The organism is Ktedonobacter racemifer DSM 44963 (assembly GCF_000178855.1).
In the GTDB taxonomy this organism is placed as follows: domain Bacteria; phylum Chloroflexota; class Ktedonobacteria; order Ktedonobacterales; family Ktedonobacteraceae; genus Ktedonobacter; species Ktedonobacter racemifer.
In genome coordinates this window covers 344,639-402,309 of the sequence record NZ_ADVG01000003.1, presented here as the reverse complement: position 1 = coordinate 402,309, position 57,671 = coordinate 344,639, and the positions used below count along the sequence as shown (strand labels likewise).

Genomic DNA, 57,671 nt, shown 5'->3' with positions numbered 1-57,671 from the left:
ATGCCAACGCTAGCACAGGCAAGATCAAGATTCGCGCCAGTAAGGCCGACTTCAGCAACTTTACCCAGACCAACGACTACTCGTTCAACGCCTCGTTCACAACCTTTACTGACTGGCAGAACGTCACGCTCTACCAGAACGGAGTCCTCGTCTGGGGAGTCGAGCCGACCGGCTCTTCTGCGACGCCCACACCAACGCCGACCCAGACCCAAACGACAACGCCTACCCCAACGCCCACGCCGCCACCCACGAGCTTCGACCAGAGCCAGATCGACGCCGCGGTAGCCGCGCCTCTCCTGGCCTTCCCGGCGCCTACGACGGCCAATAGTGGCAGGCCTGGCGACTCGCCAACGGCAGTCTATAACGCGAAGGCCTTCTACTTCCTGGCCCTGGTGAGTTGGTACAATTCCAATGCTACCGCGACGAATGGCATCTCGGTTGCTAGTCGCCTGGCGGCCTCTATCGGCCAGTTAGTCGCGGGCGGCAACGAGCCTGATGCCAATGGTGGCCTGGAGGGCTGGGGCCATAATGATACCGCGCAGGGACTGCTACTCGCGCGTAACGAGCCAGCGGTCTGGAACCAGTTGTCCTCCACCCAACAGGCGAAAGTCAACCTGCTTATGCAGGCGCTGGCTATCGCGGCCAACTTCGATTTCAACGACACCAACAACTTCAACCAGGACATTGACTACTACCTTGAAGGGAATCAATGTAAGTTCAACAAGTCCTACAACCCGAACTATCGCGAGGGCTACCTCAATGTCATGATTGCGGCCAGCCTCTACTTTGGTCCCAGCACACTAAATACCTTCTTCACCGCGTTTAACTACACCAGCTTTAATCAGCAGTTGCAGTCCGCTGGCTTTACCAATATCCAGGCTGCCTGGGCCAATGCCCAGACACTCTTCATGAGTGGTGGCAGCGACAATTGTAGTGGTACTGGTTCGGGCGTGCGTACTGCCTTTACCTACAACAACATTCCGCTCTCCAATCCCGCCGGTATCTTTGACCAGCTGGCTATCTTCACCTACCAGGATACGGTGACCAGCACGGGTGCAGGCGGGAAGGCATATATCGCCGATAACACCACCAGCCCCTATCAGGGCCAGCAGGGCATGGAGCATGAGTTTAACTCGACCGATTCCGGTGGCGCGCGCAGTGATGCCCTCTATGCCTATGAGGGCTGGATGAACAGCATCTCTTCGCGCACGGATATCACCCTCTTGAACGCCTGGGGTTGTGGTACAACTCAAACGCAGGATATACGGTTGGAGAGCGTCGGCTCTGGCGATCTCCTCTACAAGCTACAGCATGGCTATGAAGGCTACTATCTTGCCCAGAGCCGTCTGGTCAACGAGACAACGCCCTCTAGTGATGGACCCTCAGCCAAAGGCTTCTACTTCGACCAGCAGGTCTGGAACGTCGTTCTCTCAAAGGTCCAGCCCTGCTAAAAAGTATCCATCTGAATCCGCCAATAGCCTGGCTCACTAATATCATGGAAACGCCGTCTTCATATGCAACTTATATGAAGGCGGCGCCTTGGTCTGAACAGGCCATCCTCAAAGACAAGCTGAACAGAGACTTGCCCACTCGCGCAAGCCCGGGGACCATATCGCAAAAAATATTCTTGCGTGTACGGCGCAAGATCCTATTCAAACTGCGCAAGAACATAGGCGATTGTACTTTCCCTCTGAGGTACTCTTAGAGCAAGAGAAAGACTCTCTATGTCAAGCCCGAAAACGGTCAATTTGAAACAAGGCAAAAATTGAGAGGACAGGAGAAAAAACGATGCTTTCAACACGGCATGAAGGAGGGTACCACGCCGCTCAAGCGTGTCAAGCCGCTGCGCTTTCCTTGACACGCTTGAGCTTGCGTGGTCAAAAAAAGGCATGCCGAGTTGAAAGGCAAAAAACAGGCGACTGTTTTGCCTGGAAGGAAGAGCACTTCGCTCATCTGTGGACTGTTGAGCGCTCACGCCGCACGAGGTGCATGCAGGCGCCGAGCTTGTTCAAAGATTGCAGGCTGATAAGCTTCTCTTTTGAGCCACAGCGCAAAGAGAATGCGTCCCCAGACATTGGCCAGCGCGCGGACAGCGACGCTGTGGCTTTTGCCTTCCCGACGTTTGCGCTCATAGTACTCTGCGGCCCATGCTTCGGTCTGGGTACTTTGCCAGGCAAACTGTTGCAGGACGTTGCGCAACGGTTTGATGCAGGCATAGCGCCGATGCGGTTTGCCATAGTTGCCACTTTCATAGGGCACCGGCGAGGTGCCAGCCAAGGCTTGCAAACTGGCAGCATCCTCATAGCGCGAGCGATCATCCCCGATTTCTGCCAACAGTCGTGGGGCAATCCGCTTGCCTGCACGAGGCAATGTGCGAAAGAGATGACTGTCAGCATGCATCAAAAAAAGGCGCTCAATCTCCTGATCATAGGCGGCAATCGCTTCCATCACGGGCTGCAATTGACGGATCAGAGCGATCAACAAGCGCGATGCGGGTTCTGGTTGTCACGTCATCGGCGCTCAACTGGGGCTGATGCAACTGGTCCACAATCGAGGCCGCTGTCTTCTTTGGCGTTGGATGCCCGGCGCGTTTCAACAGCTCAGCAATCTCTTCACAAGACGCGTTCATCGCCTCCTGCGGGGTCGGATAGGCGAGCAAGAACTGCAAGGTCGAAGGTTGTTGTACCTTGGTAAAAAGGGTGAGCGCAACCGGGTAGTACGTTTTGAGACAGGCGGTGAGTTGATTGACCAGGCGGGTTTGCATCTGGATCAAGCCATCTTGATCGCGTGTCAAGGCTTTGAGTTCGGCAATCAAGGGACTATCGGGTTCCAGTCGTCTCAGGTCAGCGATTTCCGACCGCCCATGTTTAGCCAGCAGATACGCATCAATCTGGTCCGTTTTAGCTCCCGATGCCGAGCGTTTGCGATCCACTGTTTTGGGATTGACTGGATAGACAGCAAAACCTGCTTCCAACAAGTGCGTAATCAACAATCCACGAGTGGTCTCGACAACGCAGGCCAGTTCTGCCTTGTGCTCTGCCCCACAAATGGCTGTCAGTCGGCTGGTCAGCTCGTTGAGGCCTTTCGAGGTGTGCATGACCCGAAACGAGGCAAGTTTTTGCCCTCGTTCATCGAGGACGAGAATGTCATGATGGGTATCAGCCCAATCGATTCCTGCAAACCACATGAGCCGGTCCTCCTGTTGAAACAACGGTTCCTGGTGAGGCGAGAGGGTCCTTTTACTGCGGCGCTCGCGGCGCGACTCTCCAATGATTCGTTTTCCAGGAGCCCAGAAAGGCGAAGAGCGATCTTTCTCAATTGGTCAAGCCACGTGGTGAGGGGAGTCTTTCGCCTTCCAGATTCGAGTATTCATACCAGCAAGTGTACCGCTTGCTGTGGCCTTGTGTCGAGAAGGCCTGATAGTAGTTTACTGTAAAAGGTGTAGGGGAGCCGCAGGTGTGAGTAAGACATACCGCTTTCCATGGACAACCATCGCTCTATAGCTTGAAAGAAGGAAACTACAGTGTCTGAGAAAAAAACCGCTCTTGTGACCGGAGCTTCATCGGGGATTGGCCTTGAACTTACGAATACCTTACTTGCTCAGGGATATCAGGTCATCGCCAACTCGCGCACTATTACCCGTGCGGGAACGCTGACTGCTTCTGATCGCCTTGCCCTCATTGACGGGGATATTGCCGATCAGGAAACCGCAAAAAAAGTCGTAGAAACAGCCGTTCAACGGTTTGGCGGGGTTGATCTGCTCGCGAATAACGCCGGGATCTTTATCGCGAAGCCCTTTACTGACTATACCATTGAGGATGTTGATCGCCTGGTCAGGACAAACCTGGTAGGCTTCTTCTTTGTGACGCAGTATGCCGTGGAGCAGATGCGAAAACAGCATGTTGGGCATATTGTAAACATTACAACAACGCTGGCGGAACAGCCCGTCGCAGGAGTTTCTGCATCCATTTCTCTTTTAATAAAAGGTGGATTAAACTCGGTGACCAAAGCGCTGGCCATTGAGTATGCAAGTGAAGGTATTCGCGTCAATGCTGTTGCGCCAGGCAACATTGATACCCCTCTACACAAAAACGATGATCATGGTTTCCTCAGCAAAATGCATCCGATTGCACGTATGGGGCGGGCATCTGAAGTTGTTGATGCGATCATGTACTTAGACACCGCAACCTTTGTCACTGGTGAGATCATTCATGTGGATGGAGGAGCGCATGCAGGCAAATGGTGATCGAAACGGTTCTCGAAAGCATAGTGAGAGGCTGGATGCGCTTGGCATCCAGCTTCCAACGCCTCCGACACCACTTGGGAACTATGTGGAAACATCGTTGGTTGGGACCCTGCTCTTTACCAGCGGCATCCTACCCTTTGTCGATGGGAAGCTCCTGTTCACAGGCCGTTTAGGTGCTGATCTGACGGTGGAACAGGGGCAAGAAGCGGCCAGATATGCAGCATTGAATGCTCTGGCAGCGGCGAGTCATTTCCTGGGCGATGTGGATCGTATTCAGAAAGTGGTACGAGTCGGAATTGCTCTGGCGACGACCGAGGCATTTACGCAGCATGCAGGAGTTGCAGACGGTGCCTCAGATCTGTTTGCACAGATCTTTGGGAAGGAACAGGGACATACCCGGCTGGTCTCTGGAGTTTACAGTTTGCCCGTTCGAACCCCAGTGGTCCTGGATGTAGTCTTTGAAGTTGCTGTGTAGTAATGTGCCACCTTAGTGTGGTGAATACTTTGATAGAGGAGGAAGGACAAATGACGCAAAGCACAACGCATTATTATATCTTGAACCTGACCTATACTCGCCCATTGGCTGAGGTCGAGCTCTTAATTGATGAGCATTCACATTGTCTCCAGTCTGCATTTGATCGAGGTGATTTTCTGCTTTCTGGCCGCAAGGATCCATGGACAGGAGGAATCATTCTCGCGAAAGCGAGTAGCCAGGAAGCTATCCAGGCTATCATTGCGCAAGACCCACTGCTTAAAGCAAACGTTATCAGATATGAGATAATTGAGTTCCATCCCACCAGAGCAAATGCTGATTTTTCATCTGTACTTGCCACTGAGAAAAAGTGATGCCTCTCTATCCTTGTTACAGGAACGGGTATGCTCAGGCAGACGACCTGAGGTCGTCTGCCTGAGCATACCCGTTCGATTATGGAAGGGTTTTGCTGGCTGGTTTTCAGGCATATGATGTGTTCATTATCGAGCGTTTGCCTGCTCATTGGGTTGGTAGTGGAGTTCGACGATGCCGGATGGGCGAGTTATGGCGTTGACAAGTTTCAGCTTTGTGTAGTCCTTGAAGAGGGGTTTTCCCTTGCCAAGGGCGATAGGGTAGAGAAGAAGCTGATACCGGTCGATCAGGTTGTGACTGGCGAGGGCCTGAACCAGGCTGGCGCTCCCATAGATAATGATGTTACTCCCTGGCTCCTGTTTCAGTTGTGTAATCTCGTCAGGAATGATTTCCCGGCGCACAGTGGAGTTGTTCCACTCGGCGTTCCCCAACGTTTTGGAGAAGACAATCTTGCGCATCTCGTTCAATTTGCGGGCATATGCTTTCAGACCCTCTGGAGCATCCGGGGAGTTGGGTACATGTGGCCAGGAACCGGCAAAGCTTTCGTACGTGGTGCGTCCTAGCAAGAGCGTATCAGCAGCAGAGACAAATTGGTCCTGATATGGTCCGTTGTCCTCATCGTTGATCTCACCCATCCAATTCATTTCCCCATCGGGTCCAGCGACAAAACCATCAAGTGTCACCCACATGGTCATAATAATATTTCGCATGGTATGCAACCTTTCTTTTTGTACACTATAACGTTGTGTGTAAGATCCTGCACTTGAAATTACTTTTTCTTTCCGGGTAGAGCGCTCGTGATTGCGTCACGGTTCATGTGTATGAACGTATGACGACCCCATATGGACCGTGAAAAAGAACCTATGCTGTGCGCTCACTCTGGCGACGACCATAAGCAATGCAGACAGCCAGAACGAAGCCGTCTCAATTGATTTACTTGCATTTTGCAAGTGCAGACACTCTACTATTCTGCATGGGGAAGAAAAAAGTGGAAAGAATAAGTCTTTTTCGCTCATCCGCCGTGAGCTAAGTGATTGAGATCAGCACGCTGCCCAGCAGGAACAGTAGCGCGACAAGCAGCAGCGCGATATGCATGCCAGCAAGAAATGCGCTCCTCTCACTTAACGAACCGAGTATCGAGCCTAAAATCGCAACGCCAAGCACACCTCCCAGTTGACGGCTTGCATTCAGCAGTGCTGAAGCGACACCTACCTGGCTCTTGGGAACAGTATTAAGGATAGCTGTCGTCATGGCAGGGACCGTCATACCACAGCCAAGGCCAATGACGATTTCTCCGACCGTCAGCAAAAGGATGGAATCGCCAGTTTCGCCCAACAGGAGCAAGAGTGTGCCAAGACAGCTTGCTGCCAGCCCTCCGATCATTGGTCGGCGCGTGCCCAAACGTGCAGTGATCCTCCCTGAGATCAGAGCTGTGCTTCCTGTCGCAACAGTGATTGGCAGTAGGGCAACACCCGCCAGAGCCGCTGGGTAATGATAGATATCCTGAAAGAACAGGGAAAGGACAAATAGGATACCATACAGGCCGAAGTTGAGGACGCACCCAACCAGTATTGGCATACTAAAGGCTGTCGATGAGAAGAAATGTAGGGGAAGCATAGGCGTACTGTGCCTCGTTTCGATGAGCAAGAAGCCGCCAGATGCTCCTATGCACAGCAGAAACATGCCAACGATCTGAAGAGAAATCCATCCCTGGCTTCGTCCCTCGATAAGTGCGTAGGTCAGCGTGGCAAGGGCAACGATCACGCATGCCTGTCCCCACAGATCACGTTTCTGCGTTGTTGTACGTGGCGTCTCGCTGACAAAACGCATGGTGAGAGCGAGAGCGAGAAGGCCAAAAGGCACGTTCAGTAGAAAGATGCTGCGCCACCCCAGCGTTTCAACAAGCAATCCACCCACGATAGGACCTCCTGCCAACCCGATGCCCGAACTACCTGCCCAGAAACCGACTGCCCTTGCCCGTTTCTCAGGGTTCTGAAAGCCGTGAGTGATCAAAGAGAGTGAACTTGGAACCAGGAGTGCGGGTCCCACTCCTTGAAGTATCCGCGCCGCTATCAAGATATTGAGCGAGGGAGCAAGGCTACAGAGGAGCGATGCTCCTGTAAACAGCACGTATCCCGTAAGAAATGTGCGCTTATGCCCGAGTCGATCCCCGAGCGTGCCTGCGCTGAGCAGCAGGCTCGCAAAGATCAGGGTATAGCCGTTGACCACCCATTGCAATCCCTCAAGCGAGCCATGCAAATCGTGTTGCATAGCCGGAAGGGCTACATTGACAACGGATGTATCGAGAATAACCATGAAGAACCCGAAGCAGATGGCAGTCAACCCAAGGGCATGAATTGACTCCTTCTTTGAAGGGACAGATGGAATCTGGAGTTCTCTTGACATATCTTCCTGTGTCTCCTGTACAGATTCTGCAAAATACGAGTGCCACAATGTGGTCACACGCCCAAGAAGCAGGCCGCACTCTTTGCTGCAACCTCCTGGTCGTTCCGTGAAGGATTTGTTCTCTCCTTACTCTAGTATGAAGCGACGAGGGATGCGCCCATATTCTTGCGCTAGCACAACATATTCTTGCGTGGTTAACGATAGGAACTGGGGATGAGCCCAGTGAGACGCTTGAAATGCAGTGCCAGGTGGCTTTAGAGGAGATTTTGCTGGGGAAAAATGTTGAGATCCCAAAACTATGAGGAATCTCATAGCTTTGGGGTCCTACTTCTTGCTATACTGGTTTCAGAATCCTAGTCAATAAGCTAAAATAGCTGTATTTAGAAGGTGAATGCCAACACTCTGTTGAAATTGAATTAACAGCATTGGCACATGGAAAACCATTTATATTTAAAAGCGAGAAAGAAAAGGATATACGACGCGTATGGATACGATACTACAATTGGGTGAGGGCTTGGATGGGTCCTTCTGGTTTATTATCTTGATTGTATTGGTATTTCTTGCTCTGATTTTACTCTTCGAGGGAGTCCTACGTGGAAACAAGACGACTGATTCTTATGGGTCGGCAAAGTTCGCGCAGCTCCGCGACATTAAATCGTTACTTTCCTCAAAAAAGGACTTCGAGGGTTCCGAGAAAGCAGAAGGAGAGCCTGCTCCCAGCAGTTTGCTGTTAGGCCGATACAAAGGGAAGACAATCGCTTTGAATGAGGAGACGTTGGAGAATCATGTTTTGATGGTTGCACCAACAGGCGCAGGCAAAACAAGCCGCGTCATTCTACCTGGCTTGCTCATGGAGGAGGGCCACCGGAGCCTATTTGTGATCGATCCCAAGCAAGAGCTTGTGAAAAAGAGTGCGGGGTACATTGCTAAACATCACGAAGTCTGGATCTTTGCGCCCAATGACGCGGCCAGGAGCCATAGCTATAACCCCCTTGCCTACATTACAAACCTCGACGATGCTCGTGACTTCGCCATGAGTTGGATACAAAATACGGGTGAGTCAAAGGAACCGTTTTGGGATCGTGCGGCCGAACTGTTAATCACAGCAACAGTACTCCACTTGCGAACTTGTGAACCAGACGCACCGTTCTCCCGGCTTGCTGATATCTTTAGTATGCCATTTGAAGATCTCAAGGCCCTTCTAACAAGGAGTGATAACCAGACAACGCGAAAGATAACAACTTCATTTCTGTCCAACATGGAAAAAAACGGGAAGCTGATAGGTAGTGTCATGACGGACATTGCTAACCGCTTTTTTATGTTGTTCTCACCAGAGGTCCAGGCTGCAACCGCGGAGAATGACATTGACTTTAACGCCATGTGTGACCGCTCTATTGCTCTCTACCTCTCCATCCCTTTCGGCGACGCCGAACGGTTACGCCCTCTCTCTGCAACCTTGATAATGCAAATGATGCGCACCTGGATCCGGCGTGCCGACCATAGCCCTAATGGGCAGCTTCCCCGGGCTATCGGGTGTTACCTCGATGAGTTTGCCAATGCGGGGCGTATACCTCACTTCGAGAGCTATATTTCTACTCTCAGAAGTAAGCGTGTTGCACTGTTGATGGCAATCCAGGCGTTTTCTCAGCTTGAAGATGTGTACGACCCGGCAGGCAAGGAAACGATCATTAGCAACTCACGTACTAAATTGTTGCTACCAGGCGCTGGCCTGGAAGAGTGCGAGTACTTTAGCAAATTGACCGGGCAGACAACTGCTGTAACGAAGAGCCAGAGCAAGAGTATACATGGGTTCAGCATATATGCGATACTCTTTGCTGATAGCCAGAGTTTTAACAAGGCAGAAACTAAGAGAGATCTTATGACACCCGATGAGATGAGAACTATGCGCGAGGGTTCGATCCTCATGATATCGGGTAGTTTTCCTGTAGTGCTTATGCAGAGCATCCCATACTATCAGAACCAGGTTTTGGTCGAGCGGTCTCAGATTCATTTTCAGCTGCCAGAGCGTGCTACCGTAATTGTGGCTAAGGAGGATGTATCTTCCAGACAGGGGCGGAAGCGGAAACGGGGACGAGGGGGTGCTCGGTCACAAGATCAAACGACAGTCACCGTAAAGGAAGAGGTAATGGTTCAAAGCGAGGATGATGCATATATAGGACATGTGGAGGACATCATTTACTCGCAAAAATAGGTTGAGGCAATTTCGCCGTCTTTGATTGATGAGATTGATTGCTTTTTAGCGTCTCGGCCCGGAGGATAAATCGGCACGCCGTAAATGGGGTGCCGATGGGTTCGCATGAAAACATGTGAATCGCATCCCGACCCGTTTTTGTCTTGACAAATGGGATCATCATATGCTATAGTTCACTCTATGCTTCCAATGATTTACTTATTCACTTATTTAAATCATTGGTACAGGAAATAGAGGGATATTTCCTGGCAGTACCCATATCACTTGTTCGCTGGGCTTGCTCGCACGGTGATGTATTAGGTACTGTTTGACCAACTCACAACTTGCATATCTCACATAGATTGCTTGTCGTAGTTGGATTCCCTGAGCTGATGATATTCTCCGGCTCACCCATAGACTTTCGAAGTTAGTAGCTACTGTTAGTACTACTTCGAAGGAAAAAAAACGTTTCGATCCAAGGAGATCATCTTGCTGAAGTTCATCATGCTGGTGCTCAACGGTATCTGCCCGTCCTGCGGCAGGGCGATCGACTCCAACGGTCACTGCGGCTGCAGCTGAGAGATCAACAGCTCCACTCCCTCGCTGAAAGGTAAGGAGTAACAAGAGGAGGTGGCCTGGTTTATCCCAGGTCACCTCTTTCTTGCTTAGACCTGTCTTCTCTACATAGATTTGCCCAGTGCTAGCGCTATCAACCTGGCAGATATATACCCCTGCCACACCCCCTCCCACAACGAGCACAATCGCACCCGCCGTTGATCTCCCGCTCGATGAGCAACTGCTCGTAGCATGCAACGCGATCTGGTACCAGCTTCCGCGTGAGCAGAACAAAAGCTAGCACAACATGTTCTTGCGCGCCTAACGATAGGAGCTGGGGAGGAGTCCAGTGAGACGCTTGAAGTGCAGTGCCAGGTGGCTTTCATTCGCAAATCCTACCGCGTGCGCGATGGTGGTGAGGGACCAGTTCGTTGTGGAAAGTAACAGTTTTGCTCGCTCAATTCGACGCTGGATGACATACTGATGAGGAGAAAAGCTGGTTGACGCTTTGAAGAGACGCGTGAAGTGGTAGGGGCTGAGAGACGCGACAGCCGCGATTTCTGATAGCGAGAGACCCTCGGCGAGATGCTCTTCGATGTACATGCTGACGCGTCTGAGCGTCACCTTGTCAAGACCAACGGATCTTGGGAGGGAGGGCTGCTTCACCGACGAGTGATGTCTGAGCAGGTGGATGCCCAGGATGTTCGCTAATGACTCCACATAGAGCTTCCCACCCAGACCATCTGAGCGAAGCTCCGAGAACAGCGAGAGCGCGATGGACTCGATCTGTGGATCGAAAATGCCGAGGGTACCAACAAACTCAACAGTATCAGGATAAATGTCTGCCGAGGTGGCGATCTCCTGGATGAAGGTGGGTGAGAGATACAGATGCAGGTGGCGTACCTCTCCCTCGCGCTCCAGGTGCCAGTTGGTCGGCGCTCCCGCAGGCAAAATGACCAGGTTGCCGGTTCCAAGTTGTCCTTGACGCCCAGCGAGCCGTTCTTGAATAGTAGAAGGCGTACTGAGATTGATGACGAGGATATGGCGGGGAAGAGCAGGCAAGGCAAAATCATCGAGTGGGTGGATGACCTCCGCAACATCAAGCCCATCCCAGCCCTTTCCGCTGCTCGACTGCACAATATGTTCAGGCGGAACATCGAAAACAGTGTTGTGTCTGTCGCCTTCTAAAGGAACCTGCTCCACTCCTTGCCTGCCTTTCTACCCACGAAAAAATGATGCTGGGTACATGTTCTACTCACTCATTATATGGGCGTCAGTGACCTCATGCGATTATACATCAGACCTTCACCTCTGGATACACCTGCTTTGAGGCATGGAGAGGAAAGAGGGATTTCCTTCTGTCACGCCCGACACGATACGCATGTAAAAACGGATATTCATTTTCCTGAGCAGAGACGCAGGGAAAGAGAGTAAGATCCCTGCGCTCCATATGCCCGTACGCTAGTTTAGGGACGAAGCACGATTTTGCCATACGAGGCCCGCGACTCCAGCAAATGGTGCGCTTCTGCAACTTCTTCAAGCGCGAAGGTGCGCATGATGCGTGGGCGAACGTTTCCTTGCTCGACGTAGCGTCTAAAGGCTTGCCTCCCCTGTGCAATGAGATCAGGATGCTGCTGCATAAGGGTGAAGGACGAAAAACCTTCGATCCGTTTCAGCCCCATCATGAGCTGGGAGACGCTCTCCGATGGCAAGGCGGGAATGCGCCCACTAGCTGCGCCAGAGACAATGAGACGGCCAAAGGAGGCTAGGAGTGGAAGGCTTTCAACCAGGATCTGACCGCCCACTACATCAAGGATGACATCGACACCTTTTCCTCCGGTTGCCTGCATAACCTGCTCGGTCCAACCCGGCTCGGTGTAGTTGATCAGCGTATCAGCTCCCAGGGTCTGCGCCACGTCGAGTTTAGTCGCGGAACTGGCGGTGGCGATGATCTGCCCTGCCCCCATTGTGCGCGCCAATTGCACCGCAAAATGTCCAATACCTCCGGCAGCTGCGTGAATCAACACCCGTTCACCAGGGCGCAACTGCGCCGAGGTCGCCAGAAGATGATACGCTGTCTCGCCCGCAACGGGGAGGGTCACCATCTCCTCTGGCGAGAGCGAAGCCTCTGGCAAGGGCTGGAAACGGAGCCCGAGAGGCACCAGCGCGTATTCGGCATAGGCTCCCACTGGAGCAAAACCGAGGATACGCTCTCCCACCTGAACCTCGCCTACCTCTGGTCCCACCTGGACCACCGTGCCGTACACATAGTCTCCTGGTGCCACCAGGAACGTGGGTGTTCCCCATGGTGAGTCCTCGTTGCGCATCTGCGTATCAACATACCCGACATCAATGGCTTCGACTTTGACCAAGACCTGACCGGCCTCAGGCTGAGGAATAGCCGCATCCTCGATCTGTAAGACTTCTGGCGCTCCAGAGGTGTAATATCGTACCAGCTTCATTTCTTTCTTTCTTTCTTCTTTCTTTCCATCCAATTTCAACATGTTCACATACTCGCGTTATTCTATCAGCGAAAACGGAACATCAGACAGGCATCAGGAGCATTCCTGGCCTGAAGTTGTGGCGCGTCTGAGACGTGAACATCGTTTGTAGCGCGTGTCAGAACAACTACGTTGTCTGTCTGGTGATAGTATGGAACGATTTCTCTGCATTAACCAGGAGCGTGTTGTATCATATGTCTAAAAAGACACAGCCTCCGGAGAACGTGCAGGGAGGCCATGAGGAACCTATGAGAGAAAGAATCAAGAGTCGTGCGGGACTTGCCGATTTTTTACAAAGCCGTCGTGCTCGTCTGCATCCAGAACAGTTTGATTTCCCAGCATTTCAGAGGAGACGAACGCCTGGCCTCAGACGAGAAGAGCTTGCTCAACTGGTTGGCGTGGGCGTTTCCTGGTATACCTGGCTTGAGCAAGGTCGGGATATTCAGGTTTCCGATCAGGTTCTGGAACGTCTCGCATCCATTTTGCAACTCAATGAGGAGGAGCGCCGCCATTTGTTTCTCCTGGCGCAAGGTCCAGGCCCATTCCTGAGTGAACAGGAGGATCAAAAGTATGCGCCCAATGCCACCACACAAACCATTCTTGATGGCTTCGTGTACCCGGCCAGGCTCTTCGATCCACGTTTAAATGTCGTCGGATGGAATGAAAGTGCCAATCGGGTCTTTGGGGATTATCCCAGCCGAAATGACCGAGAGCGCAATGCCCCCTGGCTTCATTTCATGCATCCATCGTCACGAATTTTTGAGGTTCATTGGGAACGGGAAGCGTGGCGCTGCCTTGCCTTCTTGCATGCCAGGTATGACCAATACCCCGATGATCAATGGTTGAGCGAGTTGATTGCGGAGTTGCAGCAAGCCAGTCCAGAGTTTCGCGCCTGGTGGCCTGAGCATGAGATTGTGTTGGACTGTGGCAGCCTCTACGAAATTAATCATCCGCTTGTTGGCCGTCTTGCCTTGCATCCCACGGTTTTTCCTATGCCTGAACAGCCTGACTTACAGATGATTATCTATACTCCGCTGGCTCAGGAAGACACTGCGGCAAAACTGAGCGCGTTAATGACCGAAGAGGATCAATATCATAAGATGATATCGTAATGCTTGGATGGGCTATGTGCTTGAAATGGCACACGCGTTGTTGCTTCCGACTGAACAATATGTTCAGTCGGAAGCGAGAGTGGCCGCGAGCTACTCAGGGAGCCCGGGCATGCATTTCTCCTCATTGCTGGACAACAGCAATATTCCTCATAACTTAGTCCTGCGCGAGCAATTGGCGCAAGATCATGTGGAGCACACCACCATGGCGCAGGTACTCAATTTCGGCTGCGTTGTCCACGCGAGCCAGCACAGTAAAGCGCTGCAGGCGCTCACCATCCCTGGCCTCTACTTCGAGCAACCGACCCGGTACCAGACCATCTGCGATGCCCCGAATCGTGAACTCTTCCTGTCCTGTGAGTCCCAGCGACTGGCGGTTCTCGCCCGGCTGATATTGCAAAGGCAGAATTCCCATGCTCACCAGATTTGAGCGATGGATGCGTTCGTAGCTCTCCGCAATGACCGCTTTGACCCCTAGCAAAGAGGGTCCCTTCGCGGCGGTATCGCGCGAAGAGCCGTTCCCGTACTCCTTGCCAGCCAGGGCGATTAGTGGTACACCCTCTTTCCGATAGCGCATGGCGGCATCAAAGATTGTCATCACCTCCCCGCTCGGCTGATGAGTAGTCCAGTTGCCCTCTTTGCCGGAAGCCAGTTCGTTGCGTAGGCGGATATTCGCCCAGGTGCTGCGCATCACGATCTCATAGTTGCCTCGCCGCGTCCCATAGGTGTTAAAGTCCGGTTTGCGCACGCCATGTTCGCTTAAAAAATGGCCAGCTGGGCTCTCGGCGGCAATGCTTCCGGCGGGAGTAATATGATCGGTCGTGACGGCATTGCCGAGAGCGACCAGGACGCGCGCGCCCTCGATATCACGCAATGGAGACGGCTCAGGTGTGAGATCTGCAAAAAAGGGCGGCTCCTGGACATAGGTTGAGGCTGGCTCCCAGGCATACGTTGAGCCAGCAGGCGCCTGTACCTGTTGCCATTGCTCATCTCCCTGGTAGATCCGACCATATTCTTGCGCGAACTGATCTTTGCGCAGCGCAGTCTGCACAATATGCGCCACCTCTTCAGAAGAGGGCCAGAGATCGCTGAGGAAGATTGGCTGGCCCGCGTCTGTATGGCCCAGCGGCTCACTCGTCAGATCCTTGCGCACCGTTCCTGCCAGGGCGTAGGCGACAACCAATGGCGGTGAGGCCAGATAGGCAGCTTTCACTAACGGGTGGATTCGCGCCTCAAAGTTGCGATTGCCCGAAAGTACCGCGACCACATTGAGTTGCTCGTGCTGAACCTGTTCCTCTATCGCCGGGCTGACCAGCGGACCAGAGTTACCGATGCAGGTGGTGCAGCCATACCCGACGAGATAGAAGCCGAGCGCTTCCAGATAGCTCAGCAGCCCGGCCTCGCGCAGGTACTCGGTGACAACGCGCGAACCAGGAGCCAGGCTTGTCTTGACGTGGGCAGGAACGCGCAACCCGGCCTCGACAGCGCGCTTTGCAAGCAGACCCGCGGCTATCATTACAGAGGGATTTGAGGTGTTTGTGCAACTAGTCAGAGCCGCAATAACTACCGAACCTTCACTCAACTGTTCGTCCGAGCTGACTGGCGTGGGCACGGCGTAAACCAGATCAACAGGGCGCGTCTCTTGCTTCTTTGAAGGGAATGCGGCGGAGAAATTTTCCCGCACTCCGGAGAGCGACACTCGATCCTCAGGGCGCTTTGGCCCCGCCAGGCTCGGCTCGATCGTCGCGAGATCGAGTTCGAGCAGTTCACTGAAGATGGGCAGTGGCGCGCCATCGATGCGGAAGAGCCCCTGCTCTTTGCAATAGCGCTCAACTAGTTGAATAAGCTCGATATCGCGATTGCTGGTCTCCAGATAACGTAACGTTTGCGCATCAACCGGGAAAAAGGCGGCGGTCGCGCCATACTCCGGACACATATTGGCAAGCGTGGCCCGGTCCGCGACACTCAGACTGGAGAGTCCATCTCCGCAAAACTCAACGAAGGTATTGACAACACCGTGCTTGCGCAGCAACTGGGTGAGTGTCAGTACCAGGTCGGTGGCAGTCGTGCCAGGCGGCAGCGCGTTGGAGAATCGTACCCCGATAACAACCGGGAAAGGTAGATACATTGGCTGCCCCAGCATACACGCCTCCGCCTCAATGCCGCCAACACCCCAGCCCAGGACGCCGAGTCCATTGACCATTGGCGTATGCGAATCTGTTCCAACCAGGGTATCAGGAATGACGACCTGTCGTCCGCCTATTGATTGGACCTGAACACAGCGACTCAAGTGTTCCAGGTTAATCTGGTGGCAGATACCCATGCCAGGAGGCACCAGCGCAAAATTGTCAAAAGTCTGCTGAGCCCAGCGCAGGAGGGCAAAGCGCTCACCGTTCTGCTCATATTCGCGCTCGCTATTGGCCTGATATGCTCGTTGAGAGCCAGACTGGCTGACCTGAACGCTATGATCGATCACTAAATGGGCCGGCACAAACGGATTGACGCGGCGCGGATCTTTGCCAGCTCGCGCCATAGCTGCGCGCATTGCGGCCAGGTCGACCACTGCCGGTATGCCGGTATAGTCATGTAAAAGCACGCGAGCGGGCATGAAAGGAACTTCAAACGCCTCCGAGGGCGGCTCTCCTGTCCACTGTGCAAGGCCTCTGATGGTCTCAGGTGCCGCGTGTTCATCACGCAACTGCATTTCCAACAAGATTTTCACCGTCATTGGCAGACGACTTGGATCTCCCAGACCCTGATCCTGGAGAGCTGGGAGCGAATAATACTCCAGATCAGTGCCAGGCAAATGGGCACGCAAAGCAAGCATAGGTTTCCTCCTGATAAGCGCTGTCTTCTTGCTATAGCCAACTCTTCCTGAGACTTTTAAGATTTTTATCCGAATAAGAGTCGACACTTTGTTTTACAAAACAATAATAACATGCTAAATTATCGCCAGTCAACCCTATTTTAGGAAAAAGTGTGGACACTTATAAAAGCCGGGAAGAATAGTATATAATTCTCTCTCAGAGAATACACAAACAGGGGGATAGTCGTGGAAGTCTCAATGCACAGCATCTTCGCCAACGCACTGGAACGTTCGGCAAACCTCGACTCGCTGGTCGGCTCAATCGCTGAGTGGGTAGGCCTCGCCATCATCGATGGGCGCCTGCGGCCAGGTGATGACCTGAACTCGGTCGCACTTTCCAGGCAATTTAAGACCAGCCGTACACCGGTGCGCGAGGCCTTGATGCTCCTGGAAAAAGAGGGATTGGTAACGATTCCGCCGCGCCGGCGGCCCTATGTGACGCCCATCAGTCTACGCGAAGTGCGTGAAATCTACCAGGTGCGAGCGCATCTCTACATCCTGGTCGCGGATCTCATCGTCACCCAGGCCTCGGACGAAGCGATTCACACACTCTGGGAACACCAGGCGCGCTTAGAAGAAGCAGTCAAAAACAATGACCTGGACGCCTATTTCTGGAGCAATCTCTCGTTTCGCGCCACTGAAGCCGAAATTTGCGGCAACCTCTATCTGCAACAAATGCTCAGTTCCCTTGGTCTGCGCACGCTTCACCTGCGCCATCACACGCTGTCCTATCCAGGGCGCATGGAACGCTCACTCAAAGATCACGCTCGCTTGATCCAGGCTTACGAAGAGCGAGACTCCTCGCTGGCTCAGTCCCTCACCCGCTCGCTCGTCCTGCGTGGACTGGCCTCAATCGAGCAAGCAGAGTGGGTCAACGGGCAGAGTGAGCGCGGCACACCTGCAGAACGAGAAGAGGAAAGCGAAGAATTTTAAATTTTTCAAGTCTTTTGATCTAGTGGTTGAGCAGGTCGCGTAGCACAACAGCGTTGTTGTGCTCGCTATCATGCGCGGAATACACGAGCGTTAGCGGCCCCTGCAATGCCATGTCGCTGAGGCGTTTGAGGGCGGCCTGCCCCTCTGGTGCCTTTAACTCTTCTTCATAACGGTGTCGGAACTCGTCAAATTTGGCTGGCTCGTGATTGAACCAGTGGCGAAGATCGTTGCTGGGTGCGATCTCCTTGAGCCAGAGATCAATATGCGCGCGCTCTTTCGTGAAACCGCGAGGCCAGAGACGCTCAACTAAAACGCGCGTGCCGTCATCTTTTTCGGGTGTCTCATAAATGCGTTTGATCGCGACCTGGTGACGTGCCATAAAATCTTGTTAGTCTCCATGAACTCTGCTATAGGGTCTCATTCTCGCCGTTGCTAGTGTAATCGTTTAGGCGAATCATCTTGATACATGTATGATACACGTAGAGTTGAGACGTAGGGCTTTGAGCGTCGCGTGGGGTGGTATTGCCGGTCTGCTTACCTAGACACAGCCACTCACCAGGTAAAGATAAGGGGTATGACGCAGATTTACCTGGATAACCAGCGGCTGGCTACTCTTGAGATTAAACCTTATCATGACGATTCCCCACGCACACATGCGGGGTCTTCTCAGGTGGCCTGCGTTTGCTGAAGGCTCTGTCCGAGCCAAAGCTGTTTTGAACTTGTCCCACTTTCATTTGGCCCAATTTAGCACCTGTTTTGAGGCACTGGTCAAGTACCCGTCCCCTTCAAGGGGACGGGCTTGCAGAAAGACTTACCTTTTGTGCTCCAGGCGCTGTCAACGGTGGTTGATTATCTGTTATCCTTTTAAGCCGCTTTGTGTATAGCCCTGGACTATGTAACGCTGAAAGAAGAGAAAGAGGAGCACCAGGGGGAGGATGCCGATGGCCGCTGCCATAAATATCTCATGCAGAATAATCGTCTGAGACGTCTCGAACGTAGAGATGACCACCTGCACAGTTTGACTCGAATCATTCTGCGCATTCACAAGAGGCCAGAGAAAAGAATTCCAATTGGCAATCAGCCCCGTAATACCGAGAGCCGCGAAAATGGGAAGCGAGTTCGGAACAACGATACGCCAATAGATGCCCCAATAGCCAAGCCCATCGACGTGCCCAGCCTCCTCAAGTTCCCGTGGAAAACTCAAGAAGAACTGGCGAAACAGAAAAGTCGTAAAGCCGCTAAACAGACTAGGAATAATCAAACCTTGTAATGTCCCGATCCAACCAATATATGAAACAACAATATATGTTGGGAGAAACGTGACCGCACCCGGAATCATCATCGTACCCAGAACCGCGCCGAACACAACAGTGGACCAGCGAGAAGGAATACGCGCCATCGCATAAGCCGCCAGCGAGGTGACAAGGACCTGCCCGACCGTACCCAGGACAGCCATCAACGCCGAATTTTGCAAACCAACAAGGATCGACGTATTGCTATCACTAAACAGCTCTTGAATATTCTCGAAGTGGAGTACAGTGGGAAAGAGAACACCAAGGCGAATATCCTGCTCAGTTGCCAGACTATTGCGCAGAATCAAGTAAAAGGGAACCAGAAAAAGCCCTGCCAGAAAAATGAGCAGCGCATAGCGTAGCACAACGCTCACAATAGACCTTACTGATCTGGCAGTCCTGACGGAACGCTTATCGGCCTTTTGCTTCGAAATAGTTAACGACATAGCCATTCCCTTTCTTCACGACTGTACTTTGCCAAAGCCGAACACTTTTGCCTGCACAACAGTAAACACAATAATAATGACTGCGAGAACGATTGCACCTGCGCTCCCACGACCATAATCTTGCGAACCCAGAGCGACCTGGAAGATATAGAGGAGTGGCGGTCGCCCCTGAGACGCATTGCCGCTGGACGCCGTACTTCCCATAATATTGTAGAACTCGTCGAACGCTTGATAGGCCGCAATCAAGTTCAGAATCAGGATGGCAACCGACGTATTACGCAGCAAGGGAAAGGTTATATAGCGGAAAGAGGTCCAACCACGCCTGGCACCATCGACCGTAGCGGCTTCATACAGTTCTTGCGGGATCGTTTGCAAGCCTGCAATGAAAAGTAACATATAGATGCCAACCTGTATCCAGAGACGGAGCGAGACCAGTACAATCCAATAGTAGGGGGGATTTGGGCTGGAAATCCAGGTGTTAATAGGATTCATATGCAAGGCGATCAAAATGGTGTTGGCAAACCCTGTAGAGAGACCATTGAAGATATCGAGCTTCCAGATGAGCGAGGCCACGACATAAGAACAGGCCGTTGGAAGAAAGAACACGGAACGGAAAAATGGCTGGGCAAAACGAATACTGTTGACCAGGAGCGCAAGTCCAAGCGAAAGCGCAAAAGTGGTCGGTATAATGAAAAGCGCGAAGAGCGTGATCGTGACCAGAGCTTGCTGATAGGCTGTATCATTGAGCATGCTGGCATAATTGGCCAGGCCCACAAATTGCGTTGGGGCAATGGTGCTGCGGGCATCGAAGAAGCTGAGGACGATGCTCCAGAGAATAGGGATATAGACAAACACCGCCAGGCCAACCAGGAGAGGGGCCGCAAAACTCCAGAAGGCGAGCTCAGTCTTGAGACGTTTTCGTCGCGTAGAGCGTTTCCCTCTCTGTTTCACGTCCAGAGGAGCCTCTGGTTGAGCAGATGAAATGACTTTGGTGGACTCCATGCAGCTATCCTCCTGAAAGGCACCTGTAGCTATGAACCAGTACATTCAGTCCAGTACACTGCCAGGCATTGATACGACCATAGGCTAGCAGTGGAGCATGAAACATTCCTCCAGGAATGTTTCATGCTCCACCGATAAAACTACTTTACAATCCTTTGTAACTCGGCCTGGCACTTTGCTTCTGCTTTCGTCAGCTCAGTTTTGGCATCGGCACCATTTTTGACGATATTGGTGACGGCATCTGTTAGGGCTGTACCCATGGTCGTATCCCAGGCGGGAGGATTAGGCTTACCATATTTGTTGAGGATACTTACAGCATCTGCGGCTGGACCGCTTTGCAACTTGGTTGCGCTGGCCGCGGCGCTCTTGCGCGGTGGAAGATGGAAGCCGTAATTCAGGCTCCAATCCTGCTGATCTTTCGTATTCTCAATCCAGAGCCATTTTGTAAACGCTTTGGCCTCCTGCACATGCTTCCCTTTGGCTGCAACCATAGCGCCCCAACCACCAGAAAATGTCGCTGGGGTCCCTTGTGCATCAAGTTTTGGCCAGGGTACGACTCCAAAGTCATCACCAAGACCTTTGATAATAGCCGGCATTGACCATAAGCCACCCCACTGTATAGCAGTCGCTCCACTAATGAAAGCGCCAGGGTCCGCCCAGTCAGTGGTATAACCCAGCAGCAGACTCTTCGACTGATAGAGCTCGCGCACCTTTTTATACGCCAATACAGTCCGATCATTATTGAACACGATCTTATTATCCGCCGTCAGAAAGTCGCTACCAGCAGACCAGGGAGCGATCTGTTGCAATGCACCAATGCCACCATCGTTCCCAATGAAGAGGCCCTTCTGATTGCCAGTCGTCAGCTTGTTCGCCGCATCGATCAACTCATCCATAGTCTCAGGTGGCTTGACTCCAGCCTTTGTAAGGATACTTTTGCGGTAGTAGAGCAAACCAGTATCTACAATCATTGGAATGGCATACACTTTTCCGTTGTAGGTGTAAGGGATGAGGCTGGAAGCGGAAAAGTCATCTTTCATAGGAGCAAGGATATCATCCAGTGGCTCAATCAATCCTGCATTCACCTGATCTGCATAAAGCCACCCTTCAAAAGTATCAGGGGGATTCCCACTCAATAAGGCCGCATTGAGAGGAGTGAAATAATCTCCAGGTTTCCAGACGAGGTTGATGGAGGTTTGCGTGTACTCCTTTGCGTAACGCTTGGCGGCCTGCTCGGTGCCCGCTTCACCGTACTGGTGATACCACTGCTGTAACACCAACTGGCCATTACCACCGGTACTCCCCGGCGTGGTGTTACCACAGGCAGCCAGAAAAGCGGCACTCGCCGCCGCTGCGCCGGTGGCCTGTAGAAAACGTCGGCGGTTGATTCTATCGAGAATTGTTTGAGTGTCCATGAAGAAGCTTTCAACCTTTCTGCATCATCGCAAATAAACGTAGCAATGTAAATGGCCCTTGCCAGTAAAAGCCCTGACACGCTAGATGCGTCTGTCGCAGCAATTATAAATTGATTACAAGACAGTCGTACCGTCGAGCGGTCAAGTTTGCGTCTTGTTGAGCGCATCTATGTGCTCCCAAAACGCCCGGACACACGTGAGACATTGGCAAACAAAAACGAAAAAGCCATCTCCTTTCTGTTGAGAATTCAGGGGTGAGCGGGCAAGATGAAAAAGCGATGAAGAACCAGAGCCGCAGCCCCACGCGCCCAGCTTTCGTAGCCAACCAGCGGCTCAACCAGCAGGCGTAGATTTTTTCCTAACTGGGAGAAGAGATTCTGTCGTAGTACGGCTTCCATAGACTGGAACATTGCCGGTGCGACAAAAACTCCCTCGCCCGTGAGAACGATACTCGCGGGGTTCAGGACATTCACCAGGTTGGCCAGGGCAATGCCCATCAGTTCACCGCTGTGTTCAAAAGCCTGCGCGGCCAGTTCATCGCCCCCCAAAGCCAGTTCGAGTAATTCATGAATCACGCGCTCCTCGGAGCGCACAGCCCGATCCGAGGAGCTGTCGAGAGGCGTATTGAAAGGAAGTGTTTTCTTATAGTTGTGCTCGAGATAATTGGCGATGATGCCGCGAAAGGAGATATACTCCTCCAAACAGCCACGTTTGCCACATTCGCAGCGCCGGCCACCAGGAATGGCTACCATATGGCCAAACTCGCCGGCCCCACCGGTCGAACCGTGATAGACCTCGCCGTTGAGCACCAGGCCCAGGCCCACGCCGCGCCCCAGGACGACCGTAAAAAAGTTCTCATCGCTACTTCCCCAGCCAAAGAGCCTCTCGTAGGTCGTAATACAGCTCACATCGTTATCGATGACCACAGGAAACCCCAGACGCCGACTAAGTGGTTCGGCCAGCTCAATAGAGTGCCAGTCCAGATTCCAGGAATCGATGCAGATGCCATTTTGCGCGTCGATATAGCCAGAGAGCGCGCAGCCAAGCCCGATGACCAGGTCTTTCTCGACCCCAGATTGGACCAGCAGATCGTTCGTCATCCTGACGATGTGTTCCAGAGCCTGGGCACCTTGATGTCTGAGCACAGTATCCCAATGGAGCGAAAAAACCACATCGCCGCGTAAGTTGACAACCACTCCGATGCATTCAAAGCTCCGTACCATCAGACCAAGGGCAAAGCCCCCTTCGGGGTGCAGGTCCAGCAACGTCGCCTTGCGCCCTCCTGTCGATTCCGCCGGGCCACTCTCCACCACAAAATGTCGTCCGATAAGATCTCCAGTCAAACCGATCACCGTAGCCAGGCTCAGACCCGAAAGTTCGGCCAGCTGGGGGCGCGAGATCGGCGCATTTAGCCGAATCAAATTCAGCAAGTTATTTTGATTAATGGCGCGGATCAACCTGCGATCCGCCGGCACTGCTTTCCCCTGCATCGTTTTTCTACCCCGAAACTTCCTTTAGTGATTGAAGTTAGGCAGAGTATACCCGTGAAAAAAGCTGGTGTCAAGCCCTCAATGCTCTGAATTTCAACCACTGCCTGCGTTCTCTGCCCTGAACTCTCCGGGAATACAAGCGACCATAGGAGCAGAAAGGGCTTCTCCTTGACAAGGGAACCCTTTCTCAGTATTCTTATCAGTATACTTAGTTTAATCACTGATTAAACTAATCGGTCACTGTGCTTGTATGGGAAGAGCACGAGGCTCTTGTCATTGGCCGCCACAAGGAGGTATTTTTTATGTCTCAACGTCAGAGAACGATGCCCCGACTTCTCTTTGCCCTCACCATTTTGCTCTTATCTGGTAGTCTGCTGACCATTGCAGCCTGGCATCAGGGAAGGACGCCTGTCGCCCATGCTGCAACCAATGTCACCAATGGTTTGGGCCAGACACCGTACATGGGCTGGAGTAGTTGGAGCCTGGAATCCACCAATGCCAGCGGATATGGGACGAGTTGGCTAACTGAAGCGAATGTCAAAACGCAGGCCGATGCCCTCCATCAAAAGTTGCAGGGGAGTGGATATCAGTATATCAACATTGATGCTGGTTGGTGGATGGATTATAGCTGGAATCCTACCTTCGATTCCTTCGGACGCCCGGCCCCTTTCCCAGGTCGTTTTCCCGATGGCATCGCGGCTGTTGCTGACTATGTCCATCACTATGGGCTGAAACTTGGGATCTATTATGGCGCGGGCATGGACCTTGCCGTCTACAATAATAACTACCCTATCTATGGCACAAACTGTCACACGCAGGACATCGCCGTCCAACCATTGACAAGGACCAATGGTTGGCAGGGATCGTATGCCATCGATTATAGTAAGCCCTGCGCCCAGGCCTACATTAACTCGATTGCCGATCAATTCGCGAGCTGGGGCGTCGACTTCATGAAGTTGGACGGAGTCACACCGGGTTCGTTCATTAATGGTGCGAGCGCCACCGACAATCGTTCAGATGTTCAAGCCTGGTCACAAGCGCTGCGTCAAACAGGGAGGCCGATCCAGTTTGTCCTCTCCTGGTCGCTGGATCACAACTTTATCGATACCTGGCAGCAGAATTCCAACGGCTCGCGCATCGATACCGATGTCGAATGCTACTGTAATTCGCTGGTGACCTGGGATAACTCGGTCAAACAGCGCTTCACCGACGTCGTACCCTGGATCTCTGCTGCCAGGCCGGGTTATTGGAACAACCTGGATTCGCTGGATGTGGGTGTAGGTAGCATGGATGGGCTGACGAACGCTGAGAGACAGACCTATATGACCTTCTGGGCCATCGAGGCCGCTCCGCTCTACAGTGGGGATGACCTGACAAAGCTGGATAGCTACGGCCTTTCCCTGCTCACCAACAAAGATGTCATCGCCATTGACCAAGCAGGCAATCCAGCCAAACCGGTTGCGCTGTCCAGCAATCAGCAGGTCTGGTATGCCAAAAATGCGGATGGCAGCTATACAGTCGCGCTCTTCAATCTCGATAACACCCCCCAGACAGTCACAGCGAACTGGAGCGATCTGGGCTTCGTGGGTAAGGCCCATGTACGCAACGTCTGGACGCATGAGCAACTGGGCCAGTTTGAAAATAGCTTCAGCGCTGCGTTACCCGCTCATGGCTCCCGTCTCCTCAACATCCAGCCAGATTTCGTCACTTCGGCTCCACCACCTCCCACGGGCAATGCCATCTCCTACGAGGCGGAGGCATCAACGAATACCATCGGTGGAAATGCAACCGTATACGACTGCACGGCCTGTTCTGGAGGCAAGAAGGTTGGCTATCTGGGTTCCGGTGGCTTTGTCCAGTTCAACAATGTGAGTGTAGCCAGCGCAGGTCTCTACACCCTGACGATTTATTACCTTGACGGAGATTCCCAGAGGCCAGCCTACCTCAGCTTCAATGGAGGCACAGGGGTACTGATGGATTTACATGGCAATGGCAACTGGGGGAGCGTACAGTCGATGCAAATCCCGGTTCAACTGCAAGCCGGGAATAACACCATCAAGTTTGATAATCCCACAGGTTATGCTCCTGATCTAGACCGCATCGTGGTTTCCCCTATCGTGAAGACGACCTCTTATGAAGCGGAAGCCTCCAGTAATACTCTGAGCGGAGGAGCATCAGTGGTCAGTTGCTCGGGTTGCTCTGGTGGTCAGAAGGTCGGCAATCTATTGCTGGGTAGCTCCCTGCAATTCAACACAATTACTGTGGCTAACGCGGGTGCCTATAACGTCACGGTCTATTATGTTGATGGTTCCTCTGGTCGCCAGTTGAACGTCAGCGCGAATGGTGGCTCGGTGCAAACTCTGTATACCAATGGCACCAATGATAATAACTGGGACCATGTGCAGTCTGCGGTGATTCAGCTCGACTTGCAGGCAGGAACAAATACGATCCTCTTCGCAACCACTGCCTCGATGTATGGGGCTGATATCGACCGTATTACGGTGTAGTGTTTCCTGGCGAGGAAAGGTTGCCTGGCGAGCCGATCGGCTCGCCAGGCAACCTTCATCACTTGTCCAAGTTGCCAATTGAAAGGAGCCGATACGCATGTACCAGGCACAGGCAGCAGGTGTTTCACAAGACAAACCTCCGCTGAAATTATGGTATCGCCAACCGGCCACACAATGGTTAGAGGCACTCCCGGTGGGTAATGGACACCTGGGAGCGATGATTCATGGTGGAATCGGCGAGGAGGTGTTACAACTCAACGAGGACACACTCTGGTCAGGCGAGCCATATGATACGGACAACCCTGACGCCGTTACCCTTCTGCCTGAACTCAGGCGCTTGATCCTGGAAGAGCGTGACTACGTGGCAGCTCAGGAGCTTGCGCACCGTATGCAAGGTCCTTATAACGAATCGTATCAGCCGCTCGGATATGTGCGCCTGAAGTTTGAGCAACGGGGCGAGGTCCAGGCATATCAGCGTGCATTGGATCTGAACACTGCGTTGGCGACGGTACAGTATAAAGCAGGTGATATCCTCTTCTCGCGAGAGGTGTTCTCTTCGGCTGCGGATGATCTGCTGGTGATACGCCTGACCAGCGATACTCCTCACGCTCTTTCCTTGACAGCCCACTTAGAGAGCTTACATCCGTTTACCTGCGCGCCTGCTGGCTCGAATAAGATCAGGATGACGGGCCGCTGCCCCAGGCACGTTGATCCAGACTACCTTCCTACAAGTGATCCTGTTATTTATGACCACGGCGAAGACGGCCATGGTATGCGCTTTGAGACACAGCTCCAGGCCATGGTTGAGGGAGGGCGGATCTCTGCGGACGTAGATGGTGCACTGCGGGTGGAAAACGCGCATACTGTGACCTTCTTCCTTTCCGCGGCTACCAGTTACCGTGGGTTCGCCTCTCGTCCGGACCTCTCTGCTCATGTATTGGAGCAGCAGTGTACAACCAGACTTGCCGTGGGAATGAGCAAAGGATACGAAGTACTGCGTGCAGCGCACATCAGCGATTACCAACGTTTGTTCCAACGCGTGACCCTTGATCTGGGTAGGAGTGATGGGGAAAACCTCCCCACTGATGAGCGATTAGTAGCGGTACAAAAGGGGGCCAGCGATGATGCTCTGCTAGCCCTATTTTTTCAGTATGGTCGCTACCTGCTTATCTCCAGCTCACGTCCAGGAACGCAGCCCGCGCATTTGCAGGGAATCTGGAATGATCACGTACGACCTGCCTGGAGTAGTAACTGGACCATAAATATGAACACCCAGATGAATTACTGGCCTGCTGAAACCTGCAATCTGGCGGAATGTCATTCCCCCCTGTTTGATCTCTTGGAAGAGGCCAGCGTGAGCGGGGAACGAACCGCGCAGGTCTATTACGGTTGCCGTGGCTGGGTCGCCCACCACAACATGGACCTGTGGCGAAATACCGCCCCTGTTGGCAATGGGAGCGGCGATCCGCAGTGGGCAAACTGGAACATGGGAGGAGCGTGGCTTTGTCAGCATCTCTGGGAACATTATGCCTTTTCGGGTGATCGCTCGTTTCTCTCCCAACGCGCCTACCCGATAATGAAGAAAGCCGCCCAGTTTCTGCTCGATTTCCTGGTGGAAGACAGGCAAGGGCACCTGACAACCTGTCCTTCGATGTCGCCCGAAAACCTCTTTATTACTGAGAGTGGAGAGTTGTCTGGTGTCAGTGCTGGTTCAACCATGGATATCGCCATCACTCACGAACTGTTTACACACTGTATTGCAGCAAGCCAGGTATTGGACATTGACCAGGGATTTGCGCATGAACTGGCGCAAGCACTTGCTCGTTTGCCGCAGCCAGGGATTGGCAGCTATGGGCAATTGCAAGAGTGGAACGAGGACTTTGCAGAGCACGAGCCTGGTCATCGTCATATGTCACACCTGTATGGTCTCTATCCTGGTGAGCAAATTACATTGGAAAAGACGCCAGAGCTATTGCAGGCAGCACGCAAGTCACTAGAGCGCAGACTCGAACACGGAGGAGGGGCCACTGGTTGGAGTCGAGCCTTGGTAGCCGCACTCTGGGCGCGGTTGGGTGAAGGCGATTTGGCCCATGAGCATGTAATCCAGTTGCTCAAAGATTTGACTGCTACAAATCTCTTCGATTTGATTTATCAGCATCCTCCCATTATCTTCCAGATTGATGGCAACTTTGGAGCGACCGCTGCTATCGCTGAGATGCTGGTGCAGAGCCATGCTGACGAGCTTGCTATTTTGCCTGCCCTTCCGCATGCATGGAACGAGGGATACGTATGCGGCTTGCGTGCTCGTGGCGGCCTTGAAGTCGATGTGGAGTGGAGCAATGGGCATGCCACATCCGTCGTCCTGCGCGCAGAACAAGATGGACGCTTCCTGCTACGCCTTCCTCAAGGCCAGCAACCAGTAGCAGTAAAAGATCAGAGCGGTCAACAGGTTCCATGGACCAGTGAGCGTGGTCGCGTCGTCCTTGCGGTGCAACGTGGAAAGAACTATACAGTGAGCTTTCGCTAAAGTGCGTACTCGAGCATATTGGTGAGGCTGTGGTGACTGTATGACACATACAAAAATTCAGCGCTACCAGGTCTTACAACGTGATGTCGATGACAAAGCGCGTGTAAGTGCGAACATTAACTGTCCTCCGTAGATTAGATGGAAGGCGGAAAGGGGCTGCACTCCAGTTCCTGCAAGAAGCTTGCCTGATAGACAAAATAAACAAAGACAACATATCTCTTGTTGAAAGGAGCCGATACGCATGTACCAGGCACGGACAGCACGTGTTCTACAAGACAAACCTCCGCTAAAATTATGGTATCGCCAACCAGCCACACAATGGTTAGAGGCACTCCCGGTGGGTAATGGGCACCTGGGAGCGATGGTTCATGGTGGAATCAGCGAGGAGGTGTTACAACTCAACGAGGATACGCTCTGGTCAGGCGAGCCATATGATACGGACAACCCTGACGCCGTTACCCACCTGCCTGAACTCAGGCGCTTGATCCTGGAAGAGCGTGACTACGTGGCAGCTCAGGAGCTTGCGCACCGTATGCAAGGTCCTTATAACGAATCGTATCAGCCGCTCGGATATGTGCGCCTGAAGTTTGAGCAACGGGGCGAGGTCCAGGCATATCAGCGTGCATTGGATCTGAACACTGCGTTGGCGACGGTACAGTATAAAGCAGGTGATATCCTCTTCTCGCGAGAGGTGTTCTCTTCGGCTGCGGATGATCTGCTGGTGATACGCCTGACCAGCGATACTCCTCACGCTCTTTCCTTGACAGCCCACTTAGAGAGCTTACATCCGTTTACCTGCGCGCCTGCTGGCTCGAATAAGATCAGGATGACGGGCCGCTGCCCCAGGCACGTTGATCCAGACTATCTTTCTACAAGTGATCCTGTTATTTATGACCACGGCGAAGACGGCCATGGTATGCGCTTTGAGACACAGCTCCAGGCCATGGTTGAGGGAGGGCGGATCTCTGCGGACGTAGATGGTGCACTGCGGGTGGAAAACGCGCATGCTGTGACCTTCTTCCTTTCCGCGGCTACCAGTTACCGTGGGTTCGCCTCTCGTCCAGACCTCTCTGCTCATGTACTGGAGCAGCAGTGTACAACCAGACTTGCCGCGGGAATGAGCAAAGGATACGAAGTACTGCGTGCAGCGCACATCAACGATTATCAACAGTTGTTCCAGCGCGTTACTCTTGATCTTGGTACCAGTGATGGGCAAGAACTGCCCACTGACGAGCGTTTAGCAGCGGTACAAAAGGGGGCCAGCGATGATGCGCTGCTGGCCCTGTATTTTCAGTACGGTCGCTATCTGCTCATTGCCAGTTCACGTCCGGGAACGCAGTCCGCGAATTTGCAGGGAATCTGGAATGATCACGTACGACCTGCCTGGAGTAGTAACTACACCATCAATATTAACACCCAGATGAATTACTGGCTTGCTGAAACCTGCAATCTGGCGGAATGTCATTCCCCCCTGTTTGATCTCTTGGAAGAGGCCAGCGTAAGTGGGGAGCGAACCGCGCAGGTCTATTACGGTTGCCGTGGCTGGGTCGCCCACCACAACATGGACCTGTGGCGAAATACCGCCCCTGTTGGCAATGGGAGCGGCGGCCCGCAGTGGGCAAACTGGAACATGGGAGGAGCGTGGCTTTGTCAGCATCTCTGGGAACATTATGCCTTTTCGGGTGATCGCTCGTTTCTCTCCCAACGCGCCTACCCGATAATGAAGAAAGCCGCCCAATTTCTGCTCGATTTCCTGGTGGAAGACAAGCAAGGGCACCTGACAACCTGCCCTTCGACTGCCCCGGAAAACCTCTTTATCACTGAGAGTGGGGAACTGTCCGGTGTCAGTGCTGGTTCAACCATGGATATCGCCATCACTCACGAGCTGTTTACACACTGCATTGCAGCAAGCCAGGTATTGGACATTGACCAGGGATTTGCGCATGAACTGGCGCAAGCACTTGCTCGTTTGCCGCAGCCAGGGATTGGCAGCTATGGGCAATTGCAAGAGTGGAACGAGGACTTTGCAGAGCACGAGCCTGGTCATCGTCATATGTCACACCTGTATGGTCTCTATCCTGGTGAGCAAATTACATTGGAAAAGACGCCAGAGCTATTGCAGGCAGCACGTAAGTCACTAGAGCGCAGACTCGAACATGGAGGGGGGGGCACTGGTTGGAGTCAAGCCTGGGTAAGCGCGCTCTGGGCGCGGTTGGGTGAAGGCGATTTGGCCCATGAGCATATGATCCAGTTGCTCAAATATTCGACTGCTGCAAATCTCTTCGATTTGATTGATTTGCAATCCCCTCTTATCTTCCAGATTGACGGCAACTTCGGAGCGACCGCTGCTATCGCTGAGATGCTGGTGCAGAGCCATGCTGACGAGCTTGCTATTTTGCCTGCCCTTCCGCATACATGGAACGAGGGATACGTACGCGGCTTGCGTGCTCGTGGTGGTCTTGAAGTCGATGTGGAGTGGAACAATGGACATGCCACATCCGTTGTCTTGCGCGCAGAACAAGATGGACGCTTCCTGCTACGCCTTCATCAAGGTCAACAGCCAGTATCGATAAAAGATCAGAGTGGTCAACAGGTTCCATGGACCAGTGAGCGTGGTCGCGTCGTCCTTGTGATGCAACATGGAAAGAACTATGCATTGAGCTTTCGCTAAAGTGCGTACTTGAGCATATTGATGAGGCTATGGTGACAGTATGACAAATGCAAAAATTCAGAGCTACCAGGTCTTCCAACGTGATATCGATAATAAAGCGCGTGTAGATCAAGAAGATGGACAGGTGATTGTATTACCCGTTGGAGGTCCTTACACTGTAGGAAATGTGCAGAATATCCTGGTAGGGGATCTGTGGGTGCTCGCGGGACAGAGTAATATGGAAGGGGTTGGAAATTTAACTGATGTTGAAACACCTTCGCCATTTGTGCATTCGTTACAATCACGCGAGGAATGGGCGATGGCCGAAGAACCGCTCCACTGGCCGAACGAGTCGCCACGCATTATTCATCATAAGCTGATGGGCGCTGACGCTGTGCCTCATCCCTTGCCTTCGCATGATCCCATGCGCACAACAGGAGCGGGCCTGGGCTTAGCCTTCGCGAAGGAGCGCTATATCCGGACAGGGGTGCCGATTGGACTGATCCCTGCCGCTCATGGTGGAACTTCTCTGGAACAGTGGGACCCGGAGTTACGCGAGCAGGGGGACGCATCGCTCTATGGTGCATTGCTCAAGCGAATTGAGGGCGTTGGTGGCAAAGTGGCTGGCGTGCTCTGGTACCAGGGCGAGAGCGAGACGTCCTCCTTAGAAAATATAGAGCGCTATCATCGCCGTATGCATGCTTTGTTGAAGGCTCTACGCCGTGATCTTCAACAGCCTGATCTGCCGTTTTACTACGTGCAGATCGGCTGTACTGTGTCATATGACGCGGATGCCAAAAATTGGAATGGCATCCGGGAAGCGCAGCGCACATGGCCTCTCCTCCTGTCCCACACCGCGATGGTTTCGGCGATTGACCTTGAGTTGGATGATTCGATCCATATAGGTACTCAGGGACTGAAACGGCTTGGGCGCCGCCTGGCGGATGTGGCTGATGGCCTGCCATCACCTCAATTGATAGGAGCGACGTTTGAGGCTGAACAATCTCGTATCCGTGTCGCATATCGCTATGTTCGTGGCGGCCTCCATTCGAGTGGTCGTCCATCAGGTTTTTCTTTGCGTGATCGTAACGAGAGAGAATTACCCCTTGTGCATAAGGTGTCCTTGGACGAGAATGCCGCTGTTTTACATCTTATCGACCATCCTCTCCCACCTGATACGTTTTTATGGTATGGTTGGGGCTTGAATCCCTACTGTAACCTCACCGATGCTGCGGATGCCGCTCTTCCAGCTTTTGGCCCACTCCCGTTGTGACACTCCGCGAACCACAGGATGAACGCGAATGCGATATTCATCAATTAAGCCAAGCCTGGTGAAAGAGTGGATTAAACGAGCACTCCCATCAATGACCGGGGATGAATCGCCACGATCTCTGTAAATGGGAGTGCTAAAACAGATACTATCCTTTCACTGCGCCCGTAATACCACGAATATAGTACCGCTGCAGAAATAGGAAGACCACGATGATTGGAATGGTCGTAATCAGCGATCCTGCCATACGCACGTTCCATTGTATGACCGTTTGCAGATCCAGGTCCTTTAACTTCAGTGGCAGGGTATACCAGTCATCATTGTTGATGACGATCGAGGGCAAGATATAGGAGTTCCAGGTGGAGACAAAATTGAGAATGCCTATTGTCGCAATGACTGGCAGCGAAAGCGGAAGGAAGATGCGCCAGTAGATGCCGAACTCGCTGCAGCCATCAATGAGTGCCGCATCGTGCAGTTCTTGGGGCAGACGTGCAAAATAGCTACGGAAGAGGAGTATAGTGAGCGGACCTGCTCCGTTGATCATTGGCATCGTTAGCCCTATATATGTAGAGAACTGCGTGGCATCGCGTCCTGTCAGTCCCAACGCCACCAGAATTTTCACGAGTGGAATCAGCACACTTACTCCCGGCACCAGTAGCAACGCCAGAAAACCAAGAAAAAAAAGCTCGCGCCCCCAGAAGGTGGTTTTGGAAAAACCATATCCCGCCAGCGAGTAAATCACAACCACCCCGAAAATAACCATCAGCGTTATCACCGCACTGTTGGTGAAATATTTCCAGAAGTTTAACTCGTTCCAGACCTTGATCAGGATATCAAAACGTACATCAGTGGGGATCAGCGATTGGCTGGTGAGCACCTCACGATTCGATTTAATGCTTGATGAAACCATCCATAGAAAAGGATAGACGCTAATTAGTGCGTATCCGAGTAGCAGTACATAGGCAAGCGCTGAGGGCAGGGCCCGTTTGAATTTTCCGAGTGTGGAGGACTCAGTAGGCCGCTCTGAGCCTGACAATGCAGCGTTTTTCATCGAAAAACCTCCTCTTGAGAATATTAATCTTTTGCACGGAAAATACGCAGATTAGCAAGAGAGATGATAAAAACGACGAGAAAGAGAATCCATGACATGGCACTGGCAACACCCAACTGCCGCTGATCGCCAAAGCCGTAGTTAAAGATTTGTAATCCAACCACCGCTGTATGCCCGGCTGGCCCCCCATTGGTCATCAGATACACCTGCTCATAATTCTGAAGCGTCCCGTTAATACTGAGGATAACAATTATCACCGTGATGGGGCGCAAAAGCGGCCAGGTGATATTCCATAATACCTGTAGCGCATTCGCTCCATCAATGCGCGCCGCTTCAAAATACGTGCTATCGATTGTCTGTAAACCTGTCAGGAAGAATAACATCGCGATCGGTACGCCTGACCAGATCATGACAAGCATTAAAGCTGGCAATGCCCGCGATGGATCCCCCAACCATCCTCCTGCTGCCTGCAACGACCCCAGCCCAAACGTTTTAAGGACGGTGTTCAGTAACCCATCTGATTGATAGATAAAACTCCAGACATAAAAGATCGCAATGCCCGCCGTTACCATCGGCAGCAGAATGATGGTGCGTAGCAGCGACTGGCCCCGGATAACACGGTTGAGCGCAATTGCCAGCGGGAGCGCGATAATTATAGTACCCGCTGTTACCACTACCGCCATGATCACGTTATTTCCAATCGATTGCCAGAATAACGCAGACATTGTCGGATTTTGATACAGAAATTCACGGAAATTATCCAGGCCCACAAATTGACACATTGGGTAGTCACATGCAGGCGGCAGAAGAGAAAAACCTCCAAAGCCATTCCAGCGAAAGAAACTAAGTGCAATAGAATAAATAACGGTGTATAAACCAAAGATAAGGAATACAATCAATGCTGGTACGATAAATAGAATGTTACTTTGTTTTCTCAATGCGCGTATGATACGCCTGCTTCGTGGCACGCCTGTTGTATCCCACGCACGTAAATCAGGCTTGGTGTCGGGACTGCTGTGGGTTTGAAGCATAATGATGTCCTTCTCCTGTTTCTGAATGATTTATGCATGACCGAGAGCAAGCAGCGCTCTCGGTCATACCTATCGCTGGACCTATGCCAGTGTGTAACGGACGATTACGATCCTCCCGCTGCCTTCCACGCTGCTTTATTAGCAGTATCGGTCTTCTGTGCTAGCGCCGATGGGGTGGTTTCACCAGTGATAAACTTTTGTAACCCGACGTCAAGGACGCTCTGCATGTCCGACTTTGGCTGAGCCTGGCTCTGGTTAAATGGCGAGTCCGGGCTCAATCCTTTCAAGAGACCGGGCAACACCGGGCCGACCGCCGCGGGATCATCAGAAATCTTGACTGCTGGCAAGTCTCCGACGATCTTGGCGAATTTTGCCATCTCGTCGGACGATGTCATAAACTTGAGAAACTGCAACGCTTCTTGCTGATGCGTTGAATTTTTGGCAATGCCAGCATCAATCAAGGAGATCGCGCCGATCTTCAATTGACTGTACACCGACCCCTGCAGAGCCGGAACGGGGAAGGGGATAATATCCGATGCCTTCATCCCCTGCTGCAGCAGGAAGCTGAGGGTATAGGTGCCCCCGATATCAAAGGCAGCTTTCCCCTGTGAGAACGCAGTGTCTCCCGGATCGATATCGGTGTTGAGGATATCGGGTATCCAGAGCTTGTTGGTGGAGACCTGATTCATCCAGTTCAGGACACGCATCGAACATGGGTTTGTGAAGCTGTCCTTCCCGTTATAAATGGCATCATAGGTGTCGACGCCGCAGCTGGTCATCAGGAGCGGGCGGAAGAGCCAGTTTTCAAGTACACCGGTATTCTTGACGCCCGTGACCAGTCCCGCTGTCCCCGTCTTGGATTTGACGGTCTTCATCATATCCAACCACTCTTCCGCTGTCTTGGGGAGGGTGTTGGGGTCTAGTCCTGCCTGCTGCAGTAGCGTTTTGTTCGCGTACACAAAGAATGACTGCCCCGCCATGTAGGGTACGCTAAAGCTCTGCCCAACCTTGAGGTTCTTGTACGTACATTTGGGGTCCTTCTGACAGCTCTCGAAGACGCTTTGCGTGAGTACAGAAGTTTTGGTATACGTACCTGGCATAAAATTCTTCTGCCATGAACTGTCCACTTTGCCTGTCAGGTCCTCCAACAGTCCGCTGGCTGCCAGATCCCATTGGCTTCCAGCCCAGTACGAGACAATATCTGGCAGTTGTCCCGATTGCCCCGCCGTCGTAAGTTTAGTGCGATAGGCATCATCAGGATTATATGCTGACACCTTGACGCTAATACCGGTTTTGCTCTTAAAGTCGTCCGCGATTGCCTGCAAACCGGGGATATGCGCGACTTTCCATGTCCACATGGTTAGCTGTGCGGAAGAGTCTGAGGCAGCGCTTCCTCCACAGGCCGCCAGCAACACGCTAAATAATAAGAGACACATACTGAGTAACCGTGTCCTCCTGGACATAGTGACCTCCTTTGGGGTAAAGCATGCCGTCCAAGCGGGTTGAGCCATCTAATAACAGCATTCCCCCTTGTTTTTTCTGCATGACAATAGAAAATACAAATCTAAAGATCAGGAGTGATTTGTAAATAGGTATCCCCATCAAAACAAATTTTGTGAAGAGCATCATCATGGCAGGATGTCTTGAATTGAGCCCATCAAGTCGTCCCTGCCTTAATGTGTATCTCCCTGGATGCTCAGAGAGTAGATGAGGAATGAAAGAAGTGTATGATGGAAACAAGCAGGTGATAGACCTCCTTTGGTACCGGCAGCTATACGCATGTCGAGCAACATTGCTGATATAACTAAAGTATGTCCAATAAATTTGGTTTTGTCAATATTTGTTGGCTACAAATTTGCACCAACAAAACCAGACAAATACGTGCGAAAGACACCGAGAAATCATTCAAACACGTGTATCTAAAAACACGGGATTTGCGCTTATGCCTTTAATGAAACCGCTTGCTACAGCTCAAATCTTCAAAAAAGCGCCGCCATTTTACCGTAGATGACTGGCATATTTGCATGGAATATGCTATGCTCTCTCCAAGACTTTGTATGCTTGTATATGGCTGCTCCGGCAATCGCAGAATTATGCAATACCCTACAATACTATGCCTGGTGGCTCTTTAAGGATGGTTCACGTGACGCTGAAGCTGAATAAACACGAAAATGCAACGGCCCTGCACCGCCAGTTGCTCACCTATTTCCGTGAGCGTATTCTCGATGGACGCCTTCCGGAAGGAACACGTCTCCCTACTGAGTTGGAACTGGCTGCAGAACATCAGATCAGCCGCGATACCATTCGGCACGCGCTTGGTCAGCTCGTCGAGGAGGGATTGCTCGAGCGCGTACCAGGACGCGGTACCTTTGTACGTCGCCCTTCTGCTCTCCCTCCAGTAGAAAATATATCTGCCCTGGACAAACGGATTGGGATTGTCTTAAATAGACCCGCTGGTTCCCAACTGAATATGGATATTCTTATCGCGGTAGAACAGGCTGTCAAAATGGGCGGCTATCATGCGAGTTTTACCTATGCCGAAGAGAATCAGATCCAGCTCGCGCGCGACATCAAGCGTTTGCGTGCAGATCATGTTAAAGGCTTAATTGTCTTCCCTATCTGCGATACGCTCTACGAAGAGACTATCTGGCGGCTGCAAGAGGAGCATTTCCCGCTGGTTCTCATCGATCGTTATTACCCTGCGCTGGAGACTGATTATGTTGGATCAGATAACGTCGGTGGGGGGTTTCGCGCGACCGAACATTTGCTCATCCTGGGGCATCATCGCATTGGCTTCTGCCACTCCCCTATCGAAACAATCCAGACCACTTCGGTGCGCGATCGCTGGGAAGGTTATCGCAGAGCTCTTCAGGAGTATGGCATCTCATATGACGAAAGCCTTGTTGTACCGAACAAGCAGGTGCCGAAAACCGAAATCATTGATCTCTATGCAGCTTTACTCCGGCGCCCCGACCGACCGACCGCCATTTTCGCCGTCAATGATCTTACGGCATTGGATGTGTTGACTGCTGCGCAAATTTGTGGCCTGCGTGTACCTGATGATCTGGCCCTTGTGGGCTTTGATGATCTGGACTTTGCCCCCCGCGTCCATCCCCCCCTGACGACGGTTAATCAGCCATTGACCGATATCGGGTTATACGCCGGAAAACTTTTGATCAATCGCATTGAGGGCCAGACTGGACCCTCAAAACATATCGAACTTCCTACCCGTTTGATCGTGCGCTCTTCGTGTGGAGCCCGCCTGCACGTCAAAAAGTCTACATCTACGACTTAATCCGATGTGCAAGTTTTTGAACGAAGCGACTAACGTCCCCAATTGAAGGGGAGCGTTGCCCAACTCTGAAAACAAGCGAGACGCCTCCGGCGTCGAGGTATCCTGAATAATCACAAACGAGGAAAGGATTAAAGATGGTAGCCATCAGGGATGTTCGAACTATTTTAACGATGCCAGACGGCGCAAATCGGCTGGTGATCGTCAAGGTCGAGACCACTGAGCCGGAACTCTATGGCCTGGGCTGCGCGACCTTTACGCAGCGTCCCCTGGCTGTGCGAAGCGCCGTGGAGGAGTATCTAAAGCCATTTTTGCTGGGAAAGGATGTCCACAGCATTGAAGACCTGTGGCAAACGATGTGGGTCAATTCCTACTGGCGCAATGGACCAGTGCTCAACAACGCCATTTCAGGCGTAGATATTGCCCTGTGGGACATCAAGGGGAAGCTCGCTGGTATGCCCATCTACCAACTGCTAGGAGGAAAGTGCCGCGAAGCCGCGGCGGTCTACCGGCATGCAGATGGGAAAAACGAGGCGCAAGTGCTAGAGCGCGTCCAGGCATTGATGGAGCAGGGGTATCACTACATACGCTGTCAGATGGGGGGCTATGGAGGTAAGACTTCGCTCAACCAATCACCAGAGCAGGCACAGCCAGGGGCATACTATGACCCGGCCGCTTATGCGCGCAGTATACCGCGGCTCTTTGAGTATATACGCGAACACATTGGCTTCCAGGCAGAATTGTTGCACGATGTTCACGAACGCCTGGCGCCCATTGAGGCCATACACCTGGCGAAGAGGCTAGAGCCATACGAATTGTTCTTTCTTGAAGATCCCCTGCCACCGGAGCAGAGCAGCTGGCTTGAGATGCTGCGGCAACAGTGCGCCACGCCCATCGCGATGGGCGAATTGTTTAACAACCAGCATGAGTGGATGCCATTGATTACCCGGCGCCTGATCGATTTCATCCGCGTGCATATAAGCCAGGTTGGTGGACTGACACCGGCCAGGAAATTGGCAACCCTGTGCGAAGCCTTTGCTGTGCGTACTGCGTGGCATGGACCAGGCGATACTTCACCGGTTGGGCACGCGGCGAACCTGCACCTGGATCTAAGCTGCCATAACTTCGGCGTACAGGAGTGGAGTGGCTTCAGTGAAACTGTGCGCGAGGTCTTTCCAGGGTGCCCGGAAGTGCGAAACGGCTACATGTATCCCAACGAGCGGCCAGGACTGGGTATTGCTATCGATGAGCAACTGGCCGCGCGTTATCCCTGTTCAGATGGGCCACCACAGTGGACTCTGGCGCGCACACCAGATGGCACCGCGGCGCGACCGTAGGGCCGTGCTTTTTTGTACGATTATGAATCTACGGCATCAGATGCGGCTAGCTTCTCTGTCCACTGATACTGTGGATTGTAGCCTAGCATCTCGGCGGCACACGCTCCGTCGAGCAAGGACCAGCGCGGAGGCCGATTGCCAGGGCGACGCGAGACGGTGGGGAACCAGCGATCCAAAAGCTCATCTGTAGGAAGCTCTGACGTCGTATCGTTGGAGGTAATGTAGAAAGGATAATGTCCCTTAAACGACGCTGTAAGCGCGAGCTGGCAGGCCTGCGCGACATCGCGAACGTCGACATACGACCACAACAGGTGTGCGGAAGCCCCGGGATCGCGCCTTACATGAGCGAGAATACGGGAAATGTCAGCCTCATTATGCACAACGGTAGAGATCCGCAGGCTGGCCGCGCTGCCACCAGTACGGCGACAATAGGCGGCGGCAATGTCTTCTCCGTTCGCTTTAGAGAGGCCGTAAGCATCTTGGGGTATGAGGGGATGCTGCTCATCAATGGGGAGATAGAGAGGCTCAGACCAGCGATGCTGGTAGGGGAAGCCCAAAGCCGAAACACTGGAGGCGCTGACCACGCGCTCAATCCCCAGTTGAGCAGCGGCCTCGAAAACGTTGAACTGGCCCATAATGTTATTGCGATAGACAATTTCAGGCGGTCGGCCGGTGGGAGCGGGAATAGCGCCGAGATGGACAACCGCATCAGCGCGCGCCAACGCTCCAAAAACCTGGCCGAGATCGCACAAATCAACCGTAATCATGGGCGCATCAGAAAAACGCGTCCCTTGCTGGTCCACTCCAACTACCGCGAAACCTTGTTTCAGGAGGTGAGTGACAACTATTCGACCAAGGCGACCATTTGCACCTGTAACTACAACGCGCATAATTGCTCCTTTGTGAATTTCTTAATTTTACATTACAACATTCTTTATGGTAATGTAAATGCTTTAGGCAGATTTTTATATATTTGAGGAGATAAGAGTTATAGCTTTAAGGCTTTCGAGAGGTGGCTATCAGTCGCGATGGCAGAGGTAACTGCTACGCCTCCTTCAGCCACAGAGACAATGGTCACCAAACAGCATGTAGAGCGCTACAAGCATCTGAATCGAGTGATCTCTAACGAGTGAGGGCTTTCCACCTTCATCTGTGTATAAGCGCATTTGAGTAGATTTAGAAAGGCCGAAAGAAAGGAATCTTTACTAATGAAACCTATTGAATCTAAGTTTGCTGCACAACTATATACTGTGCGTGAAGAATTAAAAACAGATTTCCCCAATGTTCTGAGGGAACTAAAAAAGATGGGATGGGCGGGTGTGCAGATTTCCGGGTTGCATGGATATGACCCGAAGGAGATTGCCAGCGTATTAGATGAAACCGGATTAGGAACAGCCGGAATGCACATTCCGCTACAAAGACTCACGGATGATTTGGAGCAGGTTCTCGAAGAAGCTCGTATATTTCATACCCGCGACGTCATTTGCCCCTATTTACCGCAAGAATATCAGAATGCCGAAGGGTACACATTGGTTCGACAGCGTCTCAACGAGGTTGCCCGGAAAGTTGCAGATCAAAACGTCCGTATAAGTTATCATAACCACAACTTCGAGTTTAAGACGCTTATCAATGGGAAATCGGCTCTGGAATATCTCTTGGAACCATCCAACACAAACGCGGTTCTGGCAGAAATTGATGTCTACTGGGTCAAAAAAGGTGGGAAAGACCCCGTTTCATTTATCAAGCCATATGCCAACAGAATGCCGATCATCCATCTAAAAGATATGACAGCAGATGAAAGAGAGACGTTTGCTGAAGTGGGCACAGGGAGCATCGATTTCAATGCGATACTTCGCTGGGGCGAGCTATCCGGCGTGGAATGGTACGCCGTTGAGCAAGATGTATGTTCGGGCAATCCTATGGATAGTTTACAGATCAGCCTGGAAAACTTACGCAAATTGGCTCTATCATTAGCGTGAGGTCTATTGAACTCGCTCCGGATTCGGGCAGGCGCTGCCTCGAAGCGTTGGCCTGCCCGGATCCAGAGCGCGTCTGCCCGTAATACCTTGATTTCTAGAGAGAAGGAATCACGCTCCAGAGCTTACCATCTGGCAGCCGGGCGGCGTTGCAGTTCGCCTGGTGAGACGCCTCGGATCTTTTTAAAGACTTTCAAGAAATAGTGATAATCATGAAAACCGACTTGTGCTCCTACTTCCTTGATTGGTTTACCCATCACCAGTAATTCCGCTGCGATGTCGATGCGCAGGTGCTGTAGCTTCTGATGAATGCTCCTGCCAAAGTGCTGCCGGAAGACACGATCCAGGTGTCCATAACTATATCCTAACTCCTCCGCGATCAATTCACTGTTAACATCCTGCTCGATATGCTCTCTGAGGTAATCCATGACACGATAGGCCAGTCGCTTCGGCCTATCTTGTTCACTCCCCGTGTAATCCTGCATGGCGCTCAATTGTGCGAGGATCGCGGCAACCTGCACGTTTATCTGCGCGGGGGACAACACGGCAAAGTCCACAGCGCGCTTGAGAAAGCGATACAGGTTAAGATATGAGATATCGGGTGGTATGCGTCCCAAGACAGGCAAGCTCAACATTTGAGACTCGTAACCTCCCCCTCTCGTCATGAAGTGGAAATAGATTACATCGAAGCTTGTCCCGCTCTGTATCCCATAATGTCGCACATATGGCGGCAGAAGATAATAGCTATTCGCGCATACGTTTATTTGGTCCTGACCCACCTGTAAACTCGTCGCACCCCTCGTTAACATACCAAGCACCCAGAAATCCAGCACACGGTCAGAGTGCAGTGTTTCGTCCTGCACAAAACCCATACTCAGAACTTCTGGTTGCCCATCAAGTCGATAGATCGAGCCGGACATGTTGAAATTTTCCACCTTTGCGTTGAGAATCTACATTGTGCCTCATGCCTACGCCCTTTATCCTATCATGTATATACCATACAAGGAAGCATAGAGGAGGTCCTTCAATGTTTGAAACTCACCATTCGCTCCCCTGGAACGCAGTCACGCTTCAGCCGGGACCACTCAAGAAAAGGGCAGAGCTTAATCGCGCCTATATGCTCAGCCTCAAGAGTACTAATCTGTTGCAGAACCATTATGGTGAAGCCGGGCTCTGGAACCCACCCCAGCAGCCAACAGATTGCCACAGGGGATGGGAATCGCCAACCTGCCAATTGCGCGGGCATTTCCTCGGACACTGGCTCTCGGCTGCGGCACGCCTGGTCGCATCGACGGGCGATACCGAGATCAAAGGTAAGGCTGACTTTATCGTGGCTGAGTTGGCGCGCTGTCAGCAAGAAATGGAAGGCGAGTGGATCGGCTCTATTCCAGAAAAGTATCTCGACTGGATTGCGCGTGGCAAGCGTGTCTGGGCACCTCATTATACTCTGCACAAGACCTTGATGGGCCTGTACGATATGTACGAAATTGGTCAGAATGAGCAAGCACTTGACATCCTCATCCACTGGGCAGACTGGTTTCATCGCTGGACAGGGCAGTTCTCACGTGAGCAGATGGACGATATTCTCGACGTCGAAACCGGCGGTATGCTTGAAGTATGGGCAAACCTCTACGGTGTCACCAACAGACAGGAACACCTGGATCTCATACGGCGCTACGATCGCAGCCGCCTCTTTGATCGCCTGCTTGCCGGGGAAGATGTGCTGACATATATGCACGCGAATACCACTATCCCCGAAGTGCATGGCGCAGCGCGCGCCTGGGAGGTAACTGGCGAACAACGCTGGCGCGACATTGTTGAAGCATACTGGCGCCTCGCAGTTACGGATCGCGGCTATTTCTGCACTGGCGGTCAGACAAGCGACGAGGTGTGGTGTCCACCGCATCAACTTGGCGGACAACTCGGACCCGAAAACCAGGAACACTGCACCGTCTATAACTTGATGCGCTTGGCGAACTATCTCTTCCGCTGGACCGGCGATGTCGTCTATGCGGACTACTACGAGCGCAATTTCTATAATGGTATCCTCGCGCAGCAAAACGCGCAGACAGGCATGGTCGCGTACTACCTGCCTCTGGAGACGGGAGGAACCAAAGTATGGGGAACTCCGACGAATGATTTCTGGTGCTGTCACGGAACCCTTGTGCAGGCACAGGCAAGCCATACGCGCGACATCTATTTCACGAATGATGAAGGGCTGGTCGTCAGCCAGTACATCCCTTCCCGCTTGCAGTGGCATCACGATGGGTCCGAAGTTATCGTTACTCTGGAGAGCAAGGCCCACAACGTCTACGCGCTGAAGGCTCCACGTGAGCAGCCGCGCCAGACATCACATCCAGAGTATACGCTCAGCGTCAACTGCGAGCAGCCCACAGAGTATACACTTACGCTGCGCTTGCCCTGGTGGCTCGCGGACGAACCAATGATCACGATCAATGGCGAGCGCCAACGGGTTCCTCACACTCCATCCAGCTACTATCACATTCGCCGAACCTGGCATAACGATAAGCTTACCATCCTGCTTCCGAAAGCCTTGCAAATCGTCCCCCTGCCAGGCGCATCTGACATGATGGCCTTTATGGATGGACCCATAGTTTTAGCCGGACTATGCGATGACGCGCCTATGCTCTATGGAAGTAAAAATCATCCCGAAACGCTCCTGGCTCCTTGTCATGAACGCCAGTATGCCGCCTGGCAGCCTGACAGCTATGAGACGCGCAACCAGCCGCACACCACACGCTTCCTCCCCCTGTGCGACATTCGCGACGAGCGTTATACTGTCTACTTCCCTATTGCTGAACAGCCTTAAAGGAGATGCAGAAGGATCTTCCTTCTGCACCACCCCCGTTTAGGGGCTGCTCCATTATGCATAAATCAGCATAAACCATAACTCAATTGTACAAGCTTCCGCCTGGCTGTGCATCATATAATGTAGTACTCATTCTACAAAAAAGGAATGGCATAATGACCTGGTTTGCTACCACAAGGAATGGAGGGATTCTATCGCATGTTTGAAGCACGACGAAAGGCATTTATGGATCGCATGGGCGGGGGCGTGGCAATCCTCCGTAGCTGCCCACAATTTCGGCGCAGTGGCGATTCCCTGGAATTTACCTATCGCCAGGACAACAACTTCTACTATTTGACGGGCTTCGAGGAACCAGAAGCGATCTGTGTCCTGGCCCCGGAGCATCCAGAGCATCACTTTATCCTCTTTGTCGCGCCACGCGACCCCTTCGCTGAATCCTGGACGGGACGGCGCGCCGGTCCAGAGGGCGCGATGAGCCGGTATGGCGCTGATATTGCCTACCCACTTGAGCAGTTCGCGGAGAAACTACCTGAATATCTCAAAGGCTGTCAAACCCTCTACTATAGCAGCGGCAAGGCCCAATCCTTCGATGATCAATTGCTAGAACTGCTCGCGCGCCACCGCCGAGTCTTCATCCCACGTCAGATCGCCGATCCTCTATTTATTCTGAGCGAAATGCGCGTACGCAAATCGCCGGAGGAAATCGAGCTGATTCGTGAAGCCTCTCGCATTAGCGCCAAAGCGTATAGCGAGGTACTCAAAGCCCTCAAACCGGGGATGTACGAGTACGAGGTCCAGGCAATTCTGTCATATGTCTACCAACAGCACGGTTCGCCTCGCCACGGCTACGCGCCTATTGTGGGCTCCGGTGCCAACGCGACCATTATGCATTACGATAAGAACAATCGTCAGATGCAAGGTGGTGAACTGGTTCTTATTGACTCGGCCTGCGAATATCAATACTATAGCTCCGATATCACTCGCACCTTTCCCATCAACGGACGCTTCACACCTGCCCAACGCACGCTTTACGAACTGGTACTCAATGCACTTGAGACCGCGACGGCGATGGTCAAGCCAGGTATTACGCTTACCGATATCCATGACCAGACTGTTGAGGTCCTGACAACGGGGATGGTGGAGCATGGTATTCTCAAAGGCGATGTGAAGCAGCTTATCGCGGATAAAGCCTATCAGCCCTTCTATGGCTACTTCACGAGCCACTGGATGGGTCTTGATGTTCATGATCTCGGTCCATACAAGCGCCTGGGACAATGGGACGAAGATCCAAAGCTCGAACCTGGCATGGTCTTTACCATTGAGCCAGGGATCTATATCCCCGAAGGCGCCAAAGACGTGAACCCCGAGTTCTGGAACATCGGCATTCGCATCGAGGATGATATCCTTGTTACCGAGCAGGGCTACGAGAACCTCACCAGCGACGCACCCAAGACGTTCGCAGAAATTGAAGCCATCATCGCAAACAAATAGAGGGGTTTCCTATGAGCGAGTTACATTCTACAGTCTCCCAACAGGAGTCGGTTCCCTTTCGCGCAACTCATCCACACGTGCCTGTGGTCCTGGACACACTCTTTAGTATACGTAATGTCATCAGCGCGGTTATTGCGCCTGATGGGAAGCGCGCCGCGTTTGTGGTTCGAGAATGGGTGCCAGATCAACCCAGGCAGCGGGGACGTGTCTGGTGTGTAGACACAGCAGGCGGCGACCCCTATCCCCTAAGCACAGGTGCGCTTGATGATTCGACTCCCTCCTGGTCACCTGACAGCCAGCAGCTTGCCTTCATCTCTAAAAGTGGGCATGAGGACGAGGCCCTGCTCTGTATTGTTCCCGCACAAGGTGGAGAAAGCCGGACCATTTGCGCCATGCCTAACGGCATCAGTGAGGTCAACTGGTCGCCTGATGGTAGCCGTATCGCCTTCCTCTCACATGATGGTCCCAAGCCAGGCAATGATCCTATCATATTGCGCCCTGGTGAGGAGCGTTATCTCCGCCTCTGGACGGTGCGGCTTGCATATGGCACTCCCGAGTCTGTAACACCCAATGGCGTCTCTATCTGGCAATATGCCTGGTCACCTGATAGCAGCCAGTTCGCGGTCTATTTCGCCACTGGCCCCGAATACTCCGATTGGTACTGGGGGCAGGTCGGTATCGTCGCGGCTAGCGGCGGAGCAGTTCACCAGCTCAGCCAGCTTAACCGCCAGGCATGCTCCCTCGCCTGGTCGCTTGACGGCAATACTATCGCATATGTATCGGGCAACTGGAGTGATCCCGACCGCAACGGCGGTGACATCTATGCCATCTCGCTCACGAATGGTCAGACACGCAATCTCACACCGGAGCTTGATTGGAGTCCCACCTGGTGTAGCTGGCTCCCTGATGGGCGACACTTGATCTGCGCGGGCTTCGAAGACCTCTCCTGTCAGATAGGCTTGCTTGATAGCACAACTGGCAAGATGACTCCCCTGAGCAGCGATTTCGCCCTGGGAGACCGCCACTGGCCCCACCTGTCAATCACGCCAGACAGGCGCTATGTCGTCGCTACACACAGCGAGAAGCATCCCTACGATGTCTGGTTTGGCGAACTACACTATGAAGGCGCTAGTGTGAAGGATCTTACCTGGAAGCGCCTCACGCGCATGAACCCGCAGCAGGAAGAGACACTGACTCTGGCGAAGACTGAGCGCATTCGCTATGAGAGTGTCGATGGCTGGCACATTGACGCTCTCGTGACATGGCCGCTCCACCATGAAGGCAGCACTCTCCCACCCCTGATCCTACATGTCCATGGTGGTCCCTCAGGGGCGTGGCTGGACGACTATGACTACCATTCGCAATACCTGGCGGCGGCTGGCTTCGCCGTCCTGCGTCCAAATGTGCGCGGTAGTATGGGTCATGGAGTCGCCTTCGCTGACGCTGTACTGGGTGATATGGGTGGAAAGGATTTTCAGGATGCTCTGCGTGGCGTCGATTATCTCGTCGAGCGCAATCTGGTTGATGGAGAGCGCGTCGGTATTATGGGCTGGAGCTATGGCGGCTTCCTCTCCGCCTGGGCCGTCACCCAGACCAACCGTTTCAAAGCCGCGATCATGGGAGCTGGAATCAGTGACTTCCACAGCTATCATGCTCAGTCTAACGAACAGGGCTGGGATATGCGCTTCCTCGGGCAAAACGGCCATCCTATCGATCCGCTCACTCATCCCGAGGCCTATCGCGAGCGCTCGCCAATCACCTACGCACGTCGCGTAACCACACCAACAATGGTCGTTCACGGCGAGAAGGATCTCTGTGTACCCGTCAGCCAGGCTTACGGCTTCTATCGCGCACTGCAAGAGAATGGCGTTGACGCCGTGCTGGCGGTCTACCCACGTGAAGGGCATGGCTTCGGCGAATTGAAACACCAGCGCGACTACCAGCAACGTGTGCTTGCCTGGTTCAAACAACACTTGCTCAAACAGTCTTAGTGCTCCAACAACAAAGGCGCTAACCAGGCAAACATGGATGCCGACTCGACGCTAAAAATAGCGAGTCGGCATCATTTTTATGCTCAACATGCGTCTATTTGGTAGAGCCACTCGGTCAAGAGTTGCATACAAAAGGAAAAGCCAGTTTGTGCTGGTGTGCCAAACTGGCTTTTCCTTTCTAACAGCGAACGTTTAATACTGACTTGTATTGGCGCATGGGGTCGCCGTCGAGATATAGATGCTCGCCCAATCGTTGGGTGGAATTATGCTCTGCGCGTTATCCACAACACCAACAACACACGGTTTACGCACAAACACGCTACCTACCTGGACAGTCGGCAGCCATACCACATCGTTAACAAGCTGCTGCTCAGCCTGATTGTACAGCTTCATACGCTGCGCTTCATCCTGAGTGCTATCAGCCTGCTCCATTAACTTCTGTGCCTCTTGCTGCTGAGATGCGTTAGTGGAGTGATTCTGTCCGTAGTTAACTATGTTATTGGGTGAGCCCTTATCGAACTGCAATGTCAGCCAGTCCTGCGGATCAGGATAGTCGGCGACCCAGCCCAGGGCAAACATCTGCACACCATTGGGGTTATTCAGCGCAGCTGGAACATCGCTTAGCAGCTTTCCGTAGTCAATATCATTGAGTTTCACCGAAATACCCAGCACACTCTGCCACATCTGCTGGACGGCCTGGAACTCATTGCGCGCATCGGAGCTACCATTGGTCGCGACTGTGAAGGTCACCGATGGGAACGTCGAGGCGGTATAGCCCTCTTGCTTCATGCCCTCCTCAAGCAACTGTTTCGCAAGTTTCGGATCACCAGCGGGACTCTTGACACCAGCTGGCCCCGTGAGGTCCGCATCGAAGCCCGGCATCCCCTGTGGGACAATATGATTTGTCGCGATAACCTTGTCTTTATACGTATTATGCGCCAGCGTTTCTTTGTTGATAGCTAAAGCAAACGCCTGGCGAATCTTAATGTTGTCAAACGGTTTAACGAGATAGTTCATCCCATAATACGTAATCCACAACTGGGGAATGGAATGGAATTGCCTCTCGGGCAAGGCTTTCGCGGCATCTATATTCGCAGAGGGAACATTACTCTGGTCGACCTGCCCAGTCTGATAGGCTTTATAGATCGTATCCGCCTGTTTATAGAAAGGGATGGCGATCTTCTTCAACTGCGGCTTTGGACCATAGTAGTGCGGATTAGGGACAAACTCGATAGCCTTTCCATGCTCGTACTTGGAAACCATAAACGGACCAGCCCCGCCAATACCTTGGCTAAGATGGTCTACAAAGTTCAGGTCGCCATACTTCTCAATCATGCTCTTTTCAACCACATACGAGCACGAATATGTCAGTTCTTCCAGGAAATAAGATGCCTTTTTGGTCGTAATAATTACCACCGTATCAGGATCAGGCGTGAGGATACCATCACCAATGATGGTCTTCACTTTGCCCGCAGCCAGTTCTGGCGCGCCTTTAATCAGCCCCATATAGGTCAGAGCCACGGCAGACTTTACCCTGGGCTGGAGGGCGCGATCAATGCTATACGCGACATCGGCAGAGGTCAATGGAGTGCCATCGCTAAACTTGAGGTTGGGGCGCAGCTTAAAAGTCCAGGTGAGGCCATCAGACGAAACGGAGTGTGAGGCCGCAAGTTGATCGTGTATTTGCAACTTATTATCGAGCTGGACCAGACCAGTGAACACCAGATCGATAGCGGCAATAGAGCCTCCATCAGTCGAGAGCGCGGGGTCAATCGTCTTGAGATCACTACCACTGCTAGGCCAGATGAAGACTTGCTTACTATCGTCGGCCCTGGTCGTTGATATAGCCCCTTGCTGCGCGCTACCACAGCCTACGAGCAGGAGCGTGAGCAGACAGAAAAACGTTGGAAGAATGCCCTTCACAAATTTCGTGCCAGATCGCATAAATACATTCTCCTGTTCTTTGTGCTATAGAGAGAATGACATGTCGTAAGGTCGCCCTTGCGAGTACTTGTGCTTACAATCTGAGAAAGCAATCCAAACATGTCCAAAAACATGGAAAGCACTACAAATTACCCTTTAAGTAGCCCTCCTTTACAACCATCTCTGAGGTCTCTAGAAGCGATCCCAGACCCACAATGCCACGCATAACACTGGAGACGGTCAGGGCGATATCGCCCATAATCTCACTAAGCTCATCTAATAGGTCTGGATCTGAATACACCGCTTGTAGGCTTATTTTATCGTTTCAAAAACATGAATGTCTTGTGAAAATGAGTTGTTAATAATGCTGATTTCTGCATAACTTGTCATTAATACCATAACTTCGTCGAAATGTGCTTTTATGTGTCATGAGTCAAAGCTGGCGAAGATATGAATCTTACGCAACCTCGCTGATCACAGCGGTGGTATGCTGCTACATTCACGTTGATTGGTGCGGGAATATGGCAAGAGAACGTTTCGGCTCTGGCAATAGCACAACAGGAAGAGACGCAGAAGTGGATGGTGTATTCTATAGAGAAAAGCAGTGTGGAGGTTCGTGTGTGTCTTGCGGCATACACGAACCTCCACACTGCTTTCCAGATAACAAACACAGCGGGCATGAGAAGTAATATCAGAAGATGTTACGCAATCTTCGCGCAAAGCGTGTTGGTCGAGATCTGAGAACTCCCCGCGCTAAGGAAAGGGCTGAGTACAAACCATTTGTGCTAGAGCAGGCCCTTTGACTTGAGGAATTGCTGCGCAACGTCGTCGGGAGACTTATGTTGCACATCTACCTGGTAGTTTAACTGCAGCATGCTTGAGTCGGTAAGTGTGTTCTGTAGCGAGTTGAGGATAGAGGAGATCTCTGGATGCGCCTTTAGCGTACTCTCACGCACGATGGGGGCCGCGTAGTACGGCGGGAAGAAATGCTTATCATCCTCAAGGACAGTCATGCCATATCTAAGCAAATTTCCATCCGTCGAGTAGACATCGAGCACTTGAACCTGGTTATTTGCCGCTGCCTGGTATTTCAGACCGACATCAATCTGCTTCAATGATTGAAAGTGCAGTCCATACGTATTCGAGAGGCCAGGGTAGGCATCCGGTCGCGTGAAATAATCCGGTTCACCACCAAAGACAAGCTGCGATGCGATAGGGGCCAGGTCGGAGATCTTCTTCAAGTGGTACTTCTCAGCTATAGTCTTCGGGACAGCGACCGCGTAGGTATCGTTGAAGCCCATGGGGTTCAACCAATCGATGTGGTAGCGCGTTGGATACTCCTTCTTCACGGTCTGATATGCTTCATCAGGGTTGTGCGTGACTGGCATCTTCAAGATATCTACCAGACCGGTACCGGTATAATCGACGTATGTGTCGAGCTGTCCGCTTTGCAGAGCATTCCAGAGTACCGCGGTCGAGCCAAGATTGGCCTTGTTCTCAACATTTACCCCTTTGAGCTTTGCCTTCAAGAGATAGTACTCCATATCGCCAACTATGATATTCTCGGAAAAGTTTTTGGAGCCGACAACAATGGTTCCGCTATCCTTGGGGCCGCTAATAGCGCTTCCAGGCCCAAAGCCACAAGCGCTCAGCAGGACACTGAACACAACGAGTATCATGCACGACAAAGATATCTTTTTCATACCACTCCTATTCCTTTGGTAATTAGTATGCTGATAAATGATATGCTACCGCTGCGATGTGGTCTTTGACAACCTGCGCTCCACTAGTGACAATCCCACCTCTAGCAGGACCGCGAGCAAGGCAGCTGGAATAGCGCCCGTTACAATGGCAGGCATATCGATGGTCTGCAATCCACGATAGATCACGACCCCCAGCCCTCCCGAGCCAATGAATACACCTATAGTCGCAATACCAATCGCGGTAACAAGCGCGACCCGCAATCCAGCCAGGATAACAGGAAACGCCAGGGGCAACTCAATCTGTCGAAAGATCTCGCCAGGCGTCATACCCATGCCTTTACCAATATCCAGATAGACCGGGTCGACCCCTACCAGACCCTCATAGGTGTTCTGAAGCACAGGCAAAATTGAGTAGAGCGCCAATCCTACAATTAAAGTCGTGTCCCCTAGACCAAACGCGAGCAGCAGAAAGGCCAGCAGCGCGATACCGGGGATGGTCTGAATAACCTCGGCCAGGCCTATGAATACGCTCGCGCAGCGTGGCCGTCGTCGCACCCAGGTCGCCAGTAAGAAACCAACCAGGCCACCAGCTAGCGTGCCGAGAAACGATAGATAGAGATGTTGAAATGTTAGTTGAGCCATATATGGCAAGCTTAAATCCATCTCACCCGTACCTCCTTCCTGATACCACGTGGTGTTACCAGACGACGGACAAGCCCGAACACAAACCCAATCAGCAATGCCAACATCGCAGTCGGAATGGCCCCGGCCATCAGCAAGTTAGCATCGTAGCTATCGAGACCTGCGAAAATCAGGTCGCCCAGTCCGCCCGCACCGATGAGCGACGCGAGCGTGGCCCAACTCACCAGGTATACCGCCGCGAGGCGAATACCTGTGACAATGATGGGCGCGGCCAGGGGCAACTCGACTAGATAAAGGATCTCCCAGTTGGTCATGCCCTGTCCCCGCGCCGCGTCGATGAGCGTGGCATCAACTGCATGCACCCCAACATAGGTGTTACGCAAGATGGGTAACAGTGAGTAGAGGAAGAGTACAACCAGGGCCGGTTGCATGCCAATGCCAAGGTACGGCAGGGCAAGCGCGAAGAATGCCAGGCTCGGAATCGTCTGGAGGACTGATACCACGGCGATAACCGGCCCTGACCAGCGCGGAAAGCGCGTCAGGAGTATCCCCAGCGGGACAGCGAACAGGATACCAAGTCCAAGTGAGACACCTGTCAGAAATAAATGAGGCCCGATACCCTCCAGGATGCGGTTCCCATACATGCTCCAAAAGTCACTCTGGTTCATACGCTAACCCTCCCAACGCCACTTGAGAGCGCTTTAATGGCCGATCGATGCGAGATAATCCCCACCAGGTGCCGCTCTTCATCAACCACGGGCAATGCCTCGGCCTCCCCCTCGATCAACCGCTTCAGGGCGATATCGGGTGTATCTGTCTCCTTTATGGAGGCAGCCTCCTGCCAGATAATGCTCTTCCACTGCTCCAGGTCTTCTGGTACCTGGCACGTTGCTCCTTTAAGCACGCCCTGGTCATCGATCAAAAAACACCAGGGGAAGCTACCCATTTGCACAACGCGCTCACCAGATGGAAGCTCTTTAAGGATACGTGACTCTCCTGTTTGTATCAGTTGCCTCACCTCGTCTACAGGCGATTGAGGAAGGGAGAGGAAGCGCCCCAGGAATTTGGCAACGAACTCATCTTGCGGTGCGTGAAGTAGCTCTGTAGGCGTGCCTACCTGGAGTAGCTGACCATCGCGCAAGATAGCGACGCGGTCGCCCAGGCGCATAGCTTCATCGATATCGTGGGTGACAAAGATAATTGTTTTATGCAATTTAGCCTGCAATCGTTTGAGTTCGGTTTGGAGCACCTCGCGACTGATGGGGTCAAGCGCGCCAAATGGTTCGTCCATCAGGATAACCGGAGGATCGGTCGCAAGGGCGCGCAAGACGCCCACGCGCTGCTGCTGACCGCCAGAGAGCTGGCGAGGGTAACGATGAGCAAAGGCCCTATAATCCATGCCCACCAACTCCAGCAACTCGCGGACCCGCTCCTGGCGCCGCTTCTTATCCCACCTGAGCAGCCGAGGCACAAGCTCGATATTCTGCTCAACCGTCATATGTGGTAACAGGCCAGTTTGTTGGATGGTGTACCCAATGCCCCGCCGCAACTGAATAGGATTATAGCTGCGCACATCGTGCCCATCGACATAAATAGTTCCGCTTGTCGGTTCTTCTAGACGATTGATCATGCGGAGTGTCGTCGTCTTACCACAACCTGAAGGGCCAATCAGTACCAACAACTCTCCACTCTGCACTTCAAGCGAGAGTCCCTGCACAGCTGGCCGACCATTCTGGTACATCTTCGTAACGTTCTCAAACTTTACTCCCACAGTAAACATCCTCCTCCTTGGGACTATCTAAGGATACTGAACCTCAAATTGTTCAAGATCCTCACGTAGCGTAACACCTAGCCCTGGCTGCTCCGAAAGTACCAGATCACCATCCTTCGATACAAGAACCGGGTCCGCCAGAATGAAATCTCTACGCTCAGGGGTCCAGCCAGGGGGGTCAAAAGGATACTCAAGGAAGGGACAGATTCCCGTCGCGGCCGCTAAATGCAGGTTCGCCATGAGCCCAAGGCCGTTCCCCCACGTATGCGGGCAGAAACGCAGCCCATGCTGCTCGCAGAGATGCGCAACCTTTAACCCGAGGCTAAAACCGCCGCAGACGACAATGTCGGGTTGTAAGACATCGGCACTGCCCTGAGATACAAACTCGCGGAAATCCGCAGGGCTGCGATTCAACTCGCCAACGGCGATGCGCAGCGAGGTCGCACGCCGTAGCTCGGCCAGGCCCGCGAAATTCGCGTGTTCAAGTGGCTCCTCTAGCCAGTAGACCCCATAGTGCTCCAACTCGCGCGCCACCTGTAACGCTCGCTTGACATCCCACGGTCGGCGCGTATCGCCGGGCATACGCCAACCCTGATTGGCATCAACCATGATCTCCATTGTCTCTCCCACCTCCTCACGAACAGCGGCTACAACAGCCAGGTCACGCCGAACCTCCTCGTGTCGCATACGAATCTTTACCGCGCGGAACCCCTGTTCCCGAAACCTGAGCACCTCTTCCTTTCGCTGGACAGGATCGTGCAACTCGCCCGTTGAGCAATAAGCGGGAACACGATGAGAATGCCCACCCCAAAGGCGAAACAACGGAAGGTTTGCGGCCTTGCCCAGGACATCCCAGATGGCAATCTCCAGCGGCCAGTAGCGAGCATAGTGAAACGCAAGCGTGGCGAGAACGTCACTATGTCGTTCGGTCTGGCTAACATCCTGTCCAACAAACAGGTGCTTAAACTGCTCAAAGCCATACATCGAGTCACCCGATCCATAACCCACAATGCCGGCGTCGGTATGTACCTCGACCAGTGTCGCTGAGAAGCGTGTCCGTACTTGATGATCCCAAGAGGCTCGAAAGGGTGGTTCCAGGGGAAGTGCAAAGTGGCGGACATGAATATCCGTGATACAAATTGTCATCTTTATCCTCTGGAATTTTAAATAGATGAGTTCTTCTTCTAGAAGAACTTATAGATGAGTTTTTATCTAATCTGTTCAATAACAGTATAAATACATATCACGCTGCTGTCAATGGCTATACAGAGCGCTGCGCAGCGAGAGGCGCATAATCCAGGGGGGCCGCCACTTATATTTAGCCAACATAAATAGGTGATTAAACTATAAAAGCATCCAAGTTGACAGTGATTGCGTTGGATGAGCAGCGCATGATTGGTCAATGCACATCCTTATAGTTGCAAAGAAGGAAGCGCGATGACCTCTGGGGACAGAGAAGTGAATGAAAATGGGCTACAATAGGAGCGAGATCGGTGGGCAAAGGTCGAGAGTCACTGGTGTATCAAACCCGATGGGTAAGCTGACCTGGGTGTCTCCAGAAGAGAAGTGTGTTGCCGTGTTGGTCTGTTTTTTCGGTCCACGTAACACTAAGCTATGTGATCTCGATGTTGCCTTTCCCACCATACGTGTCCCACCAGGCGCTAGCATGGGTGGTCAGCACCCTATTAAGCGCCTGGATATTTTGAGCGCCATGCTCCGCTAACCAGTACTCCAACGCTTTCACACCTTCTCGCGCATACACCTGAATACCCTGCTGCCAGGTAGCTCGCCCACACAGCACACCCGCAAACTTCGCCCCTGCTTCGGCGGCCAATTCCAGCATTTCGCAGAACACCTCGTTATTGATACCCGCGCTCAAGTAGATGAATGGCAGTTTCGTTGCATCGGCGGTCTTCCGTAAGTGCATTAACGCTTCCTGGCGTGTGTAGGCTGCCTGACCACCAGCAAAGGCGCGCGTTTGCGCCACAAAGAGAGGGTTAATTGGCAATTCGACCTTGAGCACGTCCACACCATAGCGAGGCTGTGAAAACTCCTCCATGGTACGCGCAACATAGAGGGGCTTCTTCTTCGCGAACTCCAGCCCCTTCTCGTCCCCTATTGCGTTATCGTATACTAGCGGCTCAAGAAAAAAGGGTATATCTAGCGCGATGCATTCGGCACCGATGCGCTCAACATAGGCCTGCTTGATGACATTGACCCGCTCTTTGTCGAATGGGTTGTAGTAGAGGAGAATTTTGATAGCCCTGGCTCCGGCCTCGGCGAGACGACGCACGCTCCACTCTGGCAGGAGATCAGGCAGCCGATCTCCTGTACCGTTATCGTAGCTCGACTTTTCATAGGCCAGCATGATAGCCTTATCAGACACAATGTGTGCGCTCATTCCCAGTGCAAAAACACTTGATGCATTCTTTTTTTCGCTGTTATACCCTTTCTGCGGCTGTCGGCTGGGGGGAACGAGCGGCTGCTGGGCTTGCGAGTCTTGCTCTCGCTTCGTCTGAGGATCATGCATCAGGCTATACTCTGGATCTAAGAGGAGAGCGCTGGCATATGGGGATAAAACCTTGGCTACCGCTCCTTTGAAGGCTTGCATATCATGTGCCGTTGCCTCCGCTCCGCGCGCTGTCGCAATGGCTTGCAAGAGATTCTGGCGGTGGTCAACTGCCAGCGCGGCAATACAGCCGTACTCATTAGCGCAGGCGTTGAGTCCCTCAAATTTACCTTTGCTTATTCTCAATGTCATTGCGCATCCCCCCTATCTCATTTCATCAATAGAAATGGGTCGTCGTTCATCCAGCGAGCGGCGTGCTGCCAGAGCCAGGACCACCGGGGCGCGCCCATCTTGCTCGTTGACAGGCACAGGCCTATCGTGCAATACAGAATCTACAAAGGCCGTCATCTCCAACAAGAAACTCTCGTTATAGCGTTCGAGGAAGAAATGTAACGGAAGGTCGCGCCGAATGCTCTGCCCATCGCTGATAATGGCCGTATTGGCATACTTATTATCAATACTAATTGCACCACTACTTCCCAGCAACTCTACACGCTGGTCATAGCCGTAGGAAGCGTAGCGGCTATTATTAATTGTGGCAATAGCACCATTCGCAAAACGCAACATGACCACTGCCGTATCCACATCGCCAACCTCTCCAAGCGCAGGATCATGCATGACACCCGCCATGGTGAAAACTTCCTCAACCTCGCTATCAATCAGGAAGCGAGCCATGTCAAAATCGTGGATCATCATGTCAAGAAAGAGACCACCTGAGACAAGAATATAGGCCAATGGGGGCGGCCCTGGATCGCGGCTGGTAATGTTGAGGATCTGAGGGCGACCGATTTCCAGACGCTCCAGGGCCTGGCGCACCCGACGATAGTTCGCGTCAAAGCGTCGATTAAAGCCAATCTGGAATTTCACTCCGGCAGACGCTACCACCGCGACAGCCTGATCTATTGAGGGAAGATCAAGGGCGATAGGCTTCTCACAAAAAATATGTTTGCCAGCCTGCGCCGCCTCTTGAATCACACGAGCGTGCGTATCCGTTGGTGAGCAGATCACTACGGCTTGAATATCTGGATTTTCCAGTATCGCCTGGTAATTCTGTGTGGCATAGGGTATCGCAAAGCGCTGGGCGCATTCCCTGGCGGCCTCCTCGTTCACGTCGGCAACCATGAGCAGGCTGGCCGCTGGAATATGCCCGGCCAAATGTTGAGCATGTAATAAACCGATACGCCCGGCGCCGATCAGACCGACTCTCAAGATGTCTACTGACATAAGGCTCCTCTTCTTCTATTACAGCCCGATTGCCTTCAGATAGGCTCGATTGCGCTGAGCACTCTCTTTAGGACTACCCATACCAGGCAGAACGTCCTGCTCGACGACAATCCAGCCATCATAGCCGCGTCCGTGTAGCCAGTCGCGCACCACCTCAAACGGGACGCTGCCCTGCCCCAGTTCGCAAAACACCCCATTGCGCACTGCCGTGAAATAATCCCAAGCTTCGGAACGTGCTTGCCGGGCAACCAGAGGATGACAATCTTTAAAGTGGATGTGCTGAATACGCTTCCCAAAGCGCTCAAGCCCTTCTAATACCCTCTGACCATCGATGTCCCCTGAACCATAGAGGTAATGCCCGGTATCAAATACTAACCCTAAGAGTTCGGGATCAGTCATATCCAACAAGCGCTCAATCTCCTGCGGTGTCTCGACGTAGCCAGCACAATGATGGTGGAAGGCCGTTGGCAGGCCAGTCTCCTCCCGTACCCTGCGCGCAATGCGTTCAGCTCCACGGGCGAAGGTGGTCCATTGTGCCGCGCTCAGCCCCATCTCGTTCGTGACATGCCCAGCATTGCGAGTACGCTCCG

The 57,671-nt window shown here is 52.6% G+C and carries 43 protein-coding genes and 1 pseudogene (2 of these 44 running past the window's edge); 17 read left to right on the top strand and 27 right to left on the bottom strand.

Annotation, left to right across the window (positions count from 1 at the left end; genetic code table 11):
* On the top strand, window positions 1-1,451 hold the 3' portion of the coding sequence (locus KRAC_RS30780) for a cellulose binding domain-containing protein (protein WP_007914111.1). Its footprint begins 382 nt before the window's first position; the window shows 1,451 of its 1,833 coding nt (coding positions 383-1,833); its start codon lies off the left edge, out of view; it ends in the stop codon at window positions 1,449-1,451.
* A gap of 520 nt (window positions 1,452-1,971) precedes the next feature.
* Here the strand turns inward: KRAC_RS30780 and KRAC_RS79785 are convergent.
* Window positions 1,972-3,187: pseudogene (locus KRAC_RS79785) on the bottom strand (IS110 family RNA-guided transposase).
* A gap of 336 nt (window positions 3,188-3,523) precedes the next feature.
* Between KRAC_RS79785 and KRAC_RS30765 the strand changes: the two are divergent.
* The 3 genes from KRAC_RS30765 to KRAC_RS30755 are packed head-to-tail and all read left to right on the top strand — an operon-like array spanning window position 3,524 to window position 5,092.
* Entirely contained in the window at window positions 3,524-4,246 is a 723-nt protein-coding gene (locus KRAC_RS30765; protein ID WP_007914110.1) for an SDR family NAD(P)-dependent oxidoreductase, read from the top strand.
* Window positions 4,230-4,721 (top strand): RidA family protein, encoded by a 492-nt coding sequence (locus KRAC_RS30760; RefSeq protein ID WP_007914108.1) that lies wholly within the window; start codon window positions 4,230-4,232, stop codon window positions 4,719-4,721. Before KRAC_RS30765 ends, KRAC_RS30760 begins: the two co-directional genes overlap by 17 nt.
* Window positions 4,722-4,771: 50 nt before the next feature.
* Window positions 4,772-5,092, top strand: coding sequence for a YciI family protein (locus KRAC_RS30755; protein WP_007914107.1), 321 nt, complete (start codon window positions 4,772-4,774; stop codon window positions 5,090-5,092).
* Window positions 5,093-5,218: 126 nt separating this feature from the next.
* Here the strand turns inward: KRAC_RS30755 and KRAC_RS30750 are convergent, their stop codons facing one another.
* Together KRAC_RS30750 and KRAC_RS30745 are read right to left on the bottom strand one after the other, a co-directional pair.
* Window positions 5,219-5,800, bottom strand: a complete 582-nt coding sequence (locus tag KRAC_RS30750) for a dihydrofolate reductase family protein (protein WP_007914105.1) — start codon at window positions 5,798-5,800, stop codon at window positions 5,219-5,221.
* Window positions 5,801-6,116: 316 nt separating this feature from the next.
* Complete coding sequence (locus KRAC_RS30745) at window positions 6,117-7,496, bottom strand: MFS transporter (protein ID WP_007914104.1); 1,380 nt, start codon at window positions 7,494-7,496, stop codon at window positions 6,117-6,119.
* Between the two features lie 484 nt (window positions 7,497-7,980).
* Between KRAC_RS30745 and KRAC_RS30740 the strand changes: the two genes are divergently transcribed.
* On the top strand, window positions 7,981-9,708 hold the full coding sequence (locus tag KRAC_RS30740) for a type IV secretory system conjugative DNA transfer family protein (protein ID WP_007914103.1): 1,728 nt from the start codon (window positions 7,981-7,983) through the stop codon (window positions 9,706-9,708).
* Between the two features lie 855 nt (window positions 9,709-10,563).
* Here the strand turns inward: KRAC_RS30740 and KRAC_RS30730 are convergent.
* Both KRAC_RS30730 and KRAC_RS30725 read right to left on the bottom strand, forming a co-directional pair.
* Window positions 10,564-11,445 (bottom strand): AraC family transcriptional regulator, encoded by an 882-nt coding sequence (locus tag KRAC_RS30730; protein WP_007914101.1) that lies wholly within the window; start codon window positions 11,443-11,445, stop codon window positions 10,564-10,566.
* 263 nt (window positions 11,446-11,708) lie between these two features.
* Window positions 11,709-12,704, bottom strand: coding sequence for a quinone oxidoreductase family protein (locus tag KRAC_RS30725; protein WP_007914098.1), 996 nt, complete (start codon window positions 12,702-12,704; stop codon window positions 11,709-11,711).
* A 287-nt stretch (window positions 12,705-12,991) separates the two neighbouring features.
* On the opposite strand from KRAC_RS30725, the gene KRAC_RS30720 reads away from it, so the two are divergent.
* Entirely contained in the window at window positions 12,992-13,855 is an 864-nt protein-coding gene (locus KRAC_RS30720; RefSeq protein ID WP_040446016.1) for a helix-turn-helix transcriptional regulator, read from the top strand.
* 154 nt (window positions 13,856-14,009) lie between these two features.
* Here the strand turns inward: KRAC_RS30720 and acnA are convergent, their stop codons facing one another.
* A complete protein-coding gene (gene acnA / locus KRAC_RS30715) occupies window positions 14,010-16,679 on the bottom strand; it encodes an aconitate hydratase AcnA (protein ID WP_007914092.1) in 2,670 nt (889 codons plus the stop codon).
* A 225-nt stretch (window positions 16,680-16,904) separates the two neighbouring features.
* On the opposite strand from acnA, the gene KRAC_RS30710 reads away from it, so the two are divergent.
* A complete protein-coding gene (locus KRAC_RS30710) occupies window positions 16,905-17,651 on the top strand; it encodes a GntR family transcriptional regulator (RefSeq protein WP_244422347.1) in 747 nt (248 codons plus the stop codon).
* Window positions 17,652-17,670: 19 nt separating this feature from the next.
* Here KRAC_RS30710 and KRAC_RS30705 read toward each other — a convergent pair whose 3' ends face one another.
* The 5 genes from KRAC_RS30705 to KRAC_RS30685 form a co-directional block, all read right to left on the bottom strand.
* Window positions 17,671-18,030: a DUF488 domain-containing protein gene (locus KRAC_RS30705; RefSeq protein ID WP_007914090.1), complete on the bottom strand. Its 360-nt coding sequence runs from the start codon at window positions 18,028-18,030 to the stop codon at window positions 17,671-17,673.
* Window positions 18,031-18,507: 477 nt separating this feature from the next.
* Window positions 18,508-19,389: a carbohydrate ABC transporter permease gene (locus KRAC_RS30700; protein WP_007914088.1), complete on the bottom strand. Its 882-nt coding sequence runs from the start codon at window positions 19,387-19,389 to the stop codon at window positions 18,508-18,510.
* Between the two features lie 15 nt (window positions 19,390-19,404).
* Window positions 19,405-20,391: a carbohydrate ABC transporter permease gene (locus KRAC_RS30695; protein WP_007914086.1), complete on the bottom strand. Its 987-nt coding sequence runs from the start codon at window positions 20,389-20,391 to the stop codon at window positions 19,405-19,407.
* Between the two features lie 140 nt (window positions 20,392-20,531).
* Entirely contained in the window at window positions 20,532-21,806 is a 1,275-nt protein-coding gene (locus tag KRAC_RS30690) for an ABC transporter substrate-binding protein (RefSeq protein WP_007914085.1), read from the bottom strand.
* Window positions 21,807-22,054: 248 nt separating this feature from the next.
* Window positions 22,055-23,296, bottom strand: a complete 1,242-nt coding sequence (locus KRAC_RS30685) for an ROK family protein (protein ID WP_007914084.1) — start codon at window positions 23,294-23,296, stop codon at window positions 22,055-22,057.
* Window positions 23,297-23,598: 302 nt separating this feature from the next.
* Between KRAC_RS30685 and KRAC_RS30680 the strand changes: the two genes are divergently transcribed.
* From KRAC_RS30680 to KRAC_RS30665, 4 genes are all read left to right on the top strand, one after another.
* Window positions 23,599-25,803, top strand: coding sequence for an alpha-galactosidase D (locus KRAC_RS30680; RefSeq protein WP_007914080.1), 2,205 nt, complete (start codon window positions 23,599-23,601; stop codon window positions 25,801-25,803).
* Between the two features lie 97 nt (window positions 25,804-25,900).
* Window positions 25,901-28,330 (top strand): glycoside hydrolase family 95 protein, encoded by a 2,430-nt coding sequence (locus tag KRAC_RS30675; protein WP_007914075.1) that lies wholly within the window; start codon window positions 25,901-25,903, stop codon window positions 28,328-28,330.
* Window positions 28,331-28,571: 241 nt separating this feature from the next.
* A complete protein-coding gene (locus KRAC_RS30670) occupies window positions 28,572-31,001 on the top strand; it encodes a glycoside hydrolase family 95 protein (RefSeq protein ID WP_007914066.1) in 2,430 nt (809 codons plus the stop codon).
* Window positions 31,002-31,041: 40 nt separating this feature from the next.
* Window positions 31,042-32,253 (top strand): sialate O-acetylesterase, encoded by a 1,212-nt coding sequence (locus KRAC_RS30665; protein ID WP_007914064.1) that lies wholly within the window; start codon window positions 31,042-31,044, stop codon window positions 32,251-32,253.
* On the opposite strand, the gene KRAC_RS79780 is transcribed toward KRAC_RS30665, so the two are convergent.
* From KRAC_RS79780 to KRAC_RS30650, 4 genes are all read right to left on the bottom strand, one after another.
* The gene (locus KRAC_RS79780) at window positions 32,164-32,379 is read right to left on the bottom strand and encodes a dihydrofolate reductase family protein (protein ID WP_420795842.1); all 216 of its coding nucleotides are present in this window, start codon (window positions 32,377-32,379) and stop codon (window positions 32,164-32,166) included. The genes KRAC_RS30665 and KRAC_RS79780 overlap by 90 nt on opposite strands.
* A 19-nt stretch (window positions 32,380-32,398) precedes the next feature.
* On the bottom strand, window positions 32,399-33,301 hold the full coding sequence (locus KRAC_RS30660) for a carbohydrate ABC transporter permease (protein WP_007914062.1): 903 nt from the start codon (window positions 33,299-33,301) through the stop codon (window positions 32,399-32,401).
* 23 nt (window positions 33,302-33,324) lie between these two features.
* A complete protein-coding gene (locus tag KRAC_RS30655) occupies window positions 33,325-34,332 on the bottom strand; it encodes a carbohydrate ABC transporter permease (RefSeq protein ID WP_007914060.1) in 1,008 nt (335 codons plus the stop codon).
* Between the two features lie 104 nt (window positions 34,333-34,436).
* Window positions 34,437-35,795 (bottom strand): ABC transporter substrate-binding protein, encoded by a 1,359-nt coding sequence (locus KRAC_RS30650; RefSeq protein WP_007914058.1) that lies wholly within the window; start codon window positions 35,793-35,795, stop codon window positions 34,437-34,439.
* Window positions 35,796-36,475: 680 nt separating this feature from the next.
* On the opposite strand from KRAC_RS30650, the gene KRAC_RS30640 reads away from it, so the two are divergent.
* Both KRAC_RS30640 and KRAC_RS30635 read left to right on the top strand, forming a co-directional pair.
* Window positions 36,476-37,627, top strand: a complete 1,152-nt coding sequence (locus KRAC_RS30640) for a GntR family transcriptional regulator (protein ID WP_007914054.1) — start codon at window positions 36,476-36,478, stop codon at window positions 37,625-37,627.
* 134 nt (window positions 37,628-37,761) lie between these two features.
* Complete coding sequence (locus tag KRAC_RS30635) at window positions 37,762-38,961, top strand: enolase C-terminal domain-like protein (protein WP_007914052.1); 1,200 nt, start codon at window positions 37,762-37,764, stop codon at window positions 38,959-38,961.
* 20 nt (window positions 38,962-38,981) lie between these two features.
* Here the strand turns inward: KRAC_RS30635 and KRAC_RS30630 are convergent, their stop codons facing one another.
* Entirely contained in the window at window positions 38,982-39,851 is an 870-nt protein-coding gene (locus KRAC_RS30630; RefSeq protein ID WP_007914050.1) for an NAD-dependent epimerase/dehydratase family protein, read from the bottom strand.
* Window positions 39,852-40,169: 318 nt separating this feature from the next.
* Here KRAC_RS30630 and KRAC_RS30625 point away from each other — a divergent pair, with 318 nt between their 5' ends.
* The gene (locus KRAC_RS30625; RefSeq protein ID WP_007914047.1) at window positions 40,170-40,940 is read left to right on the top strand and encodes a sugar phosphate isomerase/epimerase family protein; all 771 of its coding nucleotides are present in this window, start codon (window positions 40,170-40,172) and stop codon (window positions 40,938-40,940) included.
* A gap of 122 nt (window positions 40,941-41,062) precedes the next feature.
* Here the strand turns inward: KRAC_RS30625 and KRAC_RS30620 are convergent, their stop codons facing one another.
* Window positions 41,063-41,857 (bottom strand): AraC family transcriptional regulator, encoded by a 795-nt coding sequence (locus KRAC_RS30620; RefSeq protein ID WP_007914044.1) that lies wholly within the window; start codon window positions 41,855-41,857, stop codon window positions 41,063-41,065.
* A 107-nt stretch (window positions 41,858-41,964) separates the two neighbouring features.
* Between KRAC_RS30620 and KRAC_RS30615 the strand changes: the two genes are divergently transcribed.
* The 3 genes from KRAC_RS30615 to KRAC_RS30605 all read left to right on the top strand — a co-directional run bounded on the left by KRAC_RS30615 (window position 41,965) and on the right by KRAC_RS30605 (window position 47,249).
* Window positions 41,965-43,767 (top strand): beta-L-arabinofuranosidase domain-containing protein, encoded by a 1,803-nt coding sequence (locus KRAC_RS30615; protein WP_007914043.1) that lies wholly within the window; start codon window positions 41,965-41,967, stop codon window positions 43,765-43,767.
* Window positions 43,768-43,965: 198 nt separating this feature from the next.
* Window positions 43,966-45,258, top strand: coding sequence for an aminopeptidase P N-terminal domain-containing protein (locus KRAC_RS30610; protein ID WP_007914041.1), 1,293 nt, complete (start codon window positions 43,966-43,968; stop codon window positions 45,256-45,258).
* Between the two features lie 11 nt (window positions 45,259-45,269).
* On the top strand, window positions 45,270-47,249 hold the full coding sequence (locus tag KRAC_RS30605) for a S9 family peptidase (RefSeq protein ID WP_007914039.1): 1,980 nt from the start codon (window positions 45,270-45,272) through the stop codon (window positions 47,247-47,249).
* Between the two features lie 192 nt (window positions 47,250-47,441).
* Here the strand turns inward: KRAC_RS30605 and KRAC_RS30600 are convergent, their stop codons facing one another.
* From KRAC_RS30600 to KRAC_RS30560, 10 genes are all read right to left on the bottom strand, one after another.
* Window positions 47,442-49,193: a peptide ABC transporter substrate-binding protein gene (locus KRAC_RS30600; protein WP_007914037.1), complete on the bottom strand. Its 1,752-nt coding sequence runs from the start codon at window positions 49,191-49,193 to the stop codon at window positions 47,442-47,444.
* Between the two features lie 121 nt (window positions 49,194-49,314).
* The gene (locus tag KRAC_RS71835) at window positions 49,315-49,473 is read right to left on the bottom strand and encodes a hypothetical protein (RefSeq protein ID WP_157507356.1); all 159 of its coding nucleotides are present in this window, start codon (window positions 49,471-49,473) and stop codon (window positions 49,315-49,317) included.
* Between the two features lie 484 nt (window positions 49,474-49,957).
* Window positions 49,958-50,851 (bottom strand): glycine betaine ABC transporter substrate-binding protein, encoded by an 894-nt coding sequence (locus KRAC_RS30595; protein WP_211221352.1) that lies wholly within the window; start codon window positions 50,849-50,851, stop codon window positions 49,958-49,960.
* Window positions 50,852-50,920: 69 nt separating this feature from the next.
* Window positions 50,921-51,538, bottom strand: a complete 618-nt coding sequence (locus tag KRAC_RS30590) for an ABC transporter permease (protein ID WP_007914031.1) — start codon at window positions 51,536-51,538, stop codon at window positions 50,921-50,923.
* The gene (locus KRAC_RS30585; protein ID WP_007914030.1) at window positions 51,529-52,185 is read right to left on the bottom strand and encodes an ABC transporter permease; all 657 of its coding nucleotides are present in this window, start codon (window positions 52,183-52,185) and stop codon (window positions 51,529-51,531) included. The genes KRAC_RS30590 and KRAC_RS30585 overlap by 10 nt, the downstream gene beginning before the upstream one ends.
* Window positions 52,182-53,297 carry an ABC transporter ATP-binding protein gene (locus KRAC_RS30580; RefSeq protein WP_007914029.1) on the bottom strand — a complete coding sequence of 372 codons (1,116 nt, stop codon included), beginning with the start codon at window positions 53,295-53,297 and terminating at the stop codon, window positions 52,182-52,184. The genes KRAC_RS30585 and KRAC_RS30580 overlap by 4 nt, the downstream gene beginning before the upstream one ends.
* 18 nt (window positions 53,298-53,315) lie before the next feature.
* A complete protein-coding gene (locus tag KRAC_RS30575; RefSeq protein WP_007914028.1) occupies window positions 53,316-54,434 on the bottom strand; it encodes a mandelate racemase/muconate lactonizing enzyme family protein in 1,119 nt (372 codons plus the stop codon).
* 466 nt (window positions 54,435-54,900) lie between these two features.
* Window positions 54,901-56,049, bottom strand: coding sequence for a tagatose 1,6-diphosphate aldolase (locus tag KRAC_RS30570; RefSeq protein WP_007914025.1), 1,149 nt, complete (start codon window positions 56,047-56,049; stop codon window positions 54,901-54,903).
* 12 nt (window positions 56,050-56,061) lie between these two features.
* Window positions 56,062-57,081: an inositol 2-dehydrogenase gene (iolG, locus tag KRAC_RS30565; protein WP_007914023.1), complete on the bottom strand. Its 1,020-nt coding sequence runs from the start codon at window positions 57,079-57,081 to the stop codon at window positions 56,062-56,064.
* An 18-nt stretch (window positions 57,082-57,099) separates the two neighbouring features.
* Window positions 57,100-57,671, bottom strand: partial view of a TIM barrel protein gene (locus tag KRAC_RS30560; protein WP_007914021.1) — the 3' portion only. 352 nt of this gene lie beyond the right edge of the window; 572 of the gene's 924 nt are visible here — the last part of the coding sequence; its start codon lies off the right edge, out of view; its stop codon occupies window positions 57,100-57,102.

Coding starts and splice junctions, on each gene's coding strand:
- KRAC_RS30605 (WP_007914039.1), top strand. CDS start 45,270: ATGAGCGAGTTACATTCTACAGTCTCCCAACAGGAGTCGGTTCCCTTT.
- iolG (WP_007914023.1), bottom strand. CDS start 57,081: ATGTCAGTAGACATCTTGAGAGTCGGTCTGATCGGCGCCGGGCGTATC.
- KRAC_RS30655 (WP_007914060.1), bottom strand. CDS start 34,332: ATGCTTCAAACCCACAGCAGTCCCGACACCAAGCCTGATTTACGTGCG.
- KRAC_RS30740 (WP_007914103.1), top strand. CDS start 7,981: ATGGATACGATACTACAATTGGGTGAGGGCTTGGATGGGTCCTTCTGG.
- KRAC_RS30705 (WP_007914090.1), bottom strand. CDS start 18,030: ATGGCACGTCACCAGGTCGCGATCAAACGCATTTATGAGACACCCGAA.
- KRAC_RS30695 (WP_007914086.1), bottom strand. CDS start 20,391: ATGGAGTCCACCAAAGTCATTTCATCTGCTCAACCAGAGGCTCCTCTG.
- KRAC_RS30690 (WP_007914085.1), bottom strand. CDS start 21,806: ATGGACACTCAAACAATTCTCGATAGAATCAACCGCCGACGTTTTCTA.
- KRAC_RS30720 (WP_040446016.1), top strand. CDS start 12,992: ATGAGAGAAAGAATCAAGAGTCGTGCGGGACTTGCCGATTTTTTACAA.
- KRAC_RS30620 (WP_007914044.1), bottom strand. CDS start 41,857: ATGTCCGGCTCGATCTATCGACTTGATGGGCAACCAGAAGTTCTGAGT.
- KRAC_RS30745 (WP_007914104.1), bottom strand. CDS start 7,496: ATGTCAAGAGAACTCCAGATTCCATCTGTCCCTTCAAAGAAGGAGTCA.
- KRAC_RS30615 (WP_007914043.1), top strand. CDS start 41,965: ATGTTTGAAACTCACCATTCGCTCCCCTGGAACGCAGTCACGCTTCAG.
- KRAC_RS30750 (WP_007914105.1), bottom strand. CDS start 5,800: ATGCGAAATATTATTATGACCATGTGGGTGACACTTGATGGTTTTGTC.
- KRAC_RS30665 (WP_007914064.1), top strand. CDS start 31,042: ATGACAAATGCAAAAATTCAGAGCTACCAGGTCTTCCAACGTGATATC.
- acnA (WP_007914092.1), bottom strand. CDS start 16,679: ATGCTTGCTTTGCGTGCCCATTTGCCTGGCACTGATCTGGAGTATTAT.
- KRAC_RS30600 (WP_007914037.1), bottom strand. CDS start 49,193: ATGCGATCTGGCACGAAATTTGTGAAGGGCATTCTTCCAACGTTTTTC.
- KRAC_RS30610 (WP_007914041.1), top strand. CDS start 43,966: ATGTTTGAAGCACGACGAAAGGCATTTATGGATCGCATGGGCGGGGGC.
- KRAC_RS30755 (WP_007914107.1), top strand. CDS start 4,772: ATGACGCAAAGCACAACGCATTATTATATCTTGAACCTGACCTATACT.
- KRAC_RS30660 (WP_007914062.1), bottom strand. CDS start 33,301: ATGAAAAACGCTGCATTGTCAGGCTCAGAGCGGCCTACTGAGTCCTCC.
- KRAC_RS30595 (WP_211221352.1), bottom strand. CDS start 50,851: ATGATACTCGTTGTGTTCAGTGTCCTGCTGAGCGCTTGTGGCTTTGGG.
- KRAC_RS30675 (WP_007914075.1), top strand. CDS start 25,901: ATGTACCAGGCACAGGCAGCAGGTGTTTCACAAGACAAACCTCCGCTG.
- KRAC_RS30635 (WP_007914052.1), top strand. CDS start 37,762: ATGGTAGCCATCAGGGATGTTCGAACTATTTTAACGATGCCAGACGGC.
- KRAC_RS30575 (WP_007914028.1), bottom strand. CDS start 54,434: ATGACAATTTGTATCACGGATATTCATGTCCGCCACTTTGCACTTCCC.
- KRAC_RS30700 (WP_007914088.1), bottom strand. CDS start 19,389: ATGTCGTTAACTATTTCGAAGCAAAAGGCCGATAAGCGTTCCGTCAGG.
- KRAC_RS30680 (WP_007914080.1), top strand. CDS start 23,599: ATGTCTCAACGTCAGAGAACGATGCCCCGACTTCTCTTTGCCCTCACC.
- KRAC_RS30685 (WP_007914084.1), bottom strand. CDS start 23,296: ATGCAGGGGAAAGCAGTGCCGGCGGATCGCAGGTTGATCCGCGCCATT.
- KRAC_RS30760 (WP_007914108.1), top strand. CDS start 4,230: ATGCAGGCAAATGGTGATCGAAACGGTTCTCGAAAGCATAGTGAGAGG.
- KRAC_RS30625 (WP_007914047.1), top strand. CDS start 40,170: ATGAAACCTATTGAATCTAAGTTTGCTGCACAACTATATACTGTGCGT.
- KRAC_RS30585 (WP_007914030.1), bottom strand. CDS start 52,185: ATGAACCAGAGTGACTTTTGGAGCATGTATGGGAACCGCATCCTGGAG.
- KRAC_RS30590 (WP_007914031.1), bottom strand. CDS start 51,538: ATGGATTTAAGCTTGCCATATATGGCTCAACTAACATTTCAACATCTC.
- KRAC_RS30580 (WP_007914029.1), bottom strand. CDS start 53,297: ATGTTTACTGTGGGAGTAAAGTTTGAGAACGTTACGAAGATGTACCAG.
- KRAC_RS30670 (WP_007914066.1), top strand. CDS start 28,572: ATGTACCAGGCACGGACAGCACGTGTTCTACAAGACAAACCTCCGCTA.
- KRAC_RS30570 (WP_007914025.1), bottom strand. CDS start 56,049: ATGACATTGAGAATAAGCAAAGGTAAATTTGAGGGACTCAACGCCTGC.
- KRAC_RS30650 (WP_007914058.1), bottom strand. CDS start 35,795: ATGTCCAGGAGGACACGGTTACTCAGTATGTGTCTCTTATTATTTAGC.
- KRAC_RS30630 (WP_007914050.1), bottom strand. CDS start 39,851: ATGCGCGTTGTAGTTACAGGTGCAAATGGTCGCCTTGGTCGAATAGTT.
- KRAC_RS30725 (WP_007914098.1), bottom strand. CDS start 12,704: ATGAAGCTGGTACGATATTACACCTCTGGAGCGCCAGAAGTCTTACAG.